Source organism: Oceanicaulis sp. MMSF_3324 (assembly GCF_030733545.1).
Taxonomy (GTDB): domain Bacteria; phylum Pseudomonadota; class Alphaproteobacteria; order Caulobacterales; family Maricaulaceae; genus Oceanicaulis.
The window spans coordinates 560946-617349 of record NZ_JASHIU010000001.1; the positions used below are offsets into that span (position 1 = coordinate 560946).

A 56404-nucleotide genomic window follows, 5' to 3' on the forward strand; every position below is an offset into this window, starting at 1 on the left:
CGCTCGCTGTGAGCCTTCAGCCTGAAGCCGGTGAAGGCTTTGTCAGCGAAACCGAGATTCAGGGGGATGCCGTGCGCATCTCCGTGGCGAAAGCCGGCTAGGACGATATTCGATGACCGAACAGACCGCATACGAGTTCAACGCCCTTGAGAAGAAATGGCGCGCGTACTGGAAACAGAACCGCACCATGAAGACGCCGGACCCCAAGCCCGGCGAGAAGACCTTCTATGTGCTGGACATGTTTCCCTATCCGTCCGGCGCGGGGCTCCATGTCGGTCACCCGGTCGGTTATCTGTCCACGGACATTGTCGCGCGCTATAAGCGCATGGCCGGTTACAAGGTGCTCCATCCGATGGGCTGGGATAGCTTCGGCCTGCCCGCGGAACGCTATGCCATGAAGACCGGGGTCCACCCCCAGGTCTCCACCCAGGACAATATCGCCAATTATAAGCGTCAGATGGATCTTCTGGGGCTCGGGTATGACTGGGATCGCGAGATCCAGACCTCCAGCCCGGAATACTATCACTGGACCCAGTTCATCTTCGCCCGGCTCTATAACGCCTGGTACGACCATGACGCCCAGAAGGCCCGTCCCATGGACGAGCTGCCGATCCCGTCCGAGGTCGAGGCCGAGGGCAAGCTGGCGGTTCAGGAGTATCAGGACGAGCGGCGGCTGGTGTATTACGAGACCGCGCCGGTGAACTGGTGCGCCGAGCTCGGCACGATCCTGGCCAATGAAGAGGTTTTCGACGGCAAGTCCGAGCAGGGCTATGAGGTGATCCGCGTCCCGCTCAAGCAGGTGAAGATGCGCATCACGGCCTATGCCGAGCGACTGATCAATGATCTCGACGGTCTGGACTGGCCCGAAGGCATCAAGGATTCCCAGCGTAACTGGATCGGCCGTTCCGAAGGCGTGCAATTGCGCTTCAAGGTGCAGGGTTCAGACCAGGAGGTGGAAACCTTCACCACCCGCGTCGACACGCTGGGCGGGGTGACCTTCCTGGCCGTCGCGCCCGAGCACGAGCTGGTGGACGTGCTGACCGCGCCCGAGCAGAAGGCGGCGGTGGACGCCTATCGCGACGAGGCTGCGCGCAAATCCGATCTGGACCGCACCAAGGACGCAGAGAAGACCGGCGCGCCCACGGGCAGCTTCGCTATTAATCCGGTGACGGGCCGTGCTGTGCCGATCTTCGTCGCCGACTATGTGCTGCCCGACTATGGCACCGGCGCGGTGATGGGCGTTCCCGCCCATGACGAACGCGACTTTGCCTTCGCCAGCAAGTACGGCCTCGATATCGTGCCGGTGATTGATCCGGGCGCGGATGCGCCGGACCGCGATGCCGTGCTGGCGGGTCAGAAATGCTGGACCGAAGACGGCGTCATGCTGGCGGCCCCTGATGACAGCGAACTCTATCAGGCGGGCGTGCGTTGGCGCGAGGCGCGCGAAGCGGTCGCTGACCATCTGGAAGCCCAGGGCCTCGGAAAGCGCGTCATCAGCTATAATCTGCGCGACTGGATCTTCGCCCGTCAGCGCTATTGGGGCGAGCCGATCCCGATCATTCACTGGGAAGACGGCACTCGCACCACCGTGCCCGAGGACCAGCTGCCGCTGACCTTGCCGCATATCGACACTTACAAGCCCACCGGTCACGGGGAATCCCCGCTGGCGCGCGCCGAGGACTGGGTCGAGGTCACCGATCCTGTCACAGGAATGAAGGGGCGCCGGGACACCAACACCATGCCGCAATGGGCGGGCTCGTGCTGGTATTATCTGCGCTTCAAGGACCCGCGGAACACGCAGGCCATGGTCGATCCCGAGCTCGAGAAAGCCTGGGGCATGGTCGACCTCTATGTGGGCGGCGCCGAGCATGCGACTCTGCACCTTCTGTATGCGCGCTTCTGGCACAAGATCCTGTTTGATCTGGGTCTGGTCTCCACCAAGGAGCCGTTCCAGAAGCTGGTGAACCAGGGCCTGCTGACCAGCCACGCCTTCAAGAATGATCGCGGCATCATCCTGCCGGTTGATGAGGTGGTCGAGCGCGAAGACGGGACCTTCGTCCACGAACCGTCGGGCGATGTGGTCGAGCGGGTCGGCGCGAAGATGTCCAAATCGCTCCACAACGTCGTCACGCCTGATGATGTGGTGGAACGCTTTGGGGCGGACGCTTTCCGTGTGCACATGATGTTCATGGGCCCGGTCGAGGCGATGCGCGAATGGGAGACCGAGAAGGTTTCAAGTGCGCTCAAATTCCTGCGCCGCGTCTGGCGCTTCACCACTGAAGGTCTCGCCAATCCGGCGTCTGAAGAGAGCAAGCCCGTCAGCCTGGCGCTCACCAAGCTGGTGCTTGCGGTGACGGAAGACCTCGACAATCTGCGCCTGAATACCGGCATCGCCGAACTGATGAAGTTCCTCAATGCGGTGGAAGGCAAGCCGATTTCCAAGGCGGTGCTCGACCAGTTCATCACCGTGCTGGCGCCGTTCGCACCCTTCATGGCCGAAGAGCTGTGGGAGATGGCCGGCCACAAACCGTCCGTCTTTGATGCGCAATGGCCGACCGCGAATGAAGCGGATCTGGACGCCGCGATCGAGGAGATCGATGTGGTGGTCCAGGAAGGCGGCAAGCGTCGCGACACCATCAAGCTGGCGCCCGATGCGGACGACCAGACCGTGCGTGACGCCTCGCTGGCGCGCCTCGCCGAGATGGGCAAATCCATCGAGGGCGTGGACATGAAGCGCGTGATCGTGGTCCGCGACAAGAAGTCGGGCCGCGTCAAGCTGGTGAACGTGCCCAAGCTCGACCAGGCCTAGGTTTAAGCGCCTGAACAAGAAAAGCCCCGGCGTTTCCGCCGGGGCTTTTTGCTGGGGCGGTATGGGCCTCCGGATCAAGTCCGAAGGCCGAGAGGTTCAAGCTCTATGGTCTCGGTCCTCGGACTTGATCCGGGGCCCCATGTGCGCCGGCGCTATTCCACCTCGAGCGGTTCGCCATCGACCGTGATCTGCGCTTCCATCACCTCGGCGGCGTTCGAGAAGGCCGTGTCCGCCTCCTGCTCGCCATCGAGCACGGCCTGGCCTTCATTCAGAAGCGGCATATAGAGCATCGTGCCTTCCGCATCATCCTCGGCGCTGAACCGCTCGGCGGTTTCCAGGATGTCGTCCCAGACGGCGCGGACATCCGCCCAGTACGCCTCGGTCCCGTTCCAATAGGTTTGCGCGGCGTGATCGCCTTCAAGGTCATACCGGCGATAGGTGTTGATGCCGTGCTCGCGCACCAGCTCGCGCTCCTCGCCATGGCGCAGGACGAGCTTTGAATTGTCCTGTTCATGGGTCCAGCCCCAGTCGAGCACGGTGTGGCGGTTTACCGCCTCGATCACATCGTAATCATCGCGCGTGGTGGCGTCGCGGCGCGGCAGGGGCCGCCAGCTGCGCGCCGGCTCCCAGGTGGAGGCTTCGGGCGCGTGCTCCCACCGGGCGATCCCGGCATAGCGCGGGCTGTCATCCACCTGATAGACGGTCTGCGACCAGGCGCCGTGCGATTGGTGACGGCTCAGCTCTTCCATCTCCCAGGCGCCAAAACCGCGATAGGCCATCAGCCGTTCAGGTTCATACGCCCAATCCTGACGCCAGTGCTTGACCACGAACGGATCTTCCAGATCGCCGACCAGCAGCAGGTGCTGGAGCGAGATGAAGTCGCCCGTATCGGCGATCACATACACCACTTCCCGGGCCGGGGTGACCTTGGGGTCGGCCAGTTCATACTCGGAGTCTATGGGCAGGAATTCGGTGAAATCGAACGTCACCTCGTACTCTCCCGCCATGGCCAGGATGGCCGCACGGTCCGCTTCGTAATCGGCTTCATGATCGGCGTGCGCATGGGCGGCGTGGGTGTGTGGCGTGTCGTTCAGAGCAGCACCGGTGCTGGCGCATGCGCCCAGCGTGAGCGCGGCGAGGCTGGCGGTGGCGAGCGTCATCAAGCGCAATTTGGTCATCTCAATGTCCCTGTCTGTCTTGCGGTCAGGCTGAACGAAGCGGCCCTGCCGGCGCGATCCGTCCTGCGAAATGTCACGCCGACTGCATAGTGCGAAAGATTCTTACTTGCAATCTCAAAAGAGCTGCGCCATTCAGGGCTCAATTGAGAACTGTTCGCAATACGGGGCGAGGACATGATTTCCAAATCTGAGAGACTGAACGCGCGTTTGATGCTGACGGCAGGCGTCACGGCTCTGGCGCTGGCGTCGCCGGCCATGGCCGAGACCGACGCCGGGCTGGGCGATGAAGCCAGCGATGTGATCGTGGTCACCGCCACGCGCACCCAGCTCACCAATTTCGATTATCCGGGCCTGACCAGCGTGATCTCGCTGGAAGCGCTCAACCAGAACCGACCCTCTGACCTGATCGAGCTTCTGGAAGACATTCCGGCGCTGGAAGTCTCGGGCGGACCGCGCCGGACCGGCCAGACCCTCAGCCTGCGCGGGTTGGGCCGTGAGAATGTGACCTTGCTGATCGATGGCGCGCGTCAGAACTTCAACAGCGCCCATGACGGGGTGCTCTTCCTCGATCCGTCCTTGCTGGGGCGGGTGGAAAGCGTGCGCGGCTCGGCCTCCTCGCTCTACGGATCCGGCGCGGCGGGCGGTGTTGTGGCCTTTGAAACGCTGGAAGCCGATGACCTTCTGGATGAGGGGCAGCGCCATGGCGTGCGCGCCTCGGCCGGCTATCGCTCGGTCAATGAGGAAAGCCGCGGCTCGGTGGCCCTGGTCGGCGATTTCGGCGACCTCGAGGGCGTGGCGGCGGTCAGCGTGCGTCAGTCCGGTGATATCGCGCTAGGCTCGGGCGATGACCTGACCGCCAGCGATGACATCGTCTCCACCTTGCTGGGCGGGGAATGGGACGTGGCCGAAGGGGTCGAGCTGGAGCTGGGCTGGCTGAGTTTCCGCAATGACTCAACCGAGCCGAACAATGGCCAGGGCGTAGCGGGCGTGAACAGCATGAACCCGCTGATGGACAAGGATGTGGCGTCCGACAGTCTGCGTGCGACCTTGAGCCTCAATCCGCAAAGCCCGCTGATCAATCTCGAAACCACGCTCTATCACAATATCGGTGAAGTGGATGAGGTGGATGCGAGCATCAATCGCCGGGTCGAGCGGGACCTGACTACCACCGGCATTCGAGCGGAGAACCGCGCCGAGTTTGCGCTGGGCGGGCTCGATCTGGCGTTGGTGACAGGCGCGGAATGGTATGAGGACGAGCAGGAAGGCTTTGATTCCGCCACCTCTGACGGGGTGCGGGGCGGCGTGCCGTCCGGCTCCACCCGCTTCACCGGCGTCTGGGCCCAGCTTGAAAGCACGCTCGATCTCGGCGCGGCCGGCGAACTGATCGTCCTTCCGGGCGTGCGCTTTGACCAGTTCGAGAGTGCATCGAGCGCCGCCGATGACAACAAAGACGAGGCCGTCTCTCCCCGCATCGCGGCGACCTGGGCGCCTAATGACAGCGTGCGAGTGTTCGGCAGCTGGTCGGAAGCCTTCCGCGCGCCCTCGCTCAATGAGCTCTATCTCAGCGACACCCACTTCTCCTTGCCGCACCCGATCCTGGGCGCGCCGGTCTTCATCACCAACAGCTTCATCGCCAATCCGAACCTGAAGCCGGAAGAGACCGAGACGTTCGAGATCGGCGCCGCCTTCAGTCATGAGGGCCTGTTCACGGCCAATGACCGGCTGGAGATCAAGGGGGCCTGGTTCCAGACCGAGGCTGAGGACCTGATCAATCTCAATGTGGACTTTGCCTTCAATCCGACCTGCTTCGCGCCGCCCTTCATGCCGTGTTCAGCCGGGACGACTTATTCTGAGAACCTGTCGGAAGCCGAGCTGGAAGGCTTCGAGATCGCGGCGGCCTATTCGGTCGGGGCGTTCGAGCTGTCAGGCTCCGTCTTCGAGGTGGATGGCGAGGACAAGGCCACAGGCGACCCGCTGGGTGCGCTTCAGCCGGTCATGGGCTTTGTGAATGCGCGCTACACCTTTGAGCCGCAACGCCTGACCCTGGGCGGTCGCGTGGCGTTCGCATCCGACTTCGACAAGGCCGCCAGCGCGGCGGAAGAGCGTGATGGCTATGCGGTGCTGGACCTGTATGCGGGCTGGACTCCCATGGCGGACCAGCCCCTGCGCATCAATCTCGGCGTCGATAACGTGTTTGATGAGGATTATGAGCGCGTCTTCGCCGGCGTGTCCGAAGCTGGACGCAGCGTGCGCGTTGATCTGACCTGGACGGGCGCTTGGTAGAGAGGGCCTGACGCCTGTCCCATACGGGGCGTGTCCGGACGCGGGCGCGCCCCTTTTTCTTTTTGGGTTTTCCTTGCCGCGTCCTCAGGGTCGGAACACATTGGGTCTGAGGTTAGGGAGGCCCGAATGACAAGACTTTTGCGTGCAGGCGTTGTAGCGGCGTTGGCCATCACCATGAGCGCCTGTTCGAGCGTTCCGGAGGCGCCAGACCCGCAGGACGCGACCCAACGCACGCTGAGCTATGGGGATATTGTCGGCTATACGGCGGACAATGGCGCCCAGGTCTGGCTCGGCTTGCCCTATGCCGCCTCCACTGCAGGGGAGAATCGCTGGCGCGCGCCGCAACCGGCGACGCCTTTCGCCGAGCGCTTCGAGGCCCTGACCCATTCAGAGCCCTGTCCGCAAATCATCAACCGGTTGAGCACCCGGACCACCGGGCGTGACGCTGGCGAGCTGTTCGGCAGCGAGGACTGCCTGAAGCTTGATGTCTATGCGCCCAGCGGGGCGGGGCCCGACAATGCGAACCGGCCGGTTATGGTCTGGATCCATGGCGGTTCGAACACCTGGGGATTCGCCAGCCAGTATGACGGCTCCAAACTGGCGCAAGCGCATGATGTCGTGGTTGTCGTCATCCAGTACCGGTTGGGCCCGCTTGGCTTCTTCGCGCACCCGGAGATTGATGAAGGCGAAGGCGCCAACTTCGCCTTGCTCGACCATGTGGCGGCGCTTGAATGGGTGTCAGACGAGATCACCCAGTTCGGCGGTGATCCCGATACCGTGACCATCTTTGGCGAGAGCGCAGGCGGACAGAATGTCGCCGCCTTGCTGGCCTCGCCCCTGGCGTCCGGGCTCTATCATCGCGCGGTCGTGCAATCGGGCTTCTTTGATTCAACGCCGCTGGACGAGGCGCAATCGGGAACTGAAAACAGCGCCATCCCCGCCGCAGAGCGCATGCTGAGCGGTGAGCCGACAGCGTATGGCTTGCGAAACGCACCGCTTCAGGCGGTGTTTGACGCCTATAATCTGGGGGATGCGCGGGCGGAGCTGCCGCGCGTGATCGCAGATGGCGTGACGCTGCCACGTGAGGGGCTAGCCAGCACGCTGGACGATAGGGAGACCTTCAACGCCGTGCCGGTCATTTCAGGCGTGAACAGGGACGAGATGAAGCTCTTCAACGCCCTGAACCCGGAGCTGACCCGTCAGCGGTTTGGTGTTCTGATCTCGATCCGTGATCCCAATCTGTATGAGCGCCGCTCTTATTATCAGTCCCGGCTCTGGCGCATCCTGGCGATTGACCAGCCGTTCGATCTGATGAGCGATGCGGGTCATGACGCCCTGTGGGCGTACCGGTTTGACTGGGATGATGGCGGCAGCGTTCTGACAATGGATTTGTCGGAGGTTTTCGGTGCGGCGCACGCCATGGAAATTCCCTTCGTCTTCAACCATTTCGATTTCTTCGGTCCCCTCGACCGGTTCCTGTTCCACCGTGAAAACGTCGACAGCCGTGCAGAGCTGGCGGCGGAAATGGGCGCCTACTGGACCGAGTTCGCCCGGACCGGCGACCCCGGTGCAGGCTGGCCCGCCTGGACCGAGGACGGCGTGCTCAAGCGATTTGATGCGCCCTCATCCGGCCTGCTTGAAGGAACGGACAGTGTCGAGCTGTTGCTGGATGACCTGGCGACCGATCCGGCCCTCGATACGGCCGACACCTGCCATATCGCAGAGGCCCTGATCACATGGCGTGACGAGCTGGAGGCGCGCATCCGGTCTCGCACCGGATGCGGCGCCTAGGGGCGTTTCCGCTTGCAGGCGTGAAGTGAACAGTGTTCACTTGCTCTCAGAACGAGCGGCGCAGCCGCCGGGGAGGAAGACATGTCTGCAAACGTTTCAGCGCCCGTCGAGGCGGATCTTGATGTGCTCATTGTCGGGGCCGGCCTGTCAGGCGTTGGTGCGGCCTGGCATCTGCAACACCGGTGCCCGGATCAATCCTATCTGATCCTGGAATCGCGCAAGAGCCTGGGCGGCACCTGGGACCTGTTCCGCTATCCCGGCATCCGCTCTGACAGCGACATGTACACCTTTGGCTATGCCTTCCGGCCCTGGACCGACGGCAAGGTGTTCGCGGACGGTCCGTCCATCCGCAATTATGTGAACGACACCGCCGAGGAGGCGGGCATTTCATCGCATATCCGCTATCAGCACCGGGTCATCGGGGCCCATTGGAACACGGAAGAGGCGCGCTGGACCGTAGAGGTCGCGGTCGGTGAGGCCCGCGAGATCAAGCGCTATCGCGCCAAGTTCGTTTTCCTGTGCTCGGGCTATTATCGGTATGATCGCGGCTATATGCCGGACTTCCCCGGTCGGTCCGATTTCAAGGGCGATGTGATCCATCCCCAGCACTGGCCTGAAGGCTATGATTACAGCGGCAAGCGCGTTGTGGTGATCGGATCGGGGGCGACGGCGGTGACGCTTGTCCCGGCCATGTCCGACAAGGCCAGCCATGTGACCATGCTTCAGCGTTCGCCGACCTATATCGCGGCGCGACCCTCCGTGGACAAGACGGCCGATTTCCTGCGCAAGGTCCTGCCCTCCAAGACGGCCTATGGCCTGACCCGGGTGAAAAATGTGCTGCAGGCGATCCTGATCTTCCAGATGTCGCGGCGCTGGCCGGACTTTGTGAAGAAGGGGGTGCTCAAGGCCATTCAGGAGCATCTGGGCGAGGATTTTGATGTCGAGAAGCACTTCTCACCCAGCTACCGGCCCTGGGACCAGCGCTTCTGCCTGGCGCCGGAAGGTGATTTCTTCGACGTCCTGAAATCGGGAGAGGCCTCGATCGTCACCGACCAGATCGAGCGCTTCACCGAGGACGGTATTCTGCTCAAATCGGGCGAGACCCTTGAGGCGGACCTCATCATTCCCGCCACGGGCCTTGAGATGCAGGTCGGCGGCGGCATGGATATCAGCGTGGATGGAGAGGCTTTTGTCGCCCCTGACCACGTCACCTATCGCGGCATGATGCTGTCGGACGTGCCCAATCTGGCGCTGGCCTTTGGCTACACCAATGCCTCCTGGACGCTGAAGGTGGACCTGACCGCTGAACGGGTGTGTCGCCTGATCAATCACATGAAGGCGCGCAATCTCGATTATGTCGTGCCGACCCCGCCGGACGATCTGGAAACCCAGCCGCTGCTCGATTTCTCGTCAGGTTATGTTCAGCGCGCCTTGCCGACCCTGCCGCGACAGGGGGCGACGCCGCCCTGGCGGACCTATCAGAACTATGTCCAGGACATGTTCGCCATTCGCTTTGGCAAGCTGGAAGACGGTCATGTCCGGTTCGGCACGGCGGGCGATCAGGTCTTCCGCAAGGATGCGCCGCTGTCAGAAGCGGCCGAGTAGGGCTTGGCCAGGGCGCGCGATGACGCCAGTCTGCCATCATGGACAAGGATATCTACAAAGCGGAGCTCTATCCGCTGCAAGTCAATCTCGTCGCGATGCAGCGCCAGCTGATTGCGGAAAACCGCAAGCTTCTGGTCATCCTTGAGGGACGTGACGCGGCGGGCAAGGACGGCGTGATCAAGCGGGTCGTCCAGCATCAATCGCCGCGCGAGACGCGCGTCGTCGCGCTGGGCAAGCCGTCCGAGCGGGATCGGTCCAGCTGGTACTTCCAGCGCTGGGTCAACCATTTGCCCGCCAATGGTGAAATGGTTCTGTTCAACCGCTCCTGGTACAATCGCGCCGGTGTGGAGCGGGTGATGGGCTTCTGCGAGGAGACCGATTATGTGCGCTTCCTGCGTGATGTCGGTCCGTTTGAGAAATTGCTGATCGATGACGGGATGATAGTCCTGAAATACTATCTCGATCTGTCTCGGGGCGAACAGGCGCGTCGCCTGGAGGCGCGCAAGTCCGACCCTCTCAAAACGTGGAAAATCTCGCCCATCGACGCCGTCGCTCTTAAGAAGTTTGACGCCTACACCGAGGCGCGGGACGCCATGCTGGCCGCGACGGGTGAGGCCGTGCCGTGGCGGGTTGTGAAGGCGGACGACAAGCGTGTCGCGCGATTGGCCGTGATTGCGGACATTCTGGCCGCGATACCGTGTGCGGACTATCCCTATCCGATCACGCCAGCCCGCAAAGATGTACTTCGGGTCTGGTCAAATGGTGACAGACCGGATGATTTCCTGGAACATTAGAGCTTAACTAAAAAGGCGCGTCCCGGGCGGCGTGCGAGGGAGGATGTCATGGGTTGGGCGCTGTCCATCAACAAAGCCGATATTTCCGACGCATCGCTGGTGAAGACGGCGTCTCAGCCCCTGTCGGACGGGCAGGCGCGGTTCGCGATCAGGCGCTTTGCGCTGACGGCGAACAACATCACCTATGCCGCCTTCGGCGCCGCCATGCGCTATTGGGATTTCTATCCCGCCGAGGATGGCTCGGGCCGACTTCCGGTCTGGGGCTTTGCCGATGTGGTGGAAACCCGGGCGCCGGGCCTTGAAGTGGGCGAGCGGATCTATGGCTATTGGCCCGCCGCGGACGAGGCCGTGCTGAGCGTCGATGCGGTCAAGCCGGGCTCCTTCCTGGAGGTGTCGCCGCACCGGGCCGAGCTGGCGAGCGCCTATAACCGCTATGTGCGCTGCCAGGCCGATCCGGGGTATGCGCCGGAGCGTGAAGCGGCGCAGATGGTGCTGCAGCCGCTCTTCATCACTTCCTTCCTGATCGATCTTCACTTGCGCGATCATGACTTCATGGGCGCGGGCCAGATCACGCTCACCAGCGCCTCGTCCAAGACGGCGCTCGCGCTTGCGCATCTGCTGCATGCCAACCACCCCGAGGGTGTTCAGATCGAGGCGCTGACCTCAGCGCGGAACACGGATTTCGTGCAGAGCACCGGGTATTACGACACGATCAGCACCTATGACGCGATCGCGGACTTCAAGCCCGAGCCTCGGCGTCTGATCGTTGACTTTGCGGGCGATTCCAAGGTGAACAAGGCCCTTCACGAAACGCTCGCGGATGACCTAATTGGCAATATCCGGGTGGGCGGCGCCCACTGGGAAAATTCCGCCCCGCCCGGCGCCATGCCGGGGCCCAAGCCGGTCTTCTTCTTTGCGCCTGATCATGTGCGCGACCGTATGAAGGCCTGGGGCAGCGACGAGTTCGGCCGTCGCTATGGCGCCGCCTGGATGAGCTTTGCGGGCGCGGGTCAACAGCTCTTCACCGAAGAGGAATATGATGGCGGTGAGGGCGCTCTGGCGGCCTATGACGCGCTGATTGGCGGCGATTTTGACGCCGCCAGCGCCATGACCGTCAAGGCGGGCTGAATGTAGGGCGCCTAGCCCCCCTCGATCTCCTCGCGGAGCATTTCAAGCTCGAGCCAGCGCTCTTCTTTGGCCGCCTTGTCTTCGGTCAGGCGGGCATGCTCTTTCGTGGCGGCGTTGAAGCGCTCGGGGTTTTTCGTGAACAGACTGGCGTCAGCCAGCTCGGTTTCGAGCTTTGCGAGACTCGCCTCGATCGTTTCGATCTCGCCGGGCAGGGTTTCGAGCGCGTGCTTGTCCTTGAAGCTGAGCTTGCCGGAGGACTTGTTCTTCGGTTTCTCGCCCTTGGATTTGCTGGCGGTCTTTTCGGGCTTCTCGGCGGCCTTGCGCGCTTTCACGCCTTCGCCGCGCTGGGCGATCATGTCTGAATACCCGCCCGCATAGACTCGCCAGACCCCGTCTTCTTCCCAGGCGATGGTGGCGGTGGCGGTGCGGTCGATGAAGTCCCGATCGTGGCTGACCAGCAGCGCGGTGCCGTTATAGTCCGCGATCAGCTCTTCCAGCAGATCCAGCGTCTCAAGATCCAGATCGTTCGTCGGTTCGTCGAGGACGAGCAGGTTTGACGGTAGGGCGAGCGCGCGCGCCAGCATCAGCCGGGCCCGTTCCCCGCCTGACAGGGCGTGCACGGGCGTGCGGGCCTGTTCGGGGCTGAACAGGAAGTCCTTCATATAGGCTTGCACGTGCTTGACGCTGCCGGCCACTTCCACCCGTTCGCCGCCGCCGGGCGCAATGGCTTCGGTGACGGTCCAGTCGGGTTTGAGCGCAGCGCGGCGCTGATCGAGACTCGCGATCTCAAGATTGGTGCCCAGCTTCACACTCCCTGAGTCCGGTTCGATCTGGCCGGTCAGCACCTTGATCATCGTGGTCTTGCCCGCGCCATTGGGGCCCACGAGGGCAATGCGGTCGCCCCGCGCGATCTTGATGGACAAATCGGTGAAGATGGGGCGGCCGTCATAGGCCTTGCTGACATGGCCCGCTTCAATGACGAGCTTGCCCGAACGGTCCGCTTCGCTCACCGACAGGCTGGCGGCGCCCTGGGGGCCGCGCCAGTTCTTGAGATCGGATTTCATCGCCTGCAGCTCGCCCACCCGGCGCACATTGCGCTTGCGGCGGGCGGTCACGCCATAGCGCATCCAGTCTTCTTCACGCGCGATCTGGCGCTCGAGCTTGTGGCGTTCCTGCGCTTCGGCTTCGAACACCTCGTCGCGCCAGGCCTCGAAATGAGCAAAGCCGCGGTCAAGGCGGCGGGTCTGACCGCGATCAATCCAGACGGTCTGACGGGTCAGGTTTTCCAGGAAGCGTCGGTCGTGGCTGATCAGGACGAGCGCGCCGCGATGGGCGTTCAGCTCGCTTTCCAGCCATTCGATCGCTGGCAGGTCGAGATGGTTGGTCGGCTCATCGAGCAGCAGGATGTCCGGCTGGGGCGCCAGCGTGCGGGCGAGCGCGGCCCGGCGCGCCTCCCCGCCTGATAGGTTCGCGGGGTCGGCGTCGGGGTCCAGCCCAAGATGTTCGGCGAGATAGTCCGCTCGATAGGCGTCATCCCCCGGCGCCAGCCCGTCGCGGATATAGGCGATCACGCTGTCATAGCCGGTAAGGTCCGGCTCTTGCGTCAAATAGCGCAGGGTGGAGCCGGGATGGACGAAGCGGTCGCCCTCATCGGCTTCGATGATCCCGGCCGCGATTTTCAGGAATGAGGATTTGCCGGATCCGTTGCGGCCCACAAGGCCGATGCGCTCGTTCTCGCGCACAATGAGATCCGCGCCTGTGAGCAGCGGGGTCGCGCCAAAGGTCAGGCGCGTGTCGGTCAGGGTGAGAAGTGGTGCAGACATGGATTAGCCGTTAGCCGAGCGTTCGGGTGCTGTCACCCTTTCCCCTCACGGCCATGGGCAATCGGGCGTGAATATCCGAATAAAAAATGACAAGAAAAATTCACAAGAAATGTGAGGAACTCGAAAAACCTATAAGAAAATAACATGATCTCAGGAGAATTGGATTCGATCTCTGGAATCCGTTATAAGTATTCGCACTGTCAGCAGGGCGAGAGAGAGTCATGAAATCTGAAAATGAAATTCTCAACCGGATTTACAATTTGAGCGGAGATCCGGAAGAAACGCGGGATGCTTACAAGGACTGGGCCGAGAACTATGACGACGACACAGTCGGTGGCATGGGTTATGTCGGGCCGGCGGTCGCGAGTGAGAAGCTGCGCGCGCTTTTGCCTGACACCTCCATTCGCATTCTCGATGCGGGCTGCGGCACCGGCCTGGCCGGGGTCGAGCTGAACAAGCGCGGCTATGAGAATGTGGACGGCATGGACCTGTCGCCGGACATGCTCACCGTGGCCCGTCGCAAGGAAGTCTATGACGACCTGCGCGAAGCGGACATGACCGAAAAGCTCGACTATCCCGACAATGCGTATGACGCGATCATTTGCGTGGGCGCGTTCACGCACGCCCATGTGGGGCCGAAAGGCTTTGACGAGCTGATCCGCATCACCCGGCCGGGCGGCGGCATCATCGCCACCGTTCACGAGGATGTCTGGGGCGAGGACAATTACGCCGACTACCTCAAATCCCTGGAGAAATCGGGGAAGGCGAAGATCCGCGAAGCGGACGAGGCGGACTATCATGTCCACAAATGCCGCCTTGTCGTGCTGGAGCCGGCCTAGGCCTGTTCCAGCGGCAGGACCGGCGTGCGCTTGACCGTGCCGAAGGCGAAGCTGGTTTCGATGCCGGCGATGCCCGGCACGGGATGCAGGCGTTCGCGCATGAAGCGCTCATAGCCGGACTGACTGTCGACGACGACTTGCAACAGATAATCCTCCGCGCCTGAGGTGAGGTGGCATTCAAGCACCTCATCCAGGCGCAGGATGGCTTTCTCAAAGGCCGCAACGGTCGCGGGCGCGTGATTGGCGAGCTTGATCTTCAGGAAGGCCGTGATCGGCAGGCCGGCCTTGTTCCGATCAAGGATCGCGGCATAGCCCGAAATCAATCCGGACTCTTCAAGCGCCCGGACCCGTCTCAGACAGGGTGAAGGTGACAGGCCGATCTGGTCCGCCAGGGCCTGGTTGGTCATGCGCCCATCTTGCTGCAGGGCGGTGAGAAGGCGTCGGTCTGTGCTGTCCATGGCCACATCTTAGCAGAATCTGCCAATCTGGATACCGTCGGGGGCTGAAATGGCAAGCCCCTGTCGCGGTGTTGCGCGTATTCTGTCCCCGTCAGTCAGGGAGGACGACGCCGTGGACGGATCAGCGCCAATCACTCGCAAACCCGGTTTTTCGACCCGCGCCATTCATGCGGGCTATGAGCCGGCCAAAGAAGGGGGTGCGCTGGTCCCTCCGCTCCATCTGTCTTCGACCTTTGCGTTCGACACGGTCGAGGATGCGGGCGCCGCCTTTTCCGGCGAGCAGCCTGCGCATTTCTACACCCGTATCTCCAACCCCACGCTGGACCTTCTGGAGCGGCGCATCGCCGATCTTGAAGGCGCAGAAGCGGGCGTCAGCTTCGGGTCGGGCATGGGCGCGATCACATCGGTGCTGTGGAGCCTGCTGGAGCCGGGTGACGAGATCCTGGCGGACAAGACCCTTTATGGCTGCACCTTCGCCTTCCTCAATCACGGGCTGTCGCGCTTCGGGATCAAGGTGCGCCATGTGGACATGAGCGACATTGACGCGGTGATCGGGGCCATGACCGAGAAGACGCGCGTCGTCTATTTTGAAACACCGGCCAATCCGACCATGAAGCTGGTCGATATCGCCGCTGTCGCAGCGGTGGCGCGCGCGCATTCCGCCGTGTGCGTGGTCGACAACACCTACGCCACGCCGCTCATCACCCGCCCCATTGAAGGCGGCGCGGATGTGGTGGTGCACTCGGCCACGAAATACCTTGGCGGTCATGGCGATCTGGTGGCCGGGATGGCCGTGGGCTCGGCGGAGGTGATGGAGCGGGTGCGCCTGTACGGGCTCAAGGACATGACGGGCGCGGCGCTGTCGCCGTTCAACGCCATGCTGATCCTGCGCGGCCTGAAAACCCTCTCTTTGCGCATGGAGCGTCACAGCCAGACCGCGGACGCCGTGGCGCGCTGGCTCGAGGCTCACCCCCAGGTGCGCGAGGTGGCGTATCCCGGACTTGAGGACGGTCCGCAATACGCGCTGGCCCGATCCCAGATGCAGCATTTTGGCGGCATGATCGCCTTTGAGCTGGAAGGCGGCTTCGAGGCGGGCGTGCGCATGATGAACGCCATGAAGCTGGCCTTGCGTGCGGTCAGCCTCGGGGATGCGGAAACCCTGATCCAGCATCCGGCGTCGATGACCCATTCCGCCTACAGTGCGGACGAGCGTGCGCTTTACGGCATTTCGGATGGGCTGGTGCGCCTGTCGGTCGGTCTCGAGGACGCGGATGACATCCTTGGCGACCTTGAACAGGCGCTGATGGCCTGAGCCCGGACTACTTCACCACCCGCAGGAAGCCGCCAATGCGGTTGAGCGTGTCGGTGATCTCGGGGAAGTCCTTGGCGCCTTCTGCGGCGATCCCGGCGGGCACGTCATGGGTTTCGGCGATGGCGTGCAGGGTCTTGTACGCCGCCACCGTCGCAGGGTCGTTCGCGGCGATGTCCTTCGCCAGGGAGGCGACGCCTTCGTCGAGCGCGTCTTTGCTGTCGTAACAGGTATTGGCGAGGCCCCAGTCCAGGGCCTGCTGACCCGAAAAGGTGCGCGCGGAATAGGAAATTTCCTTGGCCCGGCGCAGTCCCACCGCATCCACCAGAGTCTGGCTCATCCCCCAGGTGGGGCGAATGGCGAACTTGGCGTGGGTGTCGCCGAACTTGGTGTCGGCCATGGTGTGGATGAAGTCGCAATGCAGCGCGAACTCCAGGGCACCGGTGAAGCAGGCGCCATGCACCTTGGCGATGACCGGTTTCGAGCTGGCGCGCACGGCCTGCATCAGGCGGCTCGCGGGTTCGTCGAACACGGACCCGACCCGACCGGCTTTGGGCTGGGCGCCCGACAGCACCTTGAGATCAACGCCCGAGCTGAAGGCGCGCCCCGCTCCTTCGATGATGATGACGGACGGGCCGTTCTCGTTTTCCGCGCGGTGCAGCGCTTCGATCAGCTCTTCCAGCATGGGCGGGATCAGCGCGTTCAGGGCATCAGGGCGGTTGAGGCGAATGGTCAGGATCGCCGCGTCGCGCACAGTCTCGATATATTCGTAAGCCATTGTTCTTCCTGTATCGAAGCGCTGCGTCAGTCGGCCTGGAGCGCGAGAAGACGGCGCATCGGATCACCGGTTCGAAGCGGCGCGCCCTTGATCAATCCCAGCCGGTCGGCGCGCTTCGCGATTGTCAGGGCGCCACGCTAGCTGTGCTCGCCTTTTGCGTCAGCAAAAAATCGTCTAAGACCAGCCTCCCTTCCGCCTCTCATCCAAGATATCGGTCCGCCCCATGAAACCGTTCCCGAACAAGTACGACGCCAAAGCTTCCGAAGCCGCCCTTCAGGCCCGCTGGGCCGAGGATGACGCCTTCGTCTGGGATCCGAACGCGCCGGCGGACAGTGATTACGTGATCGACACGCCGCCGCCGACCGTGTCGGGCGCGCTGCATGTGGGCCATGTCTATTCCTACACCCAGGCCGACATCATGGCTCGCTATATGCGGATGTCGGGGCGCAACGTGCTCTATCCCATCGGCTGGGATGATAACGGCCTGCCGACCGAGCGCCTGGTGGAGAAGGTGAAGAAGGTGCGCGGCGGGACCATGTCGCGCGAGGAATTCGTCGCGCTCTGCAAGGAGGTGATCCCGCCTTACGAGCAGCAGTTCCGCGATCTTTTCGGGCGTCTGGCGCTGTCGGTGGACTGGAGCCGGGAATACCAGACCATTTCCGATGAAAGCCGGTCGGTCAGCCAGATGTCCTTCCTGGACCTTTATCACAAGGGGCTCTTGGAGCGTCGTCTGGAGCCGACCCTGTGGGATCCGGCGGACCGCACCGCCATCGCCCAGGCCGAGGTTGAAGAGACCGAGCGTGAAGGCAAGCTCAACTACATTCCCTTCGCCATTGAGGGCGAGGATATCGAACCGGCGATCATCGCCACCACGCGCCCTGAACTGATCGGCGCCTGCGGCGGTCTGATGATCCACCCCGATCACCCGCGCGCCGGTGAGCTGATCGGCAAGCGCGCCATCAGCCCGCTGTATAATGTGCCGGTCGAGATCTTCGCCGAGGACACGGTCGATCCCGAGAAGGGCACCGGCATCGTGATGTGCTGTACCTTTGGCGACGTCACCGACATCCAGTGGTACCGCACCCACAAGCTGCCCCTGCGCCTTGTCATCGATCAGGCGGGCAAGATGATCGACGACCTGCCCATCGGCACCGACGCCTGGCCGAGCCTTGATGTCGAGAGCGCGAAAGCGACCATGGCCGCGCTGGCGGGTCTGAAGGCCGCCAAGGCCAAGGACGCGATCCTGGAGATGCTCACCGAGCGCGATCTGGTCCTCAAGCAGGAAATCACCCATCAGGTGATCCCGATCGCCGAGCGCTCCGGCGCGCCGCTCGAGATCATCGTGACCCCGCAATGGTTCATCCGCACCCTCGATTTCAAGGAGCAGATCCTTGAGAAGGGGCGCGAGATCACCTGGCGTCCGGCCTATATGCGCCAGCGCTTTGAAAGCTGGGTCGAGGGCCTGAAATGGGATTGGTCGATCTCGCGCCAGCGCCATTTCGGCGTGCCGCTGCCGGTCTGGTATTCAAAGCGTCCGGGCGAGGAAGGTCAGATCATTGTCCCCACCAAGGACCAGCTGCCCGTAGATCCGACCACCGACCTGCCCGCAGGCTATGAAGCCCATGAGGTCGAGGGCGAGCGCGATGTGATGGACACCTGGGCGACCTCGTCCGTCAGCCCGCAACTCAACACCCGCTCGATCAACGAGGACTACGCCCTCGATATCGAGTCTCATCGCCGCCAGTTCCCGATGGCGCTGCGCCCGCAGGCGCACGAGATCATCCGCACCTGGGCGTTCTACACCATCGTCAAATCGCTTCATCACGAGAACACGGTTCCGTGGTCCAATATCGCGATTTCGGGCTGGTGCCTGGCCTCTGACGGCTCGAAAATGTCCAAGTCCAAGGGCAATGTGATCGACCCGATCAAGATGCTGGACGAGTATGGCACCGACCCGGTGCGCTACTGGACCGGCACCTCGCGCCTGGGTCAGGACACCGCGCTGTCGCCCAACACCCTCAAGCAGGGCAAGCGTCTGGTCACCAAGCTGTGGAACGCCTCCAAGCTCGCCGCGATGAGCCTTGAAGGCGCGGAAAACCATGGCGTGCTCAACCCGACCACGCCGAAGGGCGACATTGAAAGCGGTGTGATTTCGCACCCGCTTGACCAATGGCTGCTGGGTGAGTTGAGCCAGACCATCGCCAAGGCCACCGAGGCGTTCGAGAACTATGAATACGCCGCCGCCCAGCGGGAAGTGGAAGACTTCTTCTGGCGCACCTATTGCGACAACTATCTCGAGATCGTCAAACGCCGCACCCGCTTTGAGGGCAAGCCTGAGGGCGAGGAGCTGTCGGCGGTCCATACGCTCTGGCATGCCACGGATGCTTTGATCCGCCTGTTCGCGCCCTTCATTCCTTACGTCACTGACGCGCTCTATGACGTGATGATCGGGGATCGTGACGGCATGCCTTCGACGGTTCATGCTCGCGGCATGTGGCCGAAAGCGGAGGATCAGGCCCCGGCCGGCGCCTTCGAGAAAGAGGGCGAAGCCTTCGTCCAGATCCTGTCTGCGGCGCGCAAGGTGAAGTCCGAAGCCCAGGTCTCCATGAAGACCGCCGCCAACACGCTGACCATTTCCGGTCAGGGCGCCGGGGAGGTCTCAGAGCTGATCGGCGAGACCTCCGAAGACCTCAAGGCCGTGACCAGCGCGGGCGAAATCGTTCGTGCAGACAGCGCGCCTGAAGGCGTGGGTTCCGTGGTGTCGCCAGACGAACGCTTCACGGTCTCCATGGATCTGATCATCGAAGAGAAGAAGCCGCAGGCCTAAGCGTCATCGCTGTGATCGGATACGGGCAGGGTGAAGGCGAAACACGCGCCTTCCCCTGTGCCCGGCTCCAGCCAGATCTCGCCGCCATGCCGCTCCACGATCAGCTTCACCCGGGCCAGGCCCAGTGCGGCGCCGGGATAGGTCTCGCGTGAGTGCAGGCGCCCAAAGGGCGTGAACAGCTTCTCCGCCAGCTCCGGGTCCACGCCGATCCCGTCATCACGGATCTCGATCCGGTGTTGGGCGCCCGTACGGGCGGCGCTGACCTGGATCTTCACATTCGACCCGCGCCGGAATTTCAGGGCATTGTCGACCAGCGCGGCCAGCGCCTGCTGGAGCAGCATGCGGTCTCCGCTCACCGTCGGCAGATCCGTCCGGTCGAATGTCGCTCCCGCTTCGTTGACCATCGCGGCGCGTGACTTGAGCACATCATCCAGCAGCGCGTTGAGCGATATCGGCTCGAATGTGAGAGGGCGCACGGCGGCGTCGATATGGGCCAGCGCCTCATTGACGAGCGTGCGCATGCGCTGGGCGGCGTCTGAAATGAAGGCGAGGCTCTGCTCTCCCTCTGGTCCGAGCGCATCAGCCTGGCGTTTTTGCAGAAGCGTGGAGAAGGCGAGGATCTTGCGCAGGGGTTCTTGCAGATCATGCCCGGCGCCGGCCGCGAAGGCGCGCAAGGCGTCGCCGTCAGGTTCATTGGGGAAGACGCGTCGCAATCGAAGCAGTCGGTCGCCTCCTTCATCAAGCGCGCGGACATCTATGTGATAGCTCTGGGTGGCGTTGATGTGCAGGGCCCGGGCTTCGGCGCCTGACGACTGCATGACCGTTTCACATCGCCGGGCGAGCTCGGGGCATGTCGCCTGCTCCTCCGCGAAGGCCGTGTTCCATGCCAGAATCTGGTTGGATGTATTCAGCAAGAGACAGGGATCGGGCAGTGCATCAAAAAGCGTTGTTGCGGAGAGGTCTGTGGGAAAGCTGCGTTGCGGCATGTCGGGCTCCCGGCTCGGTGCGTGTGAAGGCGCGGCGCCGAGCACGCTGGCGTTGAGACGCACAGCAGCTATTGTGCATGTCTTTCCACCGAAGTCTCTGCCTCTGGAGCCATAGTTTTGTCCGCCACCACTGCGCCGATCTTTCAGGTATCTGACCTTAATGTGCGTTTTGATACGCCGGATGGAGAAGTTCACGCCGTTCGCGGGGTCAATCTGGAAATCTCGCCGGGAGAATGCCTCGCCGTGGTTGGCGAATCAGGTTCGGGCAAGAGTCAGACCTTCCTCGCCGCGATGGGGCTGCTCGCCTCCAACGGCAAGGCGGAAGGGTCGATCAAGTATTCAGGTCAGGAAATCTTGAATCTGCCGCCGTCCAAGCTCAATGCGGTGCGCGGCAAGTCCATGACCATGATCTTCCAGGATCCGCTGACCTCGCTGACCCCGCATATGCGTGTCGGGTCGCAGCTCGAGGAGGTGTTGAAGATCCACACCGATCTGCGCGGTGAGGCAGCGACAAAACGATGCCTGGAATGGCTGGAGCGCGTGCGCATTCCCGAAGCGGCCCGCCGTCTCAAGCAGTTCCCGCATGAGCTTTCGGGCGGCATGCGTCAGCGCGTCATGATCGCCATGGCGATGCTGTGCGAGCCTGACCTGCTCATTGCTGACGAGCCGACCACTGCGCTGGACGTGACCGTTCAGGCTCAGGTGCTGGACATCATGGATGAGCTGAAGGCCGAGACCGGCGCAGCCATCGCCCTGATCACGCACGATATGGGCGTTGTGGCGCGCATGGCCGACCGCGTGCAGGTGATGAAGCACGGCGAATACGTGGAAGGCGGCGATGTCTACGACATCTTCAAGGCGCCCAAGCACGAATACACCCAGATGCTGCTGGATGCGATGCCGCGCATCGATCAGCCCGACAAGCCTGGCCATGAAGCCCTGCCGCCGCGGGAAGCCATTGGCGAGGACAAGCCGCTGCTGGTCGCGGATGATGTGAAGGTGCACTTCCCTGTCGTCGTGGGCGGCGGATTGTTTCCCAAATCCAAGCCGCTCAAGGCTGTCGACGGGGTGAGCTTCGAGCTCAAGGAAGGCGAGACGCTGGGGATTGTGGGCGAGTCCGGTTGCGGCAAGTCCACGCTCGCCCGTGCAGTCCTGCGCCTTGTGCCCTCGACCGCCGGGGCGGTCAGCTGGATCGGCAAGGACCTGTTGTCCATGAAGCCCAAGGCCATGGAAGAGGTGCGCGAGGACCTGCAGATCGTCTTCCAGGATCCGCTGGCCTCTCTCAATCCGCGCATGACCATTGGGGCATCGATCGCCGAGCCCATGCTGACCTTCCGCAAGACCATGTCGTCCAAGGAGCGTGAGGTCGAGGTCAAGGCGATGATGGAGCGGGTCGGGCTCGATCCGAACATGATCAACCGCTATCCGCATGAATTGTCCGGTGGTCAGAACCAGCGTGTGGGCATTGCGCGCGCCATGATCCTCAAGCCCAAGCTCGTGATCTGTGACGAGGCGGTGTCCGCGCTCGACGTGTCGATCCAGGCCCAGATCATTGAGCTGCTGATCGGCCTGCAAAAGGATTTCGGCCTGTCCATGCTGTTCATCTCCCACGACCTGTCGGTGGTGCGCGAGATCTCGCACCGGGTGATGGTGCTGTATCTGGGCCGCATCGTGGAGCTGGCCGATCGCGAAGCGATCTACACGGATGCTCGCCATCCTTACACCCAGGCTCTGATCAGCGCTGTGCCGATCCCTGATCCGGAAATCGAAAAGACCCGCGAACGCCTCAAGTTGAGCGGAGACCTGCCCAGTCCGCTCGATAGCCGGGCTCAGCTTCGTTTCATGAAATCCAAGCTCGTCGACGATTCCGACGCCGAGCAATACCGCCCACAGCTGATCGAAGTGTCGCCCGGACATTGGGTCGCGGAACACGATCCGGTGGAATAAGGCGCGAATTTGGCAGATGGAGTCATAAATTAAAGGGGATTTCATTTGCCTCTCAGGGCCATGTCCTTATTTTCGCCATAGTTGGAGAAATCCGGATTAAGGTGAACGACCATGGCCAAGCTCAATTCCCGCATCGCCCTCTGGTGCTTGACGCCAATCGCGGTGATGTCGCTCTGGGCTTGCTCTGATCGAGGCGAAACCGGCAAGGACGCGGGCGACAGCGATCTGGCTGCGGCGTTTGAAAGCGCGGATTTCCCCCACGAAGCCAGTGACATCGCAGCCGATCCGGCCGTGCGCTATGGCGTGCTCGACAACGGCCTGCGTTACGCCATTCTTGAAAACGATACGCCCAGCGGCACGGCGGCTCTGCGCATGGTCTTTGATGTCGGCTCTTTGGCCGAGGAAGACGATCAGCGCGGCCTGGCGCACTTCATCGAACACATGGCCTTTAACGGCACGACCCATGTGCCCGAAGGTGAAATGGTTGCTTTGCTGGAGCGGTATGGCTTGGCGTTCGGCGCCGACACCAATGCGTTCACCGGGCGCGAAGTGGTTGGTTATCAGCTCGATTTGCCAAGCAATTCCGAGGAAATGCTCAATGTGGGCCTGTTCCTCATGCGTGAGACCGCGTCCGAAGTCATTTTCGACAGCGATGCGATCGATCGTGAGCGCGGCGTCATTCTGGGCGAGGAGCGCTTCCGCAACACGCCGATCCGTCGCTTCTTCAATGCCTATTATACCTTCCTGTACCCTGACACGATCATCACCGAGCGCGACGCGATCGGCACGGTTGACGTGATCGAAAATGCTCCGGCGGAACGTCTGAAAGCCTATTACGACGATTACTACACGCCCGAGCGCGGCATGCTGGTCGTGGTCGGGGATGTGGACGCCGATCAGATCGAGGCGAAGATCCGGGACGGCTTCGACATCAGCCTTGAAGGTCTTGAGGTGGACCGTGTGTCCAGCTTCGCCAGCTGGGAGCAGCCCAACCCGGCTGCGCCTGATCCGGAGATCGGCACGGTCGATGATCCGCAGGAGCCCCAATTCGGCTTCTTCTACGATCCCGACGTCTTCACCCTGATCACGGTCGATGTGATCGAGCCGGGGCAGGCGGCCTACGACACGCAGGAGGCCCGGTTCGAGGATCTGTTGCGTCAGCTGGGCAACGGCATCGTGCAGCGCCGGCTGCAAAGCGAGATCAATCGCGGCGCCTCGCCGCTGGTGCAGGCCAGCCTGTCCTACGGCAATGAGTTCGATCTGGTGAACAAGGCCGGCCTGTTCGCCGTGTCGAGCCCGGATCGCTGGCGTGAAGGGGTCGCCGCGCTCGAACAGGAGTTGCGCCGGGCCCAGGAGTACGGCTTCACCCAGGCAGAACTCAACGAACAGCTCGCCAATGTGCGCACAAGCCTGCGCAATGCGGTGGACCAGGCCGATACGCGCCAGAGCGGCGACCTCGCCGACAGTGTGTGGTCGAGCTGGATTGAAGGCCAGGTCTTCTCGTCGCCGAGCGATGTGATGGCGCGGTTCGAAGCCCTGGAAGACGAGATTACGCTTGAAGCGGTGGAAGACGCGTTCAATCGCATCTGGAAGGCGTCGCCGCCCAAGGTCATGGTGGCGCTCAACCAGGACATCACCGATGGCGAAGCCGCTGTGCGGGAAGCCTGGCTGGCGTCGTCCGCAGAGCCGGTCGAGGCTGTTGAGGAAGCCGGCGTGACCGAGTTCGCCTACACCGATTTCGGTGCGGCGGGCGAGGTGGTCAGCACCAACCGGATCGAGGATCTGGGCGTTGATCAGATCGTCTTCGACAATGGCGTCATGCTCAATGTGAAGACCACGGATTTCGAGGACAACGTCATCCGGGTCCGCGTGGATTTCGGCGCAGGTGATCTGACGCCGCAGCCGACCGCTGCAGCGGGCACGATCCTGGGCGCCGCCTTTGGCGGCGGCGGGCTGGAAGCTCACGACCGCGATGAGTTGCAGCGCCTCCTGGCGGGGCGCTCGGTGGGCTATGGCCTCAATGTGGGGCCGGACAGCTTCGCCTTCGCCAATGCGACGACGCCGACCGATTTCGAGCTGCAGATGCAGGTGCTCGCCGCCTTCATGACGGCGCCGGGCTGGCGCGAGGACGGTCTGAACCAGTTCCGCGCCATTGCCGAAGAAATCCGCCGTGGTCAGAACGCTCAGGCGGTTCAGGTCGCCGTGAACCGGGTGGGCCGGATGCTGCGGTCGGGCGATCCGCGCTGGGGCTTCCCCACGTCGGAAGAAGTGAACGCGTTTACCATGGACCATGCCCGCACCATGCTCGAGCCGGCGCTTGAGCGTGCGCCGATCGAGATCACCATCGCGGGCGATGTCACCACCGAGCGCGCCATCGAGGTCGTCGCCAGCACCTTCGGGGCGCTTGCCGATCGGGATGAGAGCTGGCCGTCCTATGAAGAGAACGCGGATATCCGCTTCCCCGACCCCACCGAAGAGCCGGTGGTCGTGACCTTCAACGGTCAGGATTATCAGGGCATGGCGAACGTCTATTACCCCACGACTGATGGCATAAATGCGCGTGAGCGCCGCGCCTATGACCTTCTGCGCGCGGTCTATAACCTCAAGGCGATTGATCGCTTCCGGGAGCAGGAAGGGGCGACCTATTCCGCCATTGTCTCCAGCCAGCAATCGCGCGTGTCGGAGGGCTTCGGCTTCTTCTGGGTCGGCCTTGATGTGGCCGTGGACGAGATCGACCGGATGTATGATATCGCTGACGAAATCGCGCTGGCGATGGCCAATGGCGATATTTCCGAGGATGAACTGCAACGGGCCCGCAACCCGATCCTCGAGAGCCTGGAAGAGAACTTCGAACGCAATCCCTTCTGGGTGAACGCTTTGTCGGGCACCCAAAGCGAGCCTGAAGACCTTGACCAGATCCGCTCTGTCGAGGCTGATTATCGCGATGTCACGGTGGAGGAACTGGTTGCTCTGGCGTCCCGTTCCCTGCGTCCGGACGAAGCCTATCGGGTCACCATCCTGCCGCAGAGCGCCGTCCAAGGCGACGAGTAGATCAGGGCTGGCCCGTCCAGTGCACGGCTGCAAGCGGGCTTCTGAGAAGGGCGCTTGCGGTCAGCTCACGAACACAGGGGAGAGAGCTATGCTCAAGCATATGATGATGGCTGTCACGCTGGCTGCGCTAACGGGCGCGAGCGGGTGGGCGCAGGCTCCGGAGCGGGTCACCGAGGGCAATCTGGTGATGGAGAACATTCCGGACATCCCGCAATCGGTGCGGGACCGCCTGCAGCAATATTCCAACACGCGTTCGGCCGGATTCTCCGATTTTGCACCAGATGGCGGCGTGTATGTCACGACGCGCTTTGGTGAAACGACCCAGATTCACCATGTGGCCGAGCCCATGGGCATGCGCCGTCAGGTGACCTTCTACGACGAGCGCACCAGTGGCGCCTCCGTACGCCCGGGTGAGAGCGGTCAGTTCGTCTTCACCAAGGATATTGGCGGTGATGAGTTCTATCAGGGTTATCTGTTTAACCCTGAAACGGCGCAGGCCACACGCTTTACGCAAGCGGGGACCCGGAACGCTTCCCTGAGCTGGTCGGACGACGGCGCCCGGGTGGCCTGGTACCGTCAGGTCGACGGTGATCCGGATGCGGACATTCTGATCGCGGACCCCGCCGACCCGTCTTCGGCGCGTGTCGCCCTTGAGGGCGAAGGGCTGATGATCCCGGCGGACTGGTCGTCTGACGGTTCACGCATCCTGGTGCTGCGTTATTATTCGATCACGCATGCGGATCTGTATGTGCTGGACGTGGACTCCGGGGACCTGACCGAGATCAATCCGGACATGGATGTCGCCTATGGCGGCGCTCAGTTCGCTCCGGATGGTGAGAGCATCTACACCATCACCGATCAGGGCGGCGAATTCCGCCGGGTGGTCGAGATCGAGCTGTCTGACAACGCCATGCGGATGGTGAGCCCGGACCATGGCTGGGACGTGCAGGGCATGGACCTGACCTCCGATGGTCAGCGTCTGGTGTATGCGATCAACAATGGCGGCAATTCTGAAATCCACATGATGAACCCGGTGACCGGCGAAGCGCTTCCGGCTCCGGAACTGCCGCTCGGCATCGTGGGCGGACTGCAGTTTGACAGCACCGGATCGCGCCTTGGCTTCTCTCATGTGAACGCCCAGTCGCCCGGCGACGCCTGGACCTATGACATTGAAAGCGGAGAGCTGACGCGCTGGACGCGTTCCGAAGTGGGCGGGCTCGACACCGAGGCGTTCGTCACGCCCGAAGTCATCACCTTTGACAGCTTCGACGGTCTTGAAATTCCCGCTTTCTATTATCGTGCGGAGGGGGATGGCCCGCGTCCGGTGATCATCGACATCCATGGCGGACCGGAAAGCCAGGAACGTCCGGGCTTCAGCTCGTCGATCCAGTACTGGGTCAATGAGCTGGGCGTATCGGTGATCGCGCCGAATGTGCGCGGCTCGGCCGGATACGGCAATGAATATGTCGCGCTCGACAATGGCTTCAATCGCGAGGATTCCGTGCGCGATATCGGCGCGCTTCTGGACTGGGTGGCTGAACAACCCGAGCTCGATAGCGACCGGGTGCTGGTCTATGGCGGCTCTTATGGCGGCTATATGGTGCTGGCCAGCCTGGTTCATTATTCCGACCGCCTGGCGGGTGGGGTCAACATTGTCGGGATCTCCAACTTCGTGACCTTCCTGGAGAACACCAATGGCTATCGCCGCGATCTGCGTCGGGCCGAATATGGTGATGAGCGCGATCCCGAGATGTATGAATTCCTGCAGGAGATCAGCCCGGCCAACCGCGCCGAACAGATCACCGCGCCGCTCTTCATCATTCAGGGCTTCAATGACCCGCGCGTGCCGGCCTCCGAAGCCGAACAGATCCTGGCGGCCGTCCGCGAAGCCGGCGGCGATCCGTGGTATCTGCTGGCCATGGATGAGGGGCATGGCTTCCGCAAGAAATCCAATCGCGATTTCCAGCGCGCCGCCGAAACCCTGTTTTTCACCGATGTGCTGGACCTGAACTAGTCGCTTCACACGACTCTCGACGTGCGGCGCGGGCCTGATAAGCTCGCGCCGTTCGCGTATCTGGGGGCAAGGCGTCCCCATGAGCGCTGTTGAGAATGCGAGGGACAGATTCATGAACCGTATTGCGCTTTTGACCACTGCTGCGCTTGTCAGCCTGGGCCTCGCTGCTTGTGGCCAGCCGCAGGCTGAGGAGACCGAGACCGCCGCGGCGGGCGAAGAAGAGCTCAGCGAGACCGAGTCCCAGGTCAACGACATCCTGGAAGCCATGGCGGACACCGCTGAAGCCAGCGCGGAAGAGCAGATCGTCGCGCAGGCGCGTCAGTGCGACGCCGATGGTGATGACGCGGCCTTCACCGCGCCCGAGCGCGGCGAGGATGAGGCCCTGGCCGATTATAACGCGGCTGTGGGCGAAGCCTTCCTGGCCCAGAATCTCGACAATGATTGTGTCTTCGCCCTGCCCTCCGGCCTGCAGTTCCGCGTTGATCGGGCGCGCGATGGGGTCTCACCCAGCCCGCGTGGCGAGCTGGTTGAGGTCAATTACGAAGGCACGCTGATCAATGGCGAGGTCTTTGACAGCTCCTATGCGCGCGGCCAATCGGCCACCTTCCCGTCCAACCGCCTGATCGCGGGCTGGGTGGAAGCCCTGCCGCTTATGAATGTGGGTGAAGAATGGACGCTCTTCATTCCGTCCGATCTCGCCTATGGCCCGGGCGGCACCCAGGGCGGGCCGATCGGTCCGAACGAGACTCTGATCTTCCGGCTGGAGCTGATCAGCCTGCCGAACCGCCCCATCGACGAGCAGTAAGCGCATGCGCACCGCGTCCGACTGGTTGGCCGAGCTGGTGTCCATCGACACCACTTCGCGCAATTCGAACCTCGCTCTGATCGAGCGGGTCGAGGCGTATCTGACCGAGTTGGGCGCCCAGTGCCACCGCATAGACAGTCCCGATGGGACCAAAGCCAATCTGCATGCGGTCCTGGGGCCGCATGTGGATGGCGGCGTGGTTCTGTCGGGTCATACCGATGTGGTGCCCGTGGATGGCCAGGATTGGTCCTCGGACCCGTTCACCCTGACCGAGCGTGACGGCAAACTCTATGGCCGCGGCGCGTGCGACATGAAGGGATTCATCGCCTGCGCGCTGGCCCAGGCGCCGCGTTTCGCCAGGGCCGAGCTGAAACGGCCCGTGCATTTCGCCTTCTCCTATGATGAGGAAATCGGCTGTCTGGGGGCGCCGGACATGATCCGCCAGATGGCGGGGCACACGCCGCGCCCTTCCTGCGTGATTGTCGGCGAGCCCACGGAAATGGCGGTCGTGACCGGTCACAAGGGCTTGTATTCGGTGCGCGTCGAGGTGTTTGGCAAGGAGGCCCACTCCTCGCTTGTCGAGGACGGCGCCTGCGCTGCAACCAATGCCGTGCGCCTGATGAACTGGATTGTTGAAGAAGCGGACGCCCTGAAGGCGAAGGCGCCGGCCGACAGCCCGTTCAATCCGCCCTATGGCACCATGACCATTGGGCAGATGGCGGGTGGGACGGCCATCAATATCCTGGCGCGCCATGCCTGGTTTGAGTCCCTGATGCGCCCTGCGCCCTGGGATGACGGGCCCGGCCTGGGGCGCCGGCTGGTCGAAGAGGCGCGCAAACTGGAAGCGCAGATGCGCAAGACCGCGCCGGATGCGAAGATCCGTATCGAGGTCCTGTCAAACGTCCCGCCCTTGCGGCCTGAAGAGATGGGCGAGGCGGAAACCCTTGCACGGGCGCTCACAGGCGATAACAGCCCGCGCGTGGTCGCATACGGCACCGAGGGCGGTCAGTTCCAGGAAGCGGGCTTCTCGACGGTTGTGTGCGGGCCGGGCTCGATCGAACAGGCGCACCAGGCGGACGAGTTTGTCGCCATCAGCGAACTTGAGGCCTGCATGGCGTTTCTGGGCAAGCTGGAACAGCGCCTGAGCGCCTAGCCGCCCGTGCGGGTGATTGTGCCGTCTTCCGCAATATGGATGCCGCATTCGGTCTTGTCCTGACCGGCCCAGCGTCCGGCGCGGGGGTCGTCGCTGGGGTCTTTGACCTGGCTGGTGCAGGGCAGGCAGCCGATCGAGGGATAGCCATCCGCCACCATGGGGTGAGGAGGCAGGTCGTGCGCCTCGAAATAGGCGTTGATCTCCTCGCGTGACCAGTCAAAGAGCGGGTTGAGCTTGAGCTTGCCGTCCTGAATCTCAACGCGCGGCAGTGCGGCGCGCTCGCCGCCGTGATGACGCTTGCGGCCCGAAATCCAGACCTTGAAGGGCCGCAGGGCGTGGATCAGCGGCAGGGTCTTGCGGATATGGCAGCACAAATCGGGATTGGTCTTGTGCAGGACGCCGTCAGGATCATCCGCTTGCACATGATCGGGGTTGGGCGTCAGCGTGCGCACATCGCTCAGCCCCAGACGCTCGGCGAGTGCATTGCGATACGCCAGCGTCTCGCCGAACAGCTGGCCGGTGTCCATGAACAGGACCGGCGTGTCGGGTTTGGCTTGCGCGACCAGATGCAGGATCACCGCGCTTTCCGCCCCGAAAGACGACACGACACAGGATTCGCCGGGATAGATGTCCGCCAGTACGCGGCGCACCGCGCCCGCGGCGTCCAGCCCGTGTAGGGCCGCGTCCAGCGCCTGCGCGCCGGCTTCCAGCGCCAGCCTGTATTCTGATTTCAGCGGAGCCATGGGTCACCTGTGTTCGCTGAGGCCAGCGTGAGCGCTTGTGTGCAGCGCATCAAGGGCCGGAGGCGACAGGGGCTGAGAAAAAAGGCCGGACACTCAGGATCCGGCCTTTGATCTTGGATGTGCGAACGCCCTAGCGGGTGGCGTTCTGAGCCGCTTCGCGGTCCTTGTTCCAGTAGGAGACCGACTTCACCTTTGAGCGGTCGCAACGACCGGAATATTTCTTGGCGATTTCGGTGACTTCTTCCATCAGGCCCTCGGCCAGGGTGATGGGTTTGAGGCCCATGGACAGGAAGGTGTCGTTCTCCACATGAAGCTCGTTCTCGTCGGCTTCATTGCGCGGGTTCGGCAAATAGGCGACCTCGGTCTTGGTCATGCCGGCGATCATTTCGGCCAGCTCGCGCACCCGGTGGGTTTCGGTCATCTGGTTCATGATCCGGGTGCGTTCGCCATGCTCGGGCGGGTTCTCGACCGCGAGCTGGATGCAGCGCACCGTGTCCTGGATGTGGATGAAGGCGCGGGTCTGACCGCCCGTGCCGTGCACGGTCATCGGGAAATCGATGGCGGCCTGCATCAGGAAGCGGTTCAGCACGGTGCCATAGTCACCGTCATAGTCGAACCGATTGATCAGGCGCTCGTCCTTCTTGGTTTCCTCGGTCTGGGTGCCCCAGACAATGCCCTGGTGAAGGTCGGTGATCTTAACCTTGTCGTTCTTGTTGTAGAAGTGGAAGAACAACTGATCCTGGGTCTTGGTCATGTGGTAGATCGAGCCCGGATTGGCCGGATAGAGGATCTCCTGATCCTTCAGGCCTTCCTGGGTCTCCACCTTCACCTTCAGATAGCCCTCGGGGATCTTCATGCCCGCGGTGCCATAGCCATAGACGCCCATGGTGCCCAGGTGCACGAGGTGAATATCCAGACCGGTCTCGACGATGGCGGCCAGAACGTCATTGGTGGCGTTCAGGTTGTTGTCGACCGTATAGCGCTTGTGACGGGCGGACTTCATCGAGTACGGCGCAGCGCGCTGTTCGGCGAAGTGGATGATCGCATCGGGTTTTTCTTCAAGGATCAGGTCGACGAGCTCCTGATAGTCCTTGCCGATGGTCAGATCCTTGAAGCGAATCTCCTTGCCGGAGACCTCATTCCAGGCCGCCAGACGCTCGCCCATCGGGCGGATCGGCGTCAGGGAGTCCACTTCCAGTTCGATATCGATCTTGCGACGAGACAGATTGTCCACGATTACAACATCATGGCCGCGCGCTGAGAGGTGGAGCGCAGACGGCCAGCCGCAGAAACCGTCGCCGCCGAGCACGAGTACTTTCATCTCATTCCCCAAAAGACTGTCCTGACCCTGTCAGAATTTTGAACAGGTTTCTTGCAGTTCATGCGTTGGGATGCAAGGCCGGGACGCGGTCCCGGCGCCCCGGATATGGACGGACGGGCGGGAAGCGTCTAAACCGCGCGCCATGTCTCAAGGCCGTTGCGCGAGCGCGCGTCCGGCCCAGCAAGATCAAAGGAGCGGATCATGGCGCTGCGTGTGGCGATCAACGGGTTTGGCCGGATCGGCCGTCTGGCACTGCGTGCTCTCGTCGAGCATCAACAGACGAGCGATATCGAAGTGGTGGCGATCAACAATTCCGGCACCGCCGAAGCCATCGCCCACCTGTTTGCATTCGACAGCGTGCATGGCCGCTATCGGGGCGAGCTGACCACGGGCGAAGACTGGATGGATCTGGGCTTCGGCAAGATCACCAAGGTCAATGAGCGCGACCCGGCCAAACTGCCCTGGGCGGAGATGGGCATTGATCTGGTCATGGAGTGCACCGGCAAGTTCAACTCCAAGGACGCCGCCATGGCCCATATCGAGGCGGGCGCCAAGCGCGTGCTGTGCTCGGCCCCGGCCAAGAACGCCGACAAGACCATCGTGTATGGCGTGAACCATGACCAGCTGACCGCTGAAGACCTTGTGGTGTCCAACGCCTCGTGCACCACCAACGGTCTCGCGCCGGTGGCCAAGGTGCTCAACGATGCGGTCGGCATCGAGCGCGGTCACATGACCACCATCCACGCCTATACCGGCGACCAGCCCACGCTCGATCGGAACCACAAGGATCTGCACCGGGCCCGCGCGGCGGCGATGTCCATGATCCCGACCTCCACCGGCGCGGCCAAGGCGGTCGGTCTGGTGCTGCCCGAGCTGGCGGGCAAGCTCGACGGCTCCGCCGTGCGCGTGCCGACCCCGAACGTGTCGGTGATCGACCTCGTCTTCACGCCGGGCAAGGCGACGACCGTGGACGAGCTGTCGGCGGCCATCAAGGCGGCGGCGGATGGCCCGATGAAGGGTGTTCTGGGCTATGACACCGCGCCGCTGGTCTCGATCGACTACAACCATGACAGCCGCTCTTCCGTGGTGGCGCTCGACAAGATCGCCGTGATTGATGAGCGCCTGGTCCGCGTCATGACCTGGTACGACAACGAGTGGGGTTTCGCCTGCCGGATGATCGACACCGCCAAGGAAATGGGCCGCTACCTCTAAGCCGACTGACCTTCAAGGGACGCCGATCATGATCCGTCGTATCGAAGACGCTGACATTGCGGGCAAGCGCGTGCTTGTCCGCGTGGACTTCAACGTGCCCATGCAGAACGGGAGCGTCAGCGATGACACCCGCCTGCGGTCGGCCCTGCCCACCATCGAGCATTTGCGCGAGGCGGGGGCGAAAGTGATCCTGATGGCGCATTTCGGCCGTCCCAAGGGCCAGCGCAATCCCGAGATGAGCCTGGCGCCGGTGGCGACGCCGCTGTCTGAACTGATCGGACATCCGGTGAAGTTCGTGTCCGATTGCGTTGGTTCGGATCCCAAGGGCGCCGTGTCGCTGATGAAGGCGGGCGACGTGCTTCTGCTGGAGAACACGCGGTTTCACGAAGGCGAAGAGAAGAATGATCCCGAGTTCGCCGCCCAGCTGGCCGAGCTTGCGGATGTTTATGTCAACGACGCATTCTCGGCGGCGCACCGGGCGCACGCCTCCACCGAAGGCGTGGCGCGGCTCCTGCCCTCCTATGCCGGACTGGCGCTACAGCGCGAGATCGACCATGTGACCGCCGCGCTCGAAAACCCGAACCGACCGGTTCTGGCGGTCGTGGGCGGGGCCAAGGTATCCACCAAGATCGCGCTTCTGAAGAATCTCGTGAGCAAGGTGGACCGTCTGTTCGTAGGCGGCGCCATGGCGAACACCTTCCTGGCCGCACGCGGCCATGATGTGGGCGGCAGCCTGTATGAGCGCGATCTCATCGACACGGCCAAGGCCATTGAAGACGCGGCGGGTGCGGCGCAATGCCAGATCCTGCTGCCGACCGACGCGGTCGTGGCCAAAGAGTTCAAGGCCCATACCGACCGTCGCGTGGCCGAGGTGGACGATGTGGCCGACACCGAAATGATCCTCGATTGCGGCCCCGAGACCGTGGACCAGCTGGCGGACGCCATCGCCGCATCGCGCACGCTGGTGTGGAACGGCCCGCTGGGCGCGTTCGAGACGCCGCCCTTTGACACTGCAACGGTGGAAGCGGCCCGTTACGCCGCCTCCCGCTGCAAGGAACATGGTCTGACCGCCGTCGCCGGCGGCGGCGATACGGTCGCTGCGCTGAACCAGGCGGGCGTGTCGGAAGACTTCACCTTTGTCTCCACGGCGGGCGGCGCCTTCCTGGAATGGCTCGAAGGCAAGGTCCTGCCGGGTGTGAACGCCCTGCGGGACTAAAACTTGACCGTTCGCCCGCACGGGGCGAAACACACTCAATCCGGCGACGATCGCCGCACTTCATCTGACGGGGGACCGACGATCATGGATATTGATCAGCTCAACGACATCGCGATCCGCATGACGGCGCCGGGCAAAGGCATTCTGGCGGCCGACGAATCCACGCGCACCATTGGCAAGCGCTTTGACGGCATCGGGCTTGAAAACACCGAAGAGAACCGTCGCAACTGGCGCGAGATGCTGTTCCGCACCACGCCGGCGATGACGGATCACGTCTCCGGCGTCATCCTGTTTGACGAGACCCTGCGCCAGAAGGCGGCCGACGGCACGCCGCTGGTCAAGTTGATCGAAGACGCCGGCGCCGTGCCGGGCATCAAGGTGGATGCCGGCGCGAAAGCCCTGGCGGGCGCGGAAGGCGAGACCATCACCGAAGGCCTTGATGGCCTGCGTGAGCGTCTGGCCGAGTATTACGAGCTGGGCGCGCGCTTCGCCAAATGGCGCGCCGTCATCGACGTGAAGGGCGAGGAGATCCCCTCCCAGTACGCCGTGGACGTGAACGTGCATGCGCTGGCTCGCTACGCCGCGCTGTGCCAGGAAGCCAACATCGTCCCGATCGTGGAGCCGGAAGTCCTGATGGACGGCGATCACTCCATCGAGCGCTGCTATGAAGTCACCGAGTTCACGCTCAAGCGTCTGTACGCGGAGCTGTTTGACCAGGGCGTGATCCTGGAAGGCACCGTGCTCAAGCCCAACATGATCGTGCCGGGCAAGAAGTGCGCCGATCAGGCCAGCCGTGAGGAAGTGGCCGAGATGACGGTCCAGTGCCTTCTGAACACCGTTCCGGCGGCGGTTCCGGGCATCGCCTTCCTGTCGGGCGGCCAGTCTGACGAAGACGCCACGGCGCATCTCAACCTCATGAATGAAGGCTTTGACCTGCCCTGGCCGCTGACCTTCTCCTATGGCCGCGCGCTGCAGGCGGCGCCGCTGAAAGCGTGGAACGGCTCGAATGTCGAGGCGGGCCAGAAAGCCTTCAACCACCGCGCTCGCATGAACGGTCTCGCCGCTCTGGGCGAATGGAATGAAGGTCTGGAAAGCGAAGGCTAGACCTCGCCCATGACATGGCTTGAACCGATCGCCGCCGGGCTCGGCGTGCTCTGCCTGTTTTTTCTGATCCGGCAGAGTCTGTGGGCCTGGCCGGTCGGTATCGCCATGACCAGCCTTTATGCGCTGATCTTCTTTGAAGTCCGCCTGTATTCCGATTTCGGCCTGCAGCTCATTTTCTGCGCCTTGCAGGCGTATGGCTGGTGGTTCTGGGTCGCCCACCGGGACAAGGCCGAAGCGGACAGCCAGGCGCCGGTCGTCTGGCTGGGCGCGCGAAGGCTCTGGCCCTGGCTGGCCACCGGCGCGATCGGCGCACTGGCGCTCGGACTGGCCATGGACCGCTTCACCAATGCGGACCTGCCCTATTGGGATGCTTTGACCACCAGCTTCAGCCTGGTCGCTCAGTTCATGCTGGCGCGCAAATATCTGGAAAACTGGCTGGTCTGGATCGGCGTCGATGTCGTTGCCATCGGGGTCTACGCCTATAAGGGCCTCCTGCTCACCAGCGGCCTGTATGCGCTCTTCCTGTTGATGTGTGTCTGGGGGTTCTGGCAGTGGCGACGCGACTCCGCCACTGCAACAGAGGCGGCGCCGGCGCAATGACGGCCCCCGTCCATGGCTTTGTTCTGGGCAAGTTCATGCCGCCCCATGCCGGGCACATGTATCTGTGCGATTTCGCCGCCGGATTGTGTGACCAGCTGACCATTCTGGTCTGTTCGCTCGACCGCGAGCCCATACCGGGCAAGCTGCGTCATGACTGGATGAGCGCGCTCTATCCCAATGCGCGTGTGCTGCACTACGACCGGGATGTCCCTCAGGAGCCGTCAGAGAGCCCGGACTTCTGGGATATCTGGCGCGAACTGGTGCGCAGCGTTCATCCCGAACCGATCCATCGTGTGTTCGCGTCGGAAGATTACGGCCTGAGACTGGCGCAGGAGCTGGGCGCCGAGTTCTGGCCTGCGGACCTGGAGCGCGCATGTCGTCCGGTCAGCGGCACGCAGATCCGTCAGGCCCCGATGGCGCACTGGTCGATGATCGCGCCGTCGGCCCGGCCCTGGTTCACCCGGACGATTGTCCTGCATGGCCCTGAGAGTACGGGCAAGTCCGTATTGGGGCAGGAATTGGCGCAGGCTTTGGGCGGGGCTTATGCGCCCGAATTCGGTCGCACCTGGTGCGAGCTGTACGGAACCGATTGCAGCGCACAGGATCTGCGCAATATCGCAGCTGGGCAGACAGCCGCGATCGAAGCCGCCCGCCGTACGGCGAAAGGGTTCGTGATTTCCGACACAGACGGGCTGCTGACCGAGGTCTGGTCGCAGATGATGCTCGGCGCCTCCGTTTTTGACCCGTCACCGGACCCGGAGGGCGACTTGTATCTTCTGACCGATATCGACCAGCCTTTTGTGGATGATGGCACGCGGGTCTATTCCGATCCGGCTGATCGCGCGCGGTTCTTCGCCCTGTCCCAGGACGCGTTGGAGCGCAGCGGGGTGGACTATGTGCGTCTGTCAGGGAGCTGGGCGCAAAGACGGGCGACCGCGCTGGAGGCCATCGCCCGCCGATTTCCGCATCTGATGACGCAGGCGTGACCTCTCCTCCGGTCGCGGTATGGTGCTTGGTGACAGACTGCTGACCGGAGAAACGTGATGACTTCCAACCCGTTTGATCAGGGCGGCGCGCGCTACGCCGCCGGGCGCCCGGTCTATCCCGCCAAGCTCGCCTTCACCCTTGAGGGGCTGGTGAGCAATCATAAGCTGGCGGTGGATGTGGGCTGCGGGACGGGACAATTGTCCATCTTGCTGGCCGAGTACTTCAAGGAAGTCCGCGCTTTTGACCCGAGCGACAGCCAGCTCGCGCATGCGCGCCCGCACCCCCGGGTCAGCTACGCCAAGGCGCCGGCTGAAGCGCTGCCGGTGGCCAGCGGCAGCGCGAACCTGATCACGGCGGCGCAGGCTGCGCACTGGTTTGATCGGCCCCGGTTCTACGCCGAGGTGCGCCGGATCGCGGCGCCGGGCGCCGTTTTGGCGCTGATCACCTACAACAATGCCGAAGCGGACACCGAAGCGATGAAGCCGATCGGCCAGCTCTACAAGGCCCTGGATGCCTGGTGGCGACCCGAGCGTGAGGATGTGGAAACCGCCTATTCCCGGTTTGATTTCCCGTTTGATGAGATCCCGGCCAAGGGCGGCGCCATTGTCCATGACTGGACGTTTGATGAGATGCGCGCCTATCTCGAAAGTTGGTCGGCCCTGCGCGCCGCACGCGCGGATGGTGAGGACAAGATGATCGACGGCTATCTCGATCAGGCGCGACAGGCGTGGGGCGAGGGCGAGATCCGGGTGCGCTGGCCCATTACGATCCGCGCCGGGTATGTCCACAAGCCCGTTCGATCCTAATCCGCCACCGGTCCCGGCGCCCCGATACTGACGTTTCAGTCAGCAGGAGGGCCCTCATGACCGGTGAAGATCTTGTCCAGCATGCATCCAGGCATGTCGGTGAAGCCTATCAGCTCGGCGCGGTGGCCGATTTCGACGACCCGCATTACGCCGGGCCGTGGGATTGCGCCGATTTCGTCAGCTGGTGCGTCTATCAGACCTTTGGCGTGAGGCTGGGCCTGACCGCAGCCGGTCATGCCTATTCGGGCGCCTGGATCGGCTGGGCCGAAACCCCCGCCAACGCGCTTGCGCTTGAGGTCGCTCACGACACCCCCGGCGCCATTCTGGTGCGGCGCGCCCACCATTACGGGGCCGGGCATGTGGCCATTTCAGATGGTCGGGGCGGCACGATCGAGGCCCGCGGTGTCCGTTATGGGGTTGTGCGGGCGAAGGGGCGCGGGCGGATCTGGGATCTGGCGGGCCTTGTCCGGCCCGACCAGTGCGTTGCGACTATATGAGGCGGAGCGTCAGACCCCGTTCCTTTTCCGCTTGCGCCGGGTTAGGAGAGGGCCATGGCCGAGCTTTATCTTCTCACCCCGCCCCGGATTGATGCCGATTTCGCCGACAAACTGGCGCTTACGCTGGATGCCGGACGCGTCTCGGCGCTTCAGTTGCGTCTCAAGGAGCATGATCCCTCCGAGGTCGAAGCGCTGGCGCCCAGGCTGATCGAGATCGCGCACCAGCGCGGCGTTTCCGTCATCATGAATGATGATCCGGCCCTGGCGGCGAAGCTGGGGTGTGACGGCGTGCATATCGGCCAGGAAGACGGCTCGATCAAGCAGGCGCGGGCCGCGATGGGCCCCAAGGCCATAGTCGGCGTCACCTGTCATGACAGTCGGCATCTGGCGATGATGGCCGGTGAACAAGGCGCGGATTATGTCGCTTTCGGCGCTTTTTTCGACACTGCCACGAAATCGCCCAAGACCCGCGCTGATCTGGACATTCTGGTCTGGTGGACCGAGCTTTTCGAGCTGCCCTGTGTCGCGATCGGGGGCATTACCCTGGAAAACGCCTCTGAGGTGATCGCGGCCGGGGCTGATTACATTGCGGTGTGCGGCGGTGTCTGGTCGCATCCTGAAGGACCGGAGGCCGCATGCGCCGGCTTGTCTCAACTCTTGGATTGATCCTCGTCCTGGGCGGTGTCGCCTGGGGGCAGGAAGATGCGCCCACCGTGCCGACGGCTGAAGAGGTTGAAGGCGGTCAAACGCCCCGGTCCGAACTGCCGGCCCTGCCCGAAGGTCTGGCGGAGGATTTTGCGCGCGACGCCAGCGGGGATGCCGTCGAGGGACGGTCCCTGACCAATTCGGCCATGGCGAGCGCCTCGGCCGCGTACATGGTGGGCGATTTCCAGGGTGCGCTCATTCACGCGCAACGGGCGGCGGCGGGCGGCGAGGCTCGCGGGGCGACCCTTGCGGGGCATATCCGTCTTCATGGCCTTTCTGGCGACGCCAATGATGGCGATGCGGTGCGCTGGTTCCGCCGGGCGGCGGAGCTGGGTGAGCCGGACGCCCTGATCGTGCTGTCGCGGCTGGCGAGTGAAGGACGCGGCGGACTTGAAGTCTGGCAATCGCGGGAGTTCCTGGCCCAGGCGGCTGAGGCCGGAGATGCGCGCGCGGCGCATGAATATGGGTTGTATCTGATGGAGCGCGGAGATCCCGGCGCGGCCAGCGAGGCGTTGAACTGGTTGCAGCTGGCGGCCGAAAGCGGACGCTTTGAGGCGTATGGAGATTACGCCTATGCGCTTGCAGACTGGGATCATGGTCCGCATGACCTGAGCTCGGCGCGAAGCTGGTATGAGCGCGCGGGTGAAGCGGGCGATCCCAGCTCCGCCCTGATCGCAGGCCTGATGTACATGGATGGCGAAGGCGGTGAGGCGGATGAAGCCGAAGGCGCGCGCCTGATCCGCATGGCGGCTGAATACGGCTTGCCCGCCGCCATGGGGCAGCACGCGCTCTTGCTGTTTCAGGGCGTGGCCGATCGGGAGCCCAATCCCACAGAGGCTGTGGACTGGGCGCGCCAGGGCGCGGACGCCAATGACCCGGACAGCCAGTTCCTGCTCGCCTATGCCCTGGCCACAGGAGACGGCGCGCCGCAGAATCTGAAGCGCGCCTATTACTGGGTTCTGCGAGCGGGCGCGCCGCGTGGCGGTCGCACGCCGGAGGATTTTGATCGCGACCGGTTGGAGGCCTCTTTGGAGAACGCCTTGCCCGCCCCGGTGCTCGAACGCGTCCGGGTCGAGGCGGCGGTGGAATCGCGCCCGTTCTAGGAGCGTGCATCGGCGCGAGTCTGACGTGCAGCTTGCCCGTCAAGGTTCGCCCTGTTAAACGAGCGCGGCTGAATTCAAGGGCGGCGCTGGTGGTTTGTGCCGCGCGCCCGATCCAGGAACGGACCTTCCGATGAAAATCAACGGCAATGAAATCAAGCCCGGTAACGTGATCAAGCACCAGGACACCCTGTGGGTGGCGGTGAAGGCGGATCACGTGAAACCGGGCAAGGGCGGCGCGTTCGCCCAGGTCGAACTGAAGAACCTGCTCGACGGTCGCAAGCTCAATGAACGTTTCCGCTCTGCGGACAAGGTCGAGAAAGTGCGCCTTGAGCAGAAAGACCACCAGTTCCTCTATCCCGAGGGTGAAATGCTGGTCTTCATGGACACGGAAAACTACGAGCAGACGAACCTGCCGGTCGATTTCGTGGGCGAGGATCGCGCCTCCTATCTGACCGACGGCATGATGGTCGTGCTCGAATTCTATGAAGAAAAGCCGATCGGCATCGAGTTGCCCAAGCATGTGGAGCTCGAAGTGATCGAGACCGAGCCGGTCGTCAAAGGCCAGACTGCGGCGAACTCGTTCAAGCCGGCGATCGTCACCGGCAACATCCGCACCGCCGTGCCGCCGTTCGTGGGCGTGGGCGAGCGTATTGTCGTGGCTACGGAAGACGGCTCTTACGTCCGTCGGGCGGACTAGACCTTGGCACAAGTATCCGCATTGATGCAGGTCATGACCGATGCGGTCCGCAAAGCGGGCCGCCGTCTGGCGCGTGACTTTGGCGAAGTCGAACACCTTCAGGTCTCCAAGAAAGGCCCGGCCGATTTCGTCACCCAGGCCGACATGAAGTCTGAAGAAATCCTCTTTGACATCCTGTCCAAGGCCCGTCCGGGCTATGGCTTCCTGATGGAAGAGCGCGGCGTTGTGGAAGGCACTGATCGCTCCCATCGCTGGATCATCGATCCGCTGGACGGCACGCTGAACTTCATGCACGCCCAGCCGCATTTCGCCATCTCTGTCGCGCTCGAGCGCGAGGGCGAGCTGGTGGCCGGCGTGGTCTACAACCCCGCGACCGATGAGCTGTTCCACGCCGAGAAGGGGCGGGGCTGTTACGTGAATGATCGCCGTCTGCGTGTTGCGGAGCGCCGCGACCTGCATGACTGCGTGATCGCCACCGGCATGCCGTTCTTCGGCAAGAAGGGGCACGCCCAGTTCCTCAAGGAATTGCACCAGATCATGCCGATGACGGCTGGCGTTCGTCGTTACGGCGCCGCCTCGCTCGATCTCGCCTGGACGGCGGCGGGCCGATTTGACGGCTTCTGGGAACGCAATCTCAAGCCCTGGGATATTGCCGCCGGCCTGGTGCTGGTGCGTGAGGCGGGCGGCTATGCCGGCGCCATCGACCCGGGCACGGATGTGCTGGAGACCGGCCATATCGCCGCCGGCAATGAATTCGTCATCAAGGAATTGCGCGAAAAGCTGGCCAAGGCGGCCGGCTAGGCGCGTTCTGATTGCGCGCGCGTGCGGGACACAGTCGTCTCCGGCCAGTCCCCGCGCGGCGCGTGCAGCCAGCCCTTGCTGGCCCGTACAGGCGCTGTGGCTGGCACGCCAAACGCCCAGAGTTCATTGTGGACGCTTGCAAGGCCAGGCGTGATGACCGCCTGCAAAGGCATGGGGGGTTGTGCTGTCTCGATCTGGGTTGCAAGACGGATCGGCCAGAATCTCAGGCCGCGTCCCTGAGCCCTTGTCTCACCATCCACGATGAGGCGCGCCTGCGCCCAGCCCCATAATGTGTAGCCGCACTCCAGCACGATTTCGTGCTGATTGATCCGGTATATCCATCGCTTCAGTCTCAAAGGCATGGCGAGTCCGGTGCTGCGCTGCAACATGGTGATGAATAGGGTTAATACCGCTTAAGGTTTCAGGCAAGCAAAACCGGACGATTTCCGGCGTCAATGAAAAACAGGGTGAGCCTTGGGAAACGCGCATCCCTGCCTCATTCCCGCCAAGACCCTTGCGTTTGATGTCGGCGTAGGCCAAGCCTGCAAGAGTGCTGATGCGCCAGATGAGGGAGCTGCGCTGAATGGCTGATCCGAAAGCTTCGCGCCGCAAGGCCCGGTTCACGGGGCCTGGAAGTTACATTCTCTGGATGATCGTGTTCCTGTCGGCGGTGGTGATCCTGGCCGCGCTGCTGCACGAACCCCTGATCCTGGCGTTCGAGGCGAACCCCGCCATCAACGGGTTGATCCTGGGCGTTTTGCTGATCGGCATCCTGTACACTTTCCAGCAGGCGCTTGCGATTGGCCCCAGTGCGCGATGGCTGGTGCGTCTGAACGAGGCGGATCACCCGGACCAGCTGCCCAGCCCGCCCGCCATGATCGCGCCGATGGCGGCGCTGATCACCGATGCGGCGGATGGCCGGTCCCGCCTGTCGGCGGCGTCGGCGCGCGTGGTTCTGGATTCAGTTGCTGCGCGCATGGCCGAAAGCGGCGCCTTTACCCGCTATTTCGGCCGGCTACTGATTTTCCTGGGGCTTCTGGGCACCTTTTATGGCCTTTTGCTGGTCGTCTCAGATGTGGGCGATGCGGTGCGGGCCGTCTCGGCGACGTCTTCGGGCGCTGGCGAGACCGACGCCATGGCGCTGATGAGCGCGATCGAGGAGCCGATCGCGGGCATGGGCACCGCCTTCGCATCCTCGCTGTTCGGTCTGGCCGGCTCCCTGATCATCGGCTTTCTGGAGCTGCAGGCCAGCCGGGCGCAGAACCGTTTCTATAATGAGGTCGAGGAATGGCTGTCCTCGATCTCGCGTCTCGCCAATGCCGGCCCGCAAGGCGCCAGCGCGGACGAGGGCGGCGGTTCCGGCGCTTATGTGGGCGCCCTGCTGGAGCAGAGCGCGGATGCGCTGGACCGGCTGACCCATACGCTGGAGCGCCATACGCGGCAGCTTGAGACCATCATGACGCGCTTTGCTGATGATGCGGCGGAAAGCCAGCGGGAAAGCGCGCGCCTTCTACGCGATGAGATCAAGGTTCTGGTGCGTGCGCTTGAGGCGCAGGCGCGCCTGAACCGGGATCGTGGTTCGGATCGGAACGAGTAGACCATGGCGCTACCCCGGCACCTTCAGTCCGGACAGGCCGACTCGGGCGATTACTGGCCCGGTTTCGTCGACGCGCTGGCGACCTTGTTGCTGGTCATCGTCTTTCTGCTGGCGGTGTTCACGGCGGGCCAGTTCGCCCTGTCCCAGGCCCTGACGGGACGCGATGAGCAACTGGCCGAGCTCAATAGCCGGCTCTCCACCCTCGCCGAAGAGCTGAACCTCGCCCAGAGCGAAAACGAGCGCCTGAGCCTGCGGGTCAGCACGCTGACCCAAGAAAACGCCGCGCTTGAGGAAACCAATGCCGGTCTGTCGAGCCAGATCGCCGGCCTGCAGGAGGGCCTGGCCGCGGCGCGCTCGAGTCTGGCCGAGGAAGAAGCGCTCAACGAGGAAGCGCAGGCGACCGTGGCGCTGCTGAACAACCAGATGGCCGCTCTGCGCGAGGAGCTGGCGCGCCTGAACGAGGCCTTGAATGCGTCTGAAGCGCGTGAGGCGGAGCTGGAGGCCGAAGTGGTCAATCTGGGCCGGCGGCTCAATGCGGCTTTGGCCAGTGAAGTGGCGCGTCTGGCGCGTTATCGCTCCGAATTCTTCGGGCGCCTGATCGAGGTGCTGGGTGACCGCTCCGGCGTTCGCGTCGTGGGCGATCGGTTCGTCTTTGAAACCGACGTCCTCTTTGCATCAGGCTCCGCGGAGCTCAGCGCCGAGGGCCGGCAATCGCTGGCGCCGATCGCGTATGCGATCATCCAGCTGACCGACGAGATCCCTGACGACCTTGACTGGGTTTTGCGTGTGGACGGCCATACGGACCGGGTGCCGCTCGGACCCAATGCGCCGTTTGAGTCCAACTGGGAGCTGTCGACGGCGCGTTCATTGTCGGTGATTTCCTATTTTGAAAGCCGGGGCGTGCCGCCGCGCCGCTTGCTGGCGGCGGGCTTTGGCCAGCATTACCCCATTGCGGAAGGGCGAACCCAGGAAGCCTATGCGCGCAACCGGCGGATCGAGCTCAAGCTGACCTCGCGTTAGGATTTTGTTGACCATAACTGCAGGTCGGCGCGGCTTAATCTTTGAGTAAGTCCTTGTATTTTCGCTATCTGACTCAGGGCGCTTGATACAGGGCAAAACGGGGTGTATACACCGCGCCTCAATTCATGCAGATTTCCACTTGCGGGCGGCTTCAACGGCCGCCCGCGAGCGTAAAGAGGGCCGGAGCGGCACGATGAAACAGGACACTCACCCCGACTATCACTTCATCGAAGTGGTGCTCCCGAACGGATCGCGCTTTAAGACCCGTTCAACCTATGGTAAAGAAGGCGCAGTGCTGCAACTGGACATTGATCCGTCCTCGCACCCGGCCTGGACTGGTGGCAACCAGACCCTGCTGGATCGTGCTGGCCGCGTGTCCAAGTTTAAAGACAAATTCAAAGGCTTCGGCGTCTAAGGCCCAATCCCCCCTCGATCGGGCAGAGCTTGGCTCCGTTGAAGTCTTTCGAGGAACGCCCGCAGTCTCCCCTCGGCTGCGGGCGTTTTTCTCGCCCGCTTTGACGTCCCGTTCGAGGGGGTTCAGCCTCTGGCACACGAAAAAGGCCGCCCAAACGGGCGGCCTTTTTGTTTTGAGATGTCGAGGCGCTTATTCGTCGCTGAATGCGGCGGTGAGTTGCGAGAGCTGGTTGGCGACCGGGTTCTCGACCGGTTTGACGTCCGCCTCGAACAGGGAGTCGTCCAGCCGCATCAGGCGCTCGTGAAGCTCACGCGCGCGCAGCGCCAGATCCCCGAGACGCGGCGGGCAGGGGTCATCGCCTGCGGGCCAGGTCGGTGGGTCAAACTTGTTGGGCGAGAGACGATACCGCTCTTCGGCCGCTTCATTGGGGTTCATATCCCCTTCCGCGACAGCGCGCTGGGTCAGAAGCCAGGAGGCGCATTGCATGAGCTGGGTGGTGAGGCCCATGGATTCCGAGGCATAGGCGAGCGCGCCGGACCGGCCCAGTCGCTTGGCGTCGTCCCGGCCGGGACCATCCAGATAGGCCGCTGTTTCCTCCACCAGATCCATGCCGTCCCGGAACAGGCGGCGGAACATTTCGGAGTCCGCGAAATCGGAAACCCGAGCGGCGGTGCTGGCGGCGTGAGGCGTGACCGGGGTCATGGCAGTATCCGTTCTGTCTCGTTACGCATCATCTCAAGAGTGTGTACGAACTCTTAAGCAAGGCTGGGGCCAGATGCCCGTCACTCTCCGCCCGGCGTCTTGAAAAAGGCTTCCGCAGCTGACAGGCCGGCCTTCTTTTGCTTGATCGCCGTCTCGGTCCGTCCCATTTCCTGACGTAAGACTTCAAGCCGCTCATTGAGCTGTTCGACACCCAGCTCGCTGAGGTCCTCGCCGGGAACCAGCGCTTCATTACGGGAGGTCAGCGGTTCATCGTGAAACATGGCGTCGCTCTCCTTGGTCGCGGACAGGACAGCGGATACTAGTGCATTAACCCTCAGGAGTCCCGCTCATGAATCCGATTTCATCACGCATCGTCACGGCGCCGGAACCGGGCGGTCCTGAAAAACTGGTCGTCAAGGAGATCGAGCTGGCCCCGCCGGCCAGGGATGAAGTCCTGATTGATGTGGCGGCGAGCGGGATCAACCGCCCCGACGTGTTCGAGCGCATGGGTTTCTACCCGGCGCCTGAGGGTGCGCCCGAAGGGCTGGGGCTTGAGGTCTCCGGCATGGTGCGTGCGGTGGGCGATGCGGTCACGACGTTCAAGCCGGGCGATCCGGTTGTCGCGCTTGTGTCTGGCGGCGGCTATGCCGATGTGGCGCGGGCCAAGGCGGGCAGCGTCCTGCCTGCGCCTGACGGTGTGGAGCTGGTGGAGGCGGCGGGCCTGCCTGAAACCGTGTTCACGGTCTGGACGAATGTATTCGACGCCGGCGCGCTCAAGCCGCACGAACGCCTGCTTGTGCATGGCGGGCTGAGCGGTATCGGCTCGACCGCGATCCAGATGGCCAAGGCGCAAGGGGCCTATGTGATCGCCACGGCCGGCGGCCCGGACCGGGCGCAAGCCTGTCTCGATCTCGGGGCGGATCGCGCTTTTGACTATCACGCCGAAGACTGGTCGAGCGCGATCAAGGCCGAGGGCGGCGCCGATGTCATCCTGGACATGGTCGGCGGCGATTATGTTCAGCACAATCTCAATTGCCTGAACCGGTTCGGTCGCCTGGTGATGATCGCCTTCCTCAAGGGCAGCCGGGTCGAGGTGGATCTGATGGGCCTGATGCTCAAACGTCAGACCCTGACGGGCTCGACCTTGCGGTCGCGCTCGGATGAAGAGAAGGCCGAGATCGCGCGCGCAGTCCACACCCATGTCTGGCCTTGGATCAAATCGGGTCAGGTGCGTCCGCTCGTGGATCAGACCTTTGCGCTGGATGACGTCTCCAAGGCGCATGCGCGCATGGATGAGGGCGGGCATTCGGGCAAGCTGCTGCTGATTCCCTAGCGTGACAGGGGTGTTTCCAGCGCGTGACAAGCGCGCTATAAGGGCGGTCACACTCTCCCTCTTCATCGTGAGTACGAGCTGAGGGGCGGTCGACGGCAACAACCCGGCGGTCCGCGCCGGGTTTTCTTTTGTTTCGTGTACGAGGACTGACATGGCCGAGATTCTCATGCCCAAGGCGACGGCGGTCTGGCTGGTGGACAACACCGCGCTGAGCTTTGAACAAATCGCCGATTTCACCGGCCTGCACCATCTTGAGATCAAGGGCATCGCCGATGGTGATGTGGCCGCGGGCGTGCGCGGTTCCGACCCGGTCGCGTCCGGTCAGCTTGACCGCGCCGAACTGGACAAGGCGGAAGCGGACTCCTCTTACCGGATGACCGCCTCCAAACCGAAATACGCCGAGCTTCAGGAACGCAAGAAAGGCCCGCGCTACACGCCGTTGTCGCGCCGCCAGAACCGTCCGGACGCCATCGCCTGGCTGGTGCGCAACCACCCCGAGTTGACCGATGCGCAAATCTCCAAGCTGATCGGCACCACCAAGACCACGATCGAGGCCGTCCGCGATCGTACGCACTGGAATTCGCCCAACATCAAGCCGACCGACCCGGTGACCCTGGGCCTGTGCACCCAGATTGATCTGGACGCCCAGGTCTCCAAAGCCTCCGCCCGTCGCAAGCAGATGGAGGAAGATGGCCAGGTGATGATCGAGGAAGACACCCTCAAGCCGGCTGATGAGCAGGACATGGACGCCGCCAACGCGCCGACCACGCTTGATGAGCTGTTCGGCAAGCCCAAGGGCGACGACGAATAGGCTGTGAGCCTTGTTGCATGCAGGAAAGCCCGGCTCGACGAGCCGGGCTTTCTTTTTGGCTGGATGCGAGCAGCGCGTCGAAATTGACGCCTCTTATTTTGATTGATAATCACTCGCACTAACAATGTGGCCGGCTGGAAGGCTCTCCCCATGACCAAGATTGATCGTTTGCTGGGCGGCGCAGCGCTTTGCGCGCTGGCCCTGGCGGTTCCCGCTTATGCTCAGGATGCTGAGACGACCGAAGATGTGATCATCGTCACCGGCTCCCAGGTTGAACTCAACCAGGTCTTTGAAGGCGGCCAGGTCGCGCGCGGCGCGCGCAATGGTCTGCTGGGCAATGTGGATTTCCTGGACTCCCCCTTCACCACGACCGCCTACACCGCCGAGCTGATCGAGAACCAGCAGGCGCGCGGCATTGGCGACGTGCTCGCCAACAACCCGCAAGTGCGTCTGGCCAAGGGGTTCGGGAACTTCCAGGAACTCTATGTGGTGCGCGGTTTCCCGGTCTATTCCGACGACATGACGCTCAATGGCGTCTACGGCATCCTGCCGCGCCAGTATGTGGCGGCTGAGCTGGTCGAGCGCGTCGAAGTGTTCTCCGGCGCCAATGCCTTCCTCAACGGCGCGGCCCCGGGCGGTTCGGGCGTGGGCGGCGCGTTCAATCTCGTGCCCAAGCGCGCCGGTGAAGACGATCTCACGCGCGTCACCCTGGGTTTTGAAGGCCGCTCACATGGCTATGCCGCGCTGGATCTGAGCCGCCGCTTTGGCGCGCAGGACGAGCTGGGCGTGCGCTTTAACGGAGCGCTGCGCGAGGGCGAAACCGCGATCGAGGACCAGGACCGCAGCCTGAACCTCTTCACCCTGGGGCTCAGCTATGAAACCGACCGCCTGCGCCTGTCGGCGGACCTGGGCTGGCAGGACCACCATATTGATGCCCCGCGCCCGCAGGTGACGCCGCTGGGCGCCATTCCGGCCGTGCCCGAAGCGGATGTGAACTACGCCCAGCCCTGGACCTTTACCGATGAGCAGCAGCTCTTTGGCGTGGTGCGGGCGGAAATGGATTTCAGCGATGTCGTCACCGGCTGGCTGGCCGTGGGCGCCCGTGATGGCGAAGAAGCCAATGTGCTGGCCAATCCCAGCGCCGGCGCATCGGGCGTAACGTCCGCCTATCGTTTCGACAATGCGCGGGCGGACCAGGTGATCAGCGCCGACGCTGGCCTGCGTGCAGATGTGTGGACGGGCGAGATCGGCCACCGCCTGGTGGCGTCCGTTTCCGGCATCCACAGCGAATCTGACAATGCCTACGCCTTTTCGAGCTTTGCCGGCTTTGCGGGTGATCTGAACGACCCCTTCGCCGCGCCTCAACCGGCGGCGGACTTCTTTGTCGGCGGCGATCTCGACAATCCCGGCAAGACCGAGGAAGTCACCAACACCAGTTTCGCCCTGGCCGACACGATGAGCCTTCTGGAGGGCCGAGTGCTCGCCACCGTGGGGCTGCGCTGGCAGGCCATTGATGCGGCGAGCTTTGACTACAATACCGGCGCCGAGCTGAGCCGGTATGAAGACGATGCGATCACCCCGGCCTTCGGTCTGGTTTATCGCGCCTCGGACGCGGTGTCGCTGTACGCCAACTATGCCGAGAGCCTGCAGCCGGGGCAGACCGCGCCGGCCAGTTCGGGCGGCACGCCGATCGTGAACGCCGGTGAAGTGCTGGCCCCGTTCCGCGGCGAGCAGATGGAAGCGGGTGTGAAGTATGATGCGGGCGCTTTTGGCGTCACCGCAAACCTGTTCGAACTGACCCAGCCGAGCGCCATCGTGGTGGGCGACCGCTTCACCGATGGCGGCGAGCAGCGCACGCGCGGCGCAGAACTGACCGTGTTCGGCGAGCCGGTCGAGGGCTTGCGCCTGATCGGCGGCGCGACCTGGCTGGACGCCGAGCAGGTCCGGACCCAGGGCGGGCTGAATGAAGGCAATGCGGTTGTGGGCGTGCCGGAACTCCAGGCCAGCTTCAATGCCGAATGGGATGCGCGCTTCCTGCCCGGCCTCGTTCTGGAGGGGCGCGTCATCTATACCGGCGAGCAATACCCCAGCGCCGATAACACGCTCGAAATCCCGGCCTGGGCGCGGTTTGATGCGGGCGTGCGGTACAGCTTCGAAGCCCAGGGTCGGCCCACCGCCCTGCGCGCGCGGGTGGAAAACCTGCTCGATGATGATTACTGGGCCTCGACCGGCGGCTTCCCGGGCGCGAACTATCTGGTGCAGGGCGAGCCGCGCACCGTGCGCGTGTCGGTGAGCACCGACTTCTAGGCGAGGCAAGATGACCCAATCGGCGATCCGGCTCTGGAGCGGCATTCACACTTGGACGTCCCTGGTGTGCACGCTGTTCCTGCTCATGCTGTGCGTGACCGGATTGCCGATCATCTTCCATGACGAGTTCGAGGCGGCGCTGAACCCGTCCGAATTCACGCCAGGCAATCCGGACGGTCCGATGCTGGATCTCGATCAGATCCTCGACCGCTCCCTGGACAATCGCCCCGGCGAGGTTCCGCTCTTCATGAGCTTTGACATCGACCGTCCCGTGGTGAACGTCACCACCGGGCCGACGCCGGATGCGCCAGGCGGGGCGATGTGGTTTGAGCGGTTCGATCAGACCGACGGCTCCATTGTCGCCGCCCCGGCCGATGCGGGCGGGATCATGGATTTCCTGGTCCAGCTTCACACCGACATGTTCCTGGGGCTGCCCGGCAAGCTCTTTCTGGGCGCGATGGGGGTCAGCTTCCTCCTCGCCATCATATCCGGCGTGGTGCTGTACTGGCCGTTCATGCGCAAGCACCGCTTCGGCCTGTTGCGCCTGGAGCGGTCGGCCCGCACCAAATGGCTCGATTATCACAACCTTCTGGGCGTGGTGACGCTGGGCTGGGTGATGGTGGTGGGCGGCACCGGCGTGATCAATACGCTTGATGACGTGATCTACGGGTATTGGCGCGACGCGGCGCTGGCGGATCTGATCGCCGACTATCCGGATCGAGACGTCCCGACGCCCGAGGAGATGGCCTCGCTTGATCAGGCGGTGAGGGCTGCGATCGAGGCTGCGCCGAACATGACCTTGCAGTTCGTGGCGTTTCCGGGCGGGACCTTCTCGACCGATTTTCATTACGCCATCTTCCTGCATGGCGACACGCCGCTGACCGAGCATCTGATTGCGCCGGTGCTGGTGGATGCGGTGACGGGCGAGGTGGCCGGCTTGCGCGAGATGCCCTGGTACACCAAGGCGCTGGCGCTGTCCCAGCCCTTGCATTTCGGTGATTACGCCGGTCTGCCGCTGAAGATCCTCTGGGCGCTTCTGGACCTTCTGACCATCGTGGTGCTGGTCAGCGGTTTGTATCTGTGGGGCGTGCGCAAGGGCTATCTGAAGGGCGCGCGGCGGCGTGACGATGAGGTTCCGGCATGACCCGGCTCTGGCGCGTCTTCGCCTGGCCGCTCCTGATCCTGGGCCTGAGCCTGTTTGGCCTGATCATCTCGCTCGTCGGCAATGGCCTGTGGGATGTGGCGGGTTGGATCGGCCTGTTCAGCCCGCTCGCGGCCCTGGTCTGGGCGCGCTTTGTCCGCGCCCCGTCAAACGCCTAGTCCTCGTAGTCTTCGGGCTTCATCGTGTAATTGAGGGCCAGACGGCCACCATCGGCGTAGATGCATTCGCCGGTGATATAGCTGGCGTCCTTGTTGGCGAGGAACCAGGCGACGCCTGCAATCTCGTCCGGATCGCCCAGCCGGTTCAACGGGGTCCGTGACAGGATGCGCTGCATGGCTTCGCGATCATCGGCCACCGCCTTGAGAATGTCGGTATTGATCGAGCCCGGCCCGATGGCGTTCACCCGCACGCCCCAGGGCGCCAGCGCCAGGGCCATGGACTTGGTCATCTGATTGAGCGCGCCCTTGCTCATCGTATAGGCGAGCTGGTCGGGCAGGGAGACCACCGCATTGACCGAGCTCATATTGATGATGGCGTAGCGCTTGCGGCAATCCTCGGCGCGCGCCTGTTCTTCCTCGATCTGTTCGACCATCTGTTTGGAGGCCGCCTTGGCCACCAGGAAGGCGCCGCGCAGATTGACGTTCATCACCGCGTTGAAATCGTCAAAGGACAGGTCAAGCACATCGCCCTTGGCCAGTCGTGCGGCGTTGTTGACCAGAATGTCCACGCGGTCAAAGGCCGAGCGGGTTTCGGCCATGAGGTTGGCGACGGCGAGCTTGTCGGACACGTCGCAGCTGACATAGAGCGCGCGTTCCTTGCCGGAGTTGAGCGTTTCGACCAGCGCTTCGCCCGCATCATCATCTATGTCGGCGACCACGACACGCAGGCCTTCCTCGACAAAGCGCCGTGCGCAGGCTGCGCCAATGCCCTTGGCGCCGCCCGTGATGATGGCCACGCGATCCGATACGGCCATGAGAGTACTCCACTTCCCAAAATCGCCGGCGATCAAACAGTGGCCGGACGTGTCTGTAAACCACTCAGTCAGTCACGATGAAGGGCTTAAGGGGCGTCGCTGAAGACGCGCTCGTAATCGGCGGCCACTTCGGGATCATCGGGCGATTGCTCATGCGCCAACGCGAAGAGCCGGCGCGCCTCGTCCGTTTCACCGATCTGCTCCAGCGCAGAGGCGAGCGAATGGGTGATCGAGCCTTCGTCGGGCGCAGCTTCAGACGCGGCGCGGCAGGTCGACAATCCGTCTGCGGCGCGGCCATCCTTCACCAGCGCCCAGCACAGCGCGTTCAGGGCGCCCGGATCGTCCGGCGCCAGGGCCACTGCTTCTCGCGCATCCTCGACCGCCATCTCGGTCAGGCCCATTTCCACAAAGGCGGCGGAGCGCCCGATCCAGGCCGAAGCGTAATCGGGTTCCGAGCGCACGGCGGCGTCAAAAGCGGCGACGGCCTCTTCAGGGCGGTCCAGATCCAGATACGCCGAGCCGGTCAGCACCGCGGTGAACCCGTCTTCGGGAATGCGTTCGCGCGCGATCTCGAGATCGGTGATGGCGTCCTCAGCCCGGTCAAGCTGCAGATAGGCGGCGGCCCGGTTGCGGCGGATCAGCGGATTGTCCACATCGCCGTCATTGGCTTCGACCAGGGCGAAGATCTGGTTGTAGGCGATCAGCGCCTCTTCAGACCGGGCGCTGGCCAGATACGCTGCGCCCAGCCGGGCGCGCAATTCCGCCTCTTGCGGCCAGTCATAGAACTGATCGGCGAGGCAGTCCTGGAAGGCGGTGATGGCGGCGTCCGCGTCATTGGCCGACAGCGCCACATAGCCTTCGGGACAAAGCTCCTCGCGGGTCTGGGCTTGTGCCGTTGCCGGCAGCAGGCACAACACAGCAAAAAACGTCAGAAGGCGGACGGGTTTAAGCACGGGCGGGCTCGATCTTCAGCAAGGAATAAAAGAAAAGGGCGGACGTGATGTCCGCCCTTTTGATCAGGCTAGCAGCTCGCGCCGTTATTGTCGTCGCCTGAGCGCCTCGATCTCTTCTTTCAGTTTAAGTTTTTGTTTTTTAAGGGCGGCTACCTGGAGGGTGTCGATGGAAGGGCTTTTCATTTCTTCGACAATCAGATGGTCCAGTTTGTCGTGTCGGGCGTCCAGTTCACGAATACGCGCGTCAGTGGCCATTAATGCCTCCCTTGCTGTAGGACGTACATTGAACCATTTGATAGCGCGGTCTGACAATTCAAATTCGATTGCGACATTTTAACGGAGTTAACTCGCGGTGACGGAACTGACGCCAGATCGGCTCGTGGTTGGAATTTCCGGCGCATCGGGCGTGGTTTACGCGATGCGGGCGCTGGAGGCGCTCCGACAATTAGGTGTGGAAAGTCATGTGGTGGCCTCCAAGGCGGCCGAAATGACCCTGTCCTATGAGATGGGCGAGAAGCCCTCCATCCTGCGAGAGCGATCCGATTTTCTCTACAAGCAGGCCGATGTGGGCGCCTCGATCGCCTCGGGCTCGTTCAAGACGCGCGGCATGCTGATCACGCCATGTTCGGTGCGCACCATGAGCGAGATCGCCACTGGCGTGACCTCTTCGCTGCTCACCCGCGCCGCAGACGTGGTGCTCAAGGAGCGCCGGTTGCTCGTGCTGATGGTGCGCGAGACGCCGTTTCATCTGGGCCATTTGCGGACCATGACGCAGCTGGCGGAAATGGGGGCGGTCATCCTGCCGCCCCTGCCAGCGTTCTACGCCCATCCCGAAAGCGTGGACGACATCATCAACCAGTCTGTGGGCCGGGCGCTCGACCTGTTCGGGCTTGACTGGGACGCCACCAAACGCTGGGGCGAGGATCTGGAACAGGGTCGCCGCCCCCAGGCGCGTACGCAAGGATGAGCGCCTTCTGGAACTTCTCTGTCCGGCTTTACGCTCAGGACGGGGTGAAGCCGGCTTGCCTGGCGCTGCAGGCGGGCGGCATGGATGTGAATGTGGGCCTGTGGATCGTCTGGTCCTGCGTCAACGGTCGCGATCCGGGGCCGGCTCTGGGGCAGGCGGTGGAGCTGTCATCCCTGTGGAGCGCGCAGGTGGTCAAACCCTTGCGCAGCGCGCGCGATCATCTCAAGCATCCCATGGCCAGCATGGAGGCTGACGCCGCCCGGGCCTTGCGCAAAAGCGTGCTTGCCGCCGAGCTTGAAGCGGAAAAGCTTGAACAGCATGCGCTGGAAGCGCTGACCCAATCCTGCCCTGAAACCGGCGATATGGACCGGCGGGATCTGGCGCTCAAACGCTTGCAGGACTATGCCGCCCGGCTCGGTTCAAGCGCGGCCTGTGCAGGCCAGTTTGTGGAAAACGTTTTCGAGACGACCAAAAATGTGTAATATAGACAGCCTCGAAACGGAGTGAGCGCAAGCGAGACGCTTTGGCGCCCGAGGTCTTTTCGACAATCCACTCAGCCGGATAGTCCGGCTTGCGTCTGATTGAAGAGGTCGGTCACGGCTATGGATGGCGAGTTCGACGAAACCGCGCTCAAGCGCAAGCTCGAAGATCTGCAGATTGAGCACCGCACGCTGGACGAGGAAGTCTCGGCCCTTGCGGCCTGTGGCGTATCCGATCAGCTCAAACTGGTGCGGCTCAAGCGCCGCAAGCTGGCCCTGAAAGACGAGATCTATCGTCTTGAAGACATCCTGAACCCGGACATCATCGCCTAGGGGCGCAGTTTAGCCAGCCGCCCGACCCTTGACCGCTTGCTTGTGCGCGTACATCGCCGCATCGGCGGCCGCCAGCGCATCTTCGGGGGCGACCCCGTTGGACAGGGCGTGTACGCCCCAGGCGGCGCCCAGCTTCAAAGTCTTGCCATTATGCGTGATCGAGGCGTCCGAGATCGCCTTGGCCAGATCGCCCGCCTTCTGACGCGCGGCGCTTTCGGGCGTCAGGGTCAGCACGATGCCGAACTCGTCACCGCCCAAGCGGCCCACGGCGTCGGTTTCACGCACATGATCTGTGATCAGATTGGCGACCTGTTCCAGGGCCGCGTCGCCGGCGGCATGGCCGTGCTCGTCATTGATTTGCTTGAAGCCGTTGAGATCAATGTAGATCAGGCTTGAAGGCGCGCCATGGCGCTCGGCCAGGGACAGCGCCTTGGACACTTCCCGCAGGAAGGCGCGACGGTTGAACACGGGCAAGAGCGCGTCCCGGTCCGCCAGGCTTTCCAGATCCCGGATGCGACCGCGCAGGGCCTCGGTTTCCCGACGCAACTGGTCCACCTCACCCATCAGCGACAGCAAGGCGCGTTGTACGTTCGGCGTCAGCTCGGCTTCGGGCACGCCCATGATGGACGCGCTGTCTGTCGGTGCGCTCGTTCCCTTGGGCGCTGCAGAAGTGCGCCGGGTCTCTTCACGACGACCCACCGGGCCGGCGCCAGCGAGCGGACCGCCGGATCGAATTCGCATGTCGCGGGCTCCATGAGACAGGTCTCGCCCGGTAACCCTCGGTGAGTGTGGTAAAAAAAACGTTCACTCATCTCAGATCGATCTGTGTCCGAACTGGACGAAATAATATTCAAAGCATCATGAATTATTGAATTGAGTGCGGGTCAGCGCCATTATGAAAGCGGGTCAGCTCAATCAGGGGCGACCGCGATCTCCGGAGTGGCGCTGTGTCTGATCTTGTTGGCAAGTCCATGCCCAACCTAGTGACCGAGTGTATTCGGCCCATCGACAAGGACGCTCTGGCGCCCCTGGGCCAGATGACGCACAAGCCGCGCATCCTGCTGCTGTACGGCTCCCTGCGTGAGCGGTCCTTTTCGCGGTTCGCGGCGATGGAAGCCGCGCGTCTTCTGGAGCTGTTCGGCGCAGAAACGCGCATCTTTCACGCGGACGGCTTGCCGCTCCCCGATGATGCCGAGGCCGATCACCCCAAGGTGGCCGAACTGCGTGACCTGGTGACCTGGTCGGAAGGCATGGTCTGGTGCAGCCCCGAACGCCATGGCGCGATGACGGCGGTGCTCAAGGCGCAGATCGACTGGATTCCGCTGGCGCTGGGGGCGGTGCGGCCGACCCAGGGCAAGACGCTGGCGTTGATGCAGGTCTCGGGCGGATCGCAAAGTTTCAATGCCCTCAACCAGATGCGAGTGTTGGGCCGCTGGATGCGGATGATCACCATCCCCAACCAGTCCTCGATCCCCAAGGCGTTTCTGGAGTTTGATGAAGCGGGCCGGATGAAGCCGTCCGGGCTCTATGACCGCATCGTCGATGTCATGGAAGAGCTGGTGAAGTTCACCCTGATGACCCGTGAACAGGCGGACTATCTCGTGGACCGGTATTCCGAACGCAAGGAAAGCGCAGAGGAATTGATGGCGCGTGTGAACCAGCGCTCGCTCTGAATACAGTGCAGATATGGGTTTTGCTTGACCGAAAGCGCGCCGCGGTTAAGTTGGCGTGCTTTCCAATCGCCTGTCAGGCAAGGCTATTATGAGCGAAAGCATTTCGGGCGGCGCCACAGCTGCTCCCATCTCCATCATCATGGGTTCGCGGTCGGACTGGCCGACGATGAAGGCCGGCGCCGATCTGCTCGATCAGCTGGGCGCGGCGTATGAGACCAAGGTGGTCTCCGCGCACCGCACGCCGGACCGACTGGTGGCGTTTTCCAAGTCTGCAGCCGATCGCGGCGTCCAGGTGATCATCGCCGGCGC

53 protein-coding genes (2 of these 53 only partly in view) are annotated in these 56404 nt (G+C 63.2%); 39 read left to right on the forward strand and 14 right to left on the reverse strand.

Features of this window, described 5'->3' with window-relative positions; all coding sequences use genetic code 11:
- Together ileS and leuS are read left to right on the forward strand one after the other, a co-directional pair.
- On the forward strand, positions 1 to 101 hold the end of the coding sequence (gene ileS, locus RBA95_RS02720) for an isoleucine--tRNA ligase (protein ID WP_306015267.1). 3067 nt of this gene lie to the left of the window's left edge; 101 of the gene's 3168 nt are visible here — the last part of the coding sequence; its start codon lies beyond the left edge, outside the window; the stop codon is at positions 99 to 101.
- A gap of 11 nt (positions 102 to 112) precedes the next feature.
- On the forward strand, positions 113 to 2809 hold the full coding sequence (leuS, locus tag RBA95_RS02725; protein ID WP_306015268.1) for a leucine--tRNA ligase: 2697 nt from the start codon (positions 113 to 115) through the stop codon (positions 2807 to 2809).
- A gap of 152 nt (positions 2810 to 2961) precedes the next feature.
- Here leuS and RBA95_RS02730 read toward each other — a convergent pair whose 3' ends face one another.
- Positions 2962 to 3987, reverse strand: a complete 1026-nt coding sequence (locus RBA95_RS02730) for a DUF6607 family protein (protein ID WP_306015269.1) — start codon at positions 3985 to 3987, stop codon at positions 2962 to 2964.
- Positions 3988 to 4161: 174 nt separating this feature from the next.
- Between RBA95_RS02730 and RBA95_RS02735 the strand changes: the two genes are divergently transcribed.
- From RBA95_RS02735 to RBA95_RS02755, 5 genes are all read left to right on the forward strand, one after another.
- Entirely contained in the window at positions 4162 to 6270 is a 2109-nt protein-coding gene (locus tag RBA95_RS02735) for a TonB-dependent receptor domain-containing protein (RefSeq protein ID WP_306015270.1), read from the forward strand.
- A gap of 126 nt (positions 6271 to 6396) precedes the next feature.
- Complete coding sequence (locus RBA95_RS02740; RefSeq protein WP_306015271.1) at positions 6397 to 8061, forward strand: carboxylesterase/lipase family protein; 1665 nt, start codon at positions 6397 to 6399, stop codon at positions 8059 to 8061.
- 81 nt (positions 8062 to 8142) lie between these two features.
- Entirely contained in the window at positions 8143 to 9666 is a 1524-nt protein-coding gene (locus tag RBA95_RS02745) for an NAD(P)/FAD-dependent oxidoreductase (RefSeq protein ID WP_306015272.1), read from the forward strand.
- A 38-nt stretch (positions 9667 to 9704) separates the two neighbouring features.
- A complete protein-coding gene (gene ppk2, locus RBA95_RS02750) occupies positions 9705 to 10460 on the forward strand; it encodes a polyphosphate kinase 2 (RefSeq protein WP_306015273.1) in 756 nt (251 codons plus the stop codon).
- 48 nt (positions 10461 to 10508) lie between these two features.
- Positions 10509 to 11588, forward strand: coding sequence for a DUF2855 family protein (locus tag RBA95_RS02755; RefSeq protein ID WP_306015274.1), 1080 nt, complete (start codon positions 10509 to 10511; stop codon positions 11586 to 11588).
- 11 nt (positions 11589 to 11599) lie between these two features.
- Here the strand turns inward: RBA95_RS02755 and RBA95_RS02760 are convergent, their stop codons facing one another.
- On the reverse strand, positions 11600 to 13411 hold the full coding sequence (locus RBA95_RS02760; RefSeq protein WP_306015275.1) for an ABC-F family ATP-binding cassette domain-containing protein: 1812 nt from the start codon (positions 13409 to 13411) through the stop codon (positions 11600 to 11602).
- A gap of 221 nt (positions 13412 to 13632) precedes the next feature.
- Between RBA95_RS02760 and RBA95_RS02765 the strand changes: the two genes are divergently transcribed.
- Entirely contained in the window at positions 13633 to 14250 is a 618-nt protein-coding gene (locus RBA95_RS02765; RefSeq protein WP_306015276.1) for a class I SAM-dependent methyltransferase, read from the forward strand.
- Here RBA95_RS02765 and RBA95_RS02770 read toward each other — a convergent pair.
- Positions 14247 to 14708: an Lrp/AsnC family transcriptional regulator gene (locus RBA95_RS02770; protein WP_306015277.1), complete on the reverse strand. Its 462-nt coding sequence runs from the start codon at positions 14706 to 14708 to the stop codon at positions 14247 to 14249. The genes RBA95_RS02765 and RBA95_RS02770 overlap by 4 nt on opposite strands.
- A gap of 130 nt (positions 14709 to 14838) precedes the next feature.
- On the opposite strand from RBA95_RS02770, the gene RBA95_RS02775 reads away from it, so the two are divergent.
- On the forward strand, positions 14839 to 16020 hold the full coding sequence (locus RBA95_RS02775; protein ID WP_371933578.1) for a methionine gamma-lyase: 1182 nt from the start codon (positions 14839 to 14841) through the stop codon (positions 16018 to 16020).
- 7 nt (positions 16021 to 16027) lie between these two features.
- On the opposite strand, the gene RBA95_RS02780 is transcribed toward RBA95_RS02775, so the two are convergent.
- Positions 16028 to 16795, reverse strand: coding sequence for an enoyl-CoA hydratase/isomerase family protein (locus RBA95_RS02780; protein ID WP_306015279.1), 768 nt, complete (start codon positions 16793 to 16795; stop codon positions 16028 to 16030).
- Between the two features lie 223 nt (positions 16796 to 17018).
- On the opposite strand from RBA95_RS02780, the gene RBA95_RS02785 reads away from it, so the two are divergent.
- Entirely contained in the window at positions 17019 to 19622 is a 2604-nt protein-coding gene (locus RBA95_RS02785) for a valine--tRNA ligase (protein ID WP_306015280.1), read from the forward strand.
- Here the strand turns inward: RBA95_RS02785 and RBA95_RS02790 are convergent.
- Complete coding sequence (locus tag RBA95_RS02790) at positions 19619 to 20608, reverse strand: ATP-binding protein (RefSeq protein ID WP_306015281.1); 990 nt, start codon at positions 20606 to 20608, stop codon at positions 19619 to 19621. The genes RBA95_RS02785 and RBA95_RS02790 overlap by 4 nt on opposite strands.
- A gap of 117 nt (positions 20609 to 20725) precedes the next feature.
- On the opposite strand from RBA95_RS02790, the gene RBA95_RS02795 reads away from it, so the two are divergent.
- The 5 genes from RBA95_RS02795 (at position 20726) to argE (ending at position 29578) form a co-directional block, all read left to right on the forward strand.
- Positions 20726 to 22555 carry a dipeptide ABC transporter ATP-binding protein gene (locus tag RBA95_RS02795; protein ID WP_306015282.1) on the forward strand — a complete coding sequence of 610 codons (1830 nt, stop codon included), beginning with the start codon at positions 20726 to 20728 and terminating at the stop codon, positions 22553 to 22555.
- Between the two features lie 111 nt (positions 22556 to 22666).
- On the forward strand, positions 22667 to 25606 hold the full coding sequence (locus RBA95_RS02800) for a pitrilysin family protein (protein WP_306015283.1): 2940 nt from the start codon (positions 22667 to 22669) through the stop codon (positions 25604 to 25606).
- A gap of 88 nt (positions 25607 to 25694) precedes the next feature.
- The gene (locus tag RBA95_RS02805) at positions 25695 to 27620 is read left to right on the forward strand and encodes a prolyl oligopeptidase family serine peptidase (protein WP_306015284.1); all 1926 of its coding nucleotides are present in this window, start codon (positions 25695 to 25697) and stop codon (positions 27618 to 27620) included.
- Positions 27621 to 27732: 112 nt separating this feature from the next.
- The gene (locus RBA95_RS02810) at positions 27733 to 28425 is read left to right on the forward strand and encodes an FKBP-type peptidyl-prolyl cis-trans isomerase (RefSeq protein WP_306015285.1); all 693 of its coding nucleotides are present in this window, start codon (positions 27733 to 27735) and stop codon (positions 28423 to 28425) included.
- A gap of 4 nt (positions 28426 to 28429) precedes the next feature.
- The gene (argE, locus tag RBA95_RS02815; protein ID WP_306015286.1) at positions 28430 to 29578 is read left to right on the forward strand and encodes an acetylornithine deacetylase; all 1149 of its coding nucleotides are present in this window, start codon (positions 28430 to 28432) and stop codon (positions 29576 to 29578) included.
- Here argE and RBA95_RS02820 read toward each other — a convergent pair.
- Both RBA95_RS02820 and RBA95_RS02825 read right to left on the reverse strand, forming a co-directional pair.
- Positions 29575 to 30321 (reverse strand): phosphoadenylyl-sulfate reductase, encoded by a 747-nt coding sequence (locus RBA95_RS02820; protein ID WP_306015287.1) that lies wholly within the window; start codon positions 30319 to 30321, stop codon positions 29575 to 29577. The genes argE and RBA95_RS02820 overlap by 4 nt on opposite strands.
- A gap of 130 nt (positions 30322 to 30451) precedes the next feature.
- Positions 30452 to 31642 carry an NAD-dependent epimerase/dehydratase family protein gene (locus tag RBA95_RS02825; protein ID WP_306015288.1) on the reverse strand — a complete coding sequence of 397 codons (1191 nt, stop codon included), beginning with the start codon at positions 31640 to 31642 and terminating at the stop codon, positions 30452 to 30454.
- A gap of 201 nt (positions 31643 to 31843) precedes the next feature.
- On the opposite strand from RBA95_RS02825, the gene gap reads away from it, so the two are divergent.
- The 11 genes from gap to RBA95_RS02880 all read left to right on the forward strand — a co-directional run bounded on the left by gap (position 31844) and on the right by RBA95_RS02880 (position 41370).
- The gene (gap, locus tag RBA95_RS02830) at positions 31844 to 32854 is read left to right on the forward strand and encodes a type I glyceraldehyde-3-phosphate dehydrogenase (protein ID WP_306015289.1); all 1011 of its coding nucleotides are present in this window, start codon (positions 31844 to 31846) and stop codon (positions 32852 to 32854) included.
- Positions 32855 to 32882: 28 nt separating this feature from the next.
- Complete coding sequence (gene pgk, locus RBA95_RS02835; RefSeq protein WP_306015290.1) at positions 32883 to 34070, forward strand: phosphoglycerate kinase; 1188 nt, start codon at positions 32883 to 32885, stop codon at positions 34068 to 34070.
- A gap of 84 nt (positions 34071 to 34154) precedes the next feature.
- Positions 34155 to 35174 carry a class I fructose-bisphosphate aldolase gene (locus RBA95_RS02840; RefSeq protein ID WP_306015291.1) on the forward strand — a complete coding sequence of 340 codons (1020 nt, stop codon included), beginning with the start codon at positions 34155 to 34157 and terminating at the stop codon, positions 35172 to 35174.
- Between the two features lie 9 nt (positions 35175 to 35183).
- Positions 35184 to 35774 (forward strand): nicotinamide riboside transporter PnuC, encoded by a 591-nt coding sequence (gene pnuC / locus RBA95_RS02845; RefSeq protein ID WP_306015292.1) that lies wholly within the window; start codon positions 35184 to 35186, stop codon positions 35772 to 35774.
- Entirely contained in the window at positions 35771 to 36760 is a 990-nt protein-coding gene (locus tag RBA95_RS02850) for an AAA family ATPase (RefSeq protein WP_306015293.1), read from the forward strand. The genes pnuC and RBA95_RS02850 overlap by 4 nt, the downstream gene beginning before the upstream one ends.
- Positions 36761 to 36817: 57 nt before the next feature.
- The gene (locus RBA95_RS02855) at positions 36818 to 37567 is read left to right on the forward strand and encodes a class I SAM-dependent methyltransferase (protein WP_306015294.1); all 750 of its coding nucleotides are present in this window, start codon (positions 36818 to 36820) and stop codon (positions 37565 to 37567) included.
- Between the two features lie 56 nt (positions 37568 to 37623).
- The gene (locus tag RBA95_RS02860; protein ID WP_306015295.1) at positions 37624 to 38064 is read left to right on the forward strand and encodes a CHAP domain-containing protein; all 441 of its coding nucleotides are present in this window, start codon (positions 37624 to 37626) and stop codon (positions 38062 to 38064) included.
- A 54-nt stretch (positions 38065 to 38118) separates the two neighbouring features.
- Positions 38119 to 38730: a thiamine phosphate synthase gene (thiE, locus tag RBA95_RS02865; RefSeq protein ID WP_306015296.1), complete on the forward strand. Its 612-nt coding sequence runs from the start codon at positions 38119 to 38121 to the stop codon at positions 38728 to 38730.
- On the forward strand, positions 38700 to 39872 hold the full coding sequence (locus tag RBA95_RS02870; RefSeq protein WP_306015297.1) for a tetratricopeptide repeat protein: 1173 nt from the start codon (positions 38700 to 38702) through the stop codon (positions 39870 to 39872). Before thiE ends, RBA95_RS02870 begins: the two co-directional genes overlap by 31 nt.
- A gap of 130 nt (positions 39873 to 40002) precedes the next feature.
- Positions 40003 to 40569, forward strand: coding sequence for an elongation factor P (gene efp, locus RBA95_RS02875; protein ID WP_306015298.1), 567 nt, complete (start codon positions 40003 to 40005; stop codon positions 40567 to 40569).
- A 24-nt stretch (positions 40570 to 40593) separates the two neighbouring features.
- Positions 40594 to 41370 carry an inositol monophosphatase family protein gene (locus RBA95_RS02880; protein ID WP_371933579.1) on the forward strand — a complete coding sequence of 259 codons (777 nt, stop codon included), beginning with the start codon at positions 40594 to 40596 and terminating at the stop codon, positions 41368 to 41370.
- On the opposite strand, the gene RBA95_RS02885 is transcribed toward RBA95_RS02880, so the two are convergent.
- Positions 41367 to 41732 carry a hypothetical protein gene (locus tag RBA95_RS02885; protein ID WP_306015300.1) on the reverse strand — a complete coding sequence of 122 codons (366 nt, stop codon included), beginning with the start codon at positions 41730 to 41732 and terminating at the stop codon, positions 41367 to 41369. The genes RBA95_RS02880 and RBA95_RS02885 overlap by 4 nt on opposite strands.
- A 221-nt stretch (positions 41733 to 41953) precedes the next feature.
- On the opposite strand from RBA95_RS02885, the gene RBA95_RS02890 reads away from it, so the two are divergent.
- From RBA95_RS02890 to rpmE, 3 genes are all read left to right on the forward strand, one after another.
- Positions 41954 to 42967, forward strand: coding sequence for a hypothetical protein (locus RBA95_RS02890; protein ID WP_306015301.1), 1014 nt, complete (start codon positions 41954 to 41956; stop codon positions 42965 to 42967).
- A 3-nt stretch (positions 42968 to 42970) separates the two neighbouring features.
- Positions 42971 to 43987, forward strand: coding sequence for a peptidoglycan -binding protein (locus tag RBA95_RS02895; RefSeq protein ID WP_306015302.1), 1017 nt, complete (start codon positions 42971 to 42973; stop codon positions 43985 to 43987).
- Positions 43988 to 44180: 193 nt separating this feature from the next.
- Positions 44181 to 44402, forward strand: a complete 222-nt coding sequence (gene rpmE / locus RBA95_RS02900) for a 50S ribosomal protein L31 (RefSeq protein WP_306015303.1) — start codon at positions 44181 to 44183, stop codon at positions 44400 to 44402.
- Between the two features lie 189 nt (positions 44403 to 44591).
- On the opposite strand, the gene RBA95_RS02905 is transcribed toward rpmE, so the two are convergent.
- A complete protein-coding gene (locus RBA95_RS02905; protein ID WP_306015304.1) occupies positions 44592 to 45104 on the reverse strand; it encodes a DUF1465 family protein in 513 nt (170 codons plus the stop codon).
- An 80-nt stretch (positions 45105 to 45184) separates the two neighbouring features.
- Positions 45185 to 45385 (reverse strand): DUF1192 domain-containing protein, encoded by a 201-nt coding sequence (locus RBA95_RS02910; protein ID WP_306015305.1) that lies wholly within the window; start codon positions 45383 to 45385, stop codon positions 45185 to 45187.
- 68 nt (positions 45386 to 45453) lie between these two features.
- Here RBA95_RS02910 and RBA95_RS02915 point away from each other — a divergent pair, with 68 nt between their 5' ends.
- The 5 genes from RBA95_RS02915 (at position 45454) to RBA95_RS02935 (ending at position 50875) form a co-directional block, all read left to right on the forward strand.
- The gene (locus tag RBA95_RS02915) at positions 45454 to 46437 is read left to right on the forward strand and encodes an NAD(P)H-quinone oxidoreductase (protein WP_306015306.1); all 984 of its coding nucleotides are present in this window, start codon (positions 45454 to 45456) and stop codon (positions 46435 to 46437) included.
- A 151-nt stretch (positions 46438 to 46588) separates the two neighbouring features.
- Positions 46589 to 47248, forward strand: a complete 660-nt coding sequence (locus RBA95_RS02920) for a DUF1013 domain-containing protein (RefSeq protein WP_306015307.1) — start codon at positions 46589 to 46591, stop codon at positions 47246 to 47248.
- Between the two features lie 150 nt (positions 47249 to 47398).
- A complete protein-coding gene (locus tag RBA95_RS02925) occupies positions 47399 to 49555 on the forward strand; it encodes a TonB-dependent siderophore receptor (protein WP_306015308.1) in 2157 nt (718 codons plus the stop codon).
- 10 nt (positions 49556 to 49565) lie between these two features.
- Positions 49566 to 50699: a PepSY domain-containing protein gene (locus RBA95_RS02930; RefSeq protein ID WP_306015309.1), complete on the forward strand. Its 1134-nt coding sequence runs from the start codon at positions 49566 to 49568 to the stop codon at positions 50697 to 50699.
- Positions 50696 to 50875, forward strand: coding sequence for a hypothetical protein (locus RBA95_RS02935; protein ID WP_306015310.1), 180 nt, complete (start codon positions 50696 to 50698; stop codon positions 50873 to 50875). Before RBA95_RS02930 ends, RBA95_RS02935 begins: the two co-directional genes overlap by 4 nt.
- On the opposite strand, the gene RBA95_RS02940 is transcribed toward RBA95_RS02935, so the two are convergent.
- From RBA95_RS02940 to RBA95_RS02950, 3 genes are all read right to left on the reverse strand, one after another.
- Positions 50872 to 51690: an SDR family NAD(P)-dependent oxidoreductase gene (locus RBA95_RS02940; RefSeq protein WP_306015311.1), complete on the reverse strand. Its 819-nt coding sequence runs from the start codon at positions 51688 to 51690 to the stop codon at positions 50872 to 50874. The genes RBA95_RS02935 and RBA95_RS02940 overlap by 4 nt on opposite strands.
- A gap of 86 nt (positions 51691 to 51776) precedes the next feature.
- A complete protein-coding gene (locus RBA95_RS02945) occupies positions 51777 to 52643 on the reverse strand; it encodes a tetratricopeptide repeat protein (RefSeq protein ID WP_306015312.1) in 867 nt (288 codons plus the stop codon).
- Positions 52644 to 52727: 84 nt separating this feature from the next.
- Complete coding sequence (locus tag RBA95_RS02950; protein WP_306015313.1) at positions 52728 to 52898, reverse strand: DUF465 domain-containing protein; 171 nt, start codon at positions 52896 to 52898, stop codon at positions 52728 to 52730.
- A 97-nt stretch (positions 52899 to 52995) separates the two neighbouring features.
- Here RBA95_RS02950 and RBA95_RS02955 point away from each other — a divergent pair, with 97 nt between their 5' ends.
- From RBA95_RS02955 to RBA95_RS02965, 3 genes are all read left to right on the forward strand, one after another.
- A complete protein-coding gene (locus RBA95_RS02955; protein WP_306015314.1) occupies positions 52996 to 53610 on the forward strand; it encodes a UbiX family flavin prenyltransferase in 615 nt (204 codons plus the stop codon).
- Positions 53607 to 54092: a TIGR02444 family protein gene (locus tag RBA95_RS02960; RefSeq protein ID WP_306015315.1), complete on the forward strand. Its 486-nt coding sequence runs from the start codon at positions 53607 to 53609 to the stop codon at positions 54090 to 54092. The genes RBA95_RS02955 and RBA95_RS02960 overlap by 4 nt, the downstream gene beginning before the upstream one ends.
- A 120-nt stretch (positions 54093 to 54212) precedes the next feature.
- Entirely contained in the window at positions 54213 to 54422 is a 210-nt protein-coding gene (locus RBA95_RS02965; protein ID WP_306015316.1) for a YdcH family protein, read from the forward strand.
- 9 nt (positions 54423 to 54431) lie between these two features.
- Here RBA95_RS02965 and RBA95_RS02970 read toward each other — a convergent pair whose 3' ends face one another.
- Positions 54432 to 55163, reverse strand: a complete 732-nt coding sequence (locus RBA95_RS02970; protein WP_306015317.1) for a GGDEF domain-containing protein — start codon at positions 55161 to 55163, stop codon at positions 54432 to 54434.
- Positions 55164 to 55393: 230 nt separating this feature from the next.
- Between RBA95_RS02970 and arsH the strand changes: the two genes are divergently transcribed.
- Both arsH and purE read left to right on the forward strand, forming a co-directional pair.
- Complete coding sequence (arsH, locus tag RBA95_RS02975) at positions 55394 to 56095, forward strand: arsenical resistance protein ArsH (RefSeq protein ID WP_306015375.1); 702 nt, start codon at positions 55394 to 55396, stop codon at positions 56093 to 56095.
- 88 nt (positions 56096 to 56183) lie between these two features.
- Positions 56184 to 56404: the beginning of a 5-(carboxyamino)imidazole ribonucleotide mutase gene (gene purE / locus RBA95_RS02980; protein ID WP_306015318.1), read on the forward strand. Its footprint extends 289 nt past the window's final position; 221 of the gene's 510 nt are visible here — the first part of the coding sequence; the start codon lies at positions 56184 to 56186; its stop codon lies beyond the right edge, outside the window.

Bases quoted from the DNA above. Each gene is read 5' to 3' on its own strand.
- RBA95_RS02920 (WP_306015307.1), top strand. From the start codon at position 46,589: ATGGCCGAGATTCTCATGCCCAAGGCGACGGCGGTCTGGCTGGTGGAC.
- RBA95_RS02765 (WP_306015276.1), top strand. From the start codon at position 13,633: ATGAAATCTGAAAATGAAATTCTCAACCGGATTTACAATTTGAGCGGA.
- rpmE (WP_306015303.1), top strand. From the start codon at position 44,181: ATGAAACAGGACACTCACCCCGACTATCACTTCATCGAAGTGGTGCTC.
- RBA95_RS02820 (WP_306015287.1), bottom strand. From the start codon at position 30,321: ATGGCTCCGCTGAAATCAGAATACAGGCTGGCGCTGGAAGCCGGCGCG.
- RBA95_RS02760 (WP_306015275.1), bottom strand. From the start codon at position 13,411: ATGTCTGCACCACTTCTCACCCTGACCGACACGCGCCTGACCTTTGGC.
- RBA95_RS02950 (WP_306015313.1), bottom strand. From the start codon at position 52,898: ATGGCCACTGACGCGCGTATTCGTGAACTGGACGCCCGACACGACAAA.
- RBA95_RS02870 (WP_306015297.1), top strand. From the start codon at position 38,700: ATGCGCCGGCTTGTCTCAACTCTTGGATTGATCCTCGTCCTGGGCGGT.
- gap (WP_306015289.1), top strand. From the start codon at position 31,844: ATGGCGCTGCGTGTGGCGATCAACGGGTTTGGCCGGATCGGCCGTCTG.
- RBA95_RS02810 (WP_306015285.1), top strand. From the start codon at position 27,733: ATGAACCGTATTGCGCTTTTGACCACTGCTGCGCTTGTCAGCCTGGGC.
- RBA95_RS02850 (WP_306015293.1), top strand. From the start codon at position 35,771: ATGACGGCCCCCGTCCATGGCTTTGTTCTGGGCAAGTTCATGCCGCCC.
- RBA95_RS02890 (WP_306015301.1), top strand. From the start codon at position 41,954: ATGGCTGATCCGAAAGCTTCGCGCCGCAAGGCCCGGTTCACGGGGCCT.
- pnuC (WP_306015292.1), top strand. From the start codon at position 35,184: ATGACATGGCTTGAACCGATCGCCGCCGGGCTCGGCGTGCTCTGCCTG.
- RBA95_RS02915 (WP_306015306.1), top strand. From the start codon at position 45,454: ATGAATCCGATTTCATCACGCATCGTCACGGCGCCGGAACCGGGCGGT.
- RBA95_RS02885 (WP_306015300.1), bottom strand. From the start codon at position 41,732: ATGCCTTTGAGACTGAAGCGATGGATATACCGGATCAATCAGCACGAA.
- RBA95_RS02925 (WP_306015308.1), top strand. From the start codon at position 47,399: ATGACCAAGATTGATCGTTTGCTGGGCGGCGCAGCGCTTTGCGCGCTG.
- pgk (WP_306015290.1), top strand. From the start codon at position 32,883: ATGATCCGTCGTATCGAAGACGCTGACATTGCGGGCAAGCGCGTGCTT.
- RBA95_RS02790 (WP_306015281.1), bottom strand. From the start codon at position 20,608: ATGCCGCAACGCAGCTTTCCCACAGACCTCTCCGCAACAACGCTTTTT.
- RBA95_RS02770 (WP_306015277.1), bottom strand. From the start codon at position 14,708: ATGGACAGCACAGACCGACGCCTTCTCACCGCCCTGCAGCAAGATGGG.
- RBA95_RS02840 (WP_306015291.1), top strand. From the start codon at position 34,155: ATGGATATTGATCAGCTCAACGACATCGCGATCCGCATGACGGCGCCG.
- RBA95_RS02905 (WP_306015304.1), bottom strand. From the start codon at position 45,104: ATGACCCCGGTCACGCCTCACGCCGCCAGCACCGCCGCTCGGGTTTCC.
- RBA95_RS02780 (WP_306015279.1), bottom strand. From the start codon at position 16,795: ATGGCTTACGAATATATCGAGACTGTGCGCGACGCGGCGATCCTGACC.
- RBA95_RS02800 (WP_306015283.1), top strand. From the start codon at position 22,667: ATGGCCAAGCTCAATTCCCGCATCGCCCTCTGGTGCTTGACGCCAATC.
- RBA95_RS02880 (WP_371933579.1), top strand. From the start codon at position 40,594: ATGCAGGTCATGACCGATGCGGTCCGCAAAGCGGGCCGCCGTCTGGCG.
- RBA95_RS02860 (WP_306015295.1), top strand. From the start codon at position 37,624: ATGACCGGTGAAGATCTTGTCCAGCATGCATCCAGGCATGTCGGTGAA.
- RBA95_RS02740 (WP_306015271.1), top strand. From the start codon at position 6,397: ATGACAAGACTTTTGCGTGCAGGCGTTGTAGCGGCGTTGGCCATCACC.
- RBA95_RS02960 (WP_306015315.1), top strand. From the start codon at position 53,607: ATGAGCGCCTTCTGGAACTTCTCTGTCCGGCTTTACGCTCAGGACGGG.
- ppk2 (WP_306015273.1), top strand. From the start codon at position 9,705: ATGGACAAGGATATCTACAAAGCGGAGCTCTATCCGCTGCAAGTCAAT.
- RBA95_RS02755 (WP_306015274.1), top strand. From the start codon at position 10,509: ATGGGTTGGGCGCTGTCCATCAACAAAGCCGATATTTCCGACGCATCG.
- RBA95_RS02785 (WP_306015280.1), top strand. From the start codon at position 17,019: ATGAAACCGTTCCCGAACAAGTACGACGCCAAAGCTTCCGAAGCCGCC.
- RBA95_RS02935 (WP_306015310.1), top strand. From the start codon at position 50,696: ATGACCCGGCTCTGGCGCGTCTTCGCCTGGCCGCTCCTGATCCTGGGC.
- RBA95_RS02930 (WP_306015309.1), top strand. From the start codon at position 49,566: ATGACCCAATCGGCGATCCGGCTCTGGAGCGGCATTCACACTTGGACG.
- RBA95_RS02910 (WP_306015305.1), bottom strand. From the start codon at position 45,385: ATGTTTCACGATGAACCGCTGACCTCCCGTAATGAAGCGCTGGTTCCC.
- RBA95_RS02855 (WP_306015294.1), top strand. From the start codon at position 36,818: ATGACTTCCAACCCGTTTGATCAGGGCGGCGCGCGCTACGCCGCCGGG.
- RBA95_RS02940 (WP_306015311.1), bottom strand. From the start codon at position 51,690: ATGGCCGTATCGGATCGCGTGGCCATCATCACGGGCGGCGCCAAGGGC.
- RBA95_RS02825 (WP_306015288.1), bottom strand. From the start codon at position 31,642: ATGAAAGTACTCGTGCTCGGCGGCGACGGTTTCTGCGGCTGGCCGTCT.
- RBA95_RS02965 (WP_306015316.1), top strand. From the start codon at position 54,213: ATGGATGGCGAGTTCGACGAAACCGCGCTCAAGCGCAAGCTCGAAGAT.
- RBA95_RS02745 (WP_306015272.1), top strand. From the start codon at position 8,143: ATGTCTGCAAACGTTTCAGCGCCCGTCGAGGCGGATCTTGATGTGCTC.
- thiE (WP_306015296.1), top strand. From the start codon at position 38,119: ATGGCCGAGCTTTATCTTCTCACCCCGCCCCGGATTGATGCCGATTTC.
- arsH (WP_306015375.1), top strand. From the start codon at position 55,394: ATGCCCAACCTAGTGACCGAGTGTATTCGGCCCATCGACAAGGACGCT.
- argE (WP_306015286.1), top strand. From the start codon at position 28,430: ATGCGCACCGCGTCCGACTGGTTGGCCGAGCTGGTGTCCATCGACACC.
- RBA95_RS02895 (WP_306015302.1), top strand. From the start codon at position 42,971: ATGGCGCTACCCCGGCACCTTCAGTCCGGACAGGCCGACTCGGGCGAT.
- RBA95_RS02970 (WP_306015317.1), bottom strand. From the start codon at position 55,163: ATGCGAATTCGATCCGGCGGTCCGCTCGCTGGCGCCGGCCCGGTGGGT.
- RBA95_RS02805 (WP_306015284.1), top strand. From the start codon at position 25,695: ATGCTCAAGCATATGATGATGGCTGTCACGCTGGCTGCGCTAACGGGC.
- efp (WP_306015298.1), top strand. From the start codon at position 40,003: ATGAAAATCAACGGCAATGAAATCAAGCCCGGTAACGTGATCAAGCAC.
- RBA95_RS02730 (WP_306015269.1), bottom strand. From the start codon at position 3,987: ATGACCAAATTGCGCTTGATGACGCTCGCCACCGCCAGCCTCGCCGCG.
- leuS (WP_306015268.1), top strand. From the start codon at position 113: ATGACCGAACAGACCGCATACGAGTTCAACGCCCTTGAGAAGAAATGG.
- RBA95_RS02735 (WP_306015270.1), top strand. From the start codon at position 4,162: ATGATTTCCAAATCTGAGAGACTGAACGCGCGTTTGATGCTGACGGCA.